General features: G+C 72.7%; 46 protein-coding genes and 3 pseudogenes. 26 read left to right on the forward strand and 23 right to left on the reverse strand.

Annotated features, from left to right (window positions below; all coding sequences use genetic code 11):
- The first annotated feature begins 1101 nt into the window (after positions 1-1101).
- Positions 1102-2324 (forward strand): annotated as a pseudogene (locus ACZ4YY_RS18025) (IS110 family RNA-guided transposase).
- An 81-nt stretch (positions 2325-2405) separates the two neighbouring features.
- Here ACZ4YY_RS18025 and ACZ4YY_RS18030 read toward each other — a convergent pair.
- On the reverse strand, positions 2406-3113 hold the full coding sequence (locus ACZ4YY_RS18030) for an NAD(P)-dependent oxidoreductase (protein WP_468290573.1): 708 nt from the start codon (positions 3111-3113) through the stop codon (positions 2406-2408).
- Positions 3114-3296: 183 nt separating this feature from the next.
- Here ACZ4YY_RS18030 and ACZ4YY_RS18035 point away from each other — a divergent pair, with 183 nt between their 5' ends.
- Positions 3297-3944 (forward strand): TetR/AcrR family transcriptional regulator, encoded by a 648-nt coding sequence (locus ACZ4YY_RS18035; protein ID WP_468290576.1) that lies wholly within the window; start codon positions 3297-3299, stop codon positions 3942-3944.
- A 115-nt stretch (positions 3945-4059) separates the two neighbouring features.
- A pseudogene (locus tag ACZ4YY_RS18040) lies at positions 4060-5352 on the forward strand (glycoside hydrolase family 43 protein); the annotation flags it as partial.
- Positions 5353-5807: 455 nt separating this feature from the next.
- Here ACZ4YY_RS18040 and ACZ4YY_RS18045 read toward each other — a convergent pair.
- A complete protein-coding gene (locus ACZ4YY_RS18045; RefSeq protein ID WP_468290934.1) occupies positions 5808-7172 on the reverse strand; it encodes a glycoside hydrolase family 43 protein in 1365 nt (454 codons plus the stop codon).
- Between the two features lie 119 nt (positions 7173-7291).
- Positions 7292-8938: a glycoside hydrolase family 27 protein gene (locus ACZ4YY_RS18050; RefSeq protein WP_468290578.1), complete on the reverse strand. Its 1647-nt coding sequence runs from the start codon at positions 8936-8938 to the stop codon at positions 7292-7294.
- Between the two features lie 455 nt (positions 8939-9393).
- Here ACZ4YY_RS18050 and ACZ4YY_RS18055 point away from each other — a divergent pair, with 455 nt between their 5' ends.
- The 3 genes from ACZ4YY_RS18055 to ACZ4YY_RS18065 all read left to right on the forward strand — a co-directional run bounded on the left by ACZ4YY_RS18055 (position 9394) and on the right by ACZ4YY_RS18065 (position 15783).
- On the forward strand, positions 9394-11034 hold the full coding sequence (locus ACZ4YY_RS18055) for a glycoside hydrolase family 43 protein (protein WP_468290581.1): 1641 nt from the start codon (positions 9394-9396) through the stop codon (positions 11032-11034).
- A 55-nt stretch (positions 11035-11089) separates the two neighbouring features.
- On the forward strand, positions 11090-13096 hold the full coding sequence (locus tag ACZ4YY_RS18060) for a glycoside hydrolase (RefSeq protein ID WP_468290584.1): 2007 nt from the start codon (positions 11090-11092) through the stop codon (positions 13094-13096).
- Between the two features lie 233 nt (positions 13097-13329).
- The gene (locus tag ACZ4YY_RS18065) at positions 13330-15783 is read left to right on the forward strand and encodes a SpoIIE family protein phosphatase (protein ID WP_468290937.1); all 2454 of its coding nucleotides are present in this window, start codon (positions 13330-13332) and stop codon (positions 15781-15783) included.
- Between the two features lie 420 nt (positions 15784-16203).
- Here ACZ4YY_RS18065 and ACZ4YY_RS18070 read toward each other — a convergent pair whose 3' ends face one another.
- The 3 genes from ACZ4YY_RS18070 to ACZ4YY_RS18080 all read right to left on the reverse strand — a co-directional run bounded on the left by ACZ4YY_RS18070 (position 16204) and on the right by ACZ4YY_RS18080 (position 18996).
- Positions 16204-17688, reverse strand: coding sequence for an RICIN domain-containing protein (locus tag ACZ4YY_RS18070; RefSeq protein WP_468290587.1), 1485 nt, complete (start codon positions 17686-17688; stop codon positions 16204-16206).
- Positions 17689-17905: 217 nt separating this feature from the next.
- Entirely contained in the window at positions 17906-18181 is a 276-nt protein-coding gene (locus ACZ4YY_RS18075; protein ID WP_468290589.1) for a hypothetical protein, read from the reverse strand.
- Positions 18178-18996: a phytanoyl-CoA dioxygenase family protein gene (locus ACZ4YY_RS18080; protein ID WP_468290592.1), complete on the reverse strand. Its 819-nt coding sequence runs from the start codon at positions 18994-18996 to the stop codon at positions 18178-18180. Before ACZ4YY_RS18080 ends, ACZ4YY_RS18075 begins: the two co-directional genes overlap by 4 nt.
- 73 nt (positions 18997-19069) lie before the next feature.
- Here ACZ4YY_RS18080 and ACZ4YY_RS18085 point away from each other — a divergent pair, with 73 nt between their 5' ends.
- Positions 19070-19864, forward strand: a complete 795-nt coding sequence (locus tag ACZ4YY_RS18085) for an AraC family transcriptional regulator (RefSeq protein ID WP_468290595.1) — start codon at positions 19070-19072, stop codon at positions 19862-19864.
- 285 nt (positions 19865-20149) lie between these two features.
- Here the strand turns inward: ACZ4YY_RS18085 and ACZ4YY_RS18090 are convergent, their stop codons facing one another.
- Positions 20150-21328, reverse strand: a complete 1179-nt coding sequence (locus tag ACZ4YY_RS18090) for an acyl-CoA dehydrogenase family protein (RefSeq protein WP_468290598.1) — start codon at positions 21326-21328, stop codon at positions 20150-20152.
- A gap of 359 nt (positions 21329-21687) precedes the next feature.
- Positions 21688-22062 carry a four-helix bundle copper-binding protein gene (locus tag ACZ4YY_RS18095; protein WP_468290600.1) on the reverse strand — a complete coding sequence of 125 codons (375 nt, stop codon included), beginning with the start codon at positions 22060-22062 and terminating at the stop codon, positions 21688-21690.
- 161 nt (positions 22063-22223) lie between these two features.
- Between ACZ4YY_RS18095 and ACZ4YY_RS18100 the strand changes: the two genes are divergently transcribed.
- The gene (locus tag ACZ4YY_RS18100) at positions 22224-22589 is read left to right on the forward strand and encodes a DUF6479 family protein (protein ID WP_468290603.1); all 366 of its coding nucleotides are present in this window, start codon (positions 22224-22226) and stop codon (positions 22587-22589) included.
- An 81-nt stretch (positions 22590-22670) separates the two neighbouring features.
- Positions 22671-23021, forward strand: a complete 351-nt coding sequence (locus ACZ4YY_RS18105) for a DUF8129 domain-containing protein (protein WP_468290606.1) — start codon at positions 22671-22673, stop codon at positions 23019-23021.
- A 67-nt stretch (positions 23022-23088) separates the two neighbouring features.
- On the opposite strand, the gene ACZ4YY_RS18110 is transcribed toward ACZ4YY_RS18105, so the two are convergent.
- Complete coding sequence (locus ACZ4YY_RS18110) at positions 23089-23964, reverse strand: fructosamine kinase family protein (RefSeq protein WP_468290609.1); 876 nt, start codon at positions 23962-23964, stop codon at positions 23089-23091.
- Positions 23965-24222: 258 nt separating this feature from the next.
- Here ACZ4YY_RS18110 and ACZ4YY_RS18115 point away from each other — a divergent pair, with 258 nt between their 5' ends.
- Entirely contained in the window at positions 24223-26151 is a 1929-nt protein-coding gene (locus ACZ4YY_RS18115; protein ID WP_468290612.1) for a PAS domain S-box protein, read from the forward strand.
- Here the strand turns inward: ACZ4YY_RS18115 and ACZ4YY_RS18120 are convergent.
- The 4 genes from ACZ4YY_RS18120 to ACZ4YY_RS18135 all read right to left on the reverse strand — a co-directional run bounded on the left by ACZ4YY_RS18120 (position 26135) and on the right by ACZ4YY_RS18135 (position 31321).
- The gene (locus ACZ4YY_RS18120) at positions 26135-27142 is read right to left on the reverse strand and encodes an ATP-grasp domain-containing protein (RefSeq protein ID WP_468290615.1); all 1008 of its coding nucleotides are present in this window, start codon (positions 27140-27142) and stop codon (positions 26135-26137) included. The two genes, ACZ4YY_RS18115 and ACZ4YY_RS18120, sit on opposite strands and share 17 nt — an antisense overlap.
- A 338-nt stretch (positions 27143-27480) precedes the next feature.
- Complete coding sequence (locus ACZ4YY_RS18125) at positions 27481-29865, reverse strand: phosphoketolase family protein (protein WP_468290618.1); 2385 nt, start codon at positions 29863-29865, stop codon at positions 27481-27483.
- A gap of 103 nt (positions 29866-29968) precedes the next feature.
- A complete protein-coding gene (locus ACZ4YY_RS18130; RefSeq protein WP_468290621.1) occupies positions 29969-30424 on the reverse strand; it encodes an RpiB/LacA/LacB family sugar-phosphate isomerase in 456 nt (151 codons plus the stop codon).
- Between the two features lie 579 nt (positions 30425-31003).
- Positions 31004-31321, reverse strand: a complete 318-nt coding sequence (locus ACZ4YY_RS18135; protein ID WP_468290624.1) for a hypothetical protein — start codon at positions 31319-31321, stop codon at positions 31004-31006.
- A gap of 175 nt (positions 31322-31496) precedes the next feature.
- On the opposite strand from ACZ4YY_RS18135, the gene ACZ4YY_RS18140 reads away from it, so the two are divergent.
- The 4 genes from ACZ4YY_RS18140 to ACZ4YY_RS18155 all read left to right on the forward strand — a co-directional run bounded on the left by ACZ4YY_RS18140 (position 31497) and on the right by ACZ4YY_RS18155 (position 33947).
- The gene (locus ACZ4YY_RS18140) at positions 31497-32189 is read left to right on the forward strand and encodes a nucleotidyltransferase domain-containing protein (protein ID WP_468290627.1); all 693 of its coding nucleotides are present in this window, start codon (positions 31497-31499) and stop codon (positions 32187-32189) included.
- Positions 32186-32473: a BON domain-containing protein gene (locus ACZ4YY_RS18145; RefSeq protein WP_468290630.1), complete on the forward strand. Its 288-nt coding sequence runs from the start codon at positions 32186-32188 to the stop codon at positions 32471-32473. The genes ACZ4YY_RS18140 and ACZ4YY_RS18145 overlap by 4 nt, the downstream gene beginning before the upstream one ends.
- Positions 32470-33195 (forward strand): metallophosphoesterase family protein, encoded by a 726-nt coding sequence (locus ACZ4YY_RS18150; protein ID WP_468290633.1) that lies wholly within the window; start codon positions 32470-32472, stop codon positions 33193-33195. The genes ACZ4YY_RS18145 and ACZ4YY_RS18150 overlap by 4 nt, the downstream gene beginning before the upstream one ends.
- 170 nt (positions 33196-33365) lie before the next feature.
- Positions 33366-33947 carry an AMIN-like domain-containing (lipo)protein gene (locus ACZ4YY_RS18155; RefSeq protein ID WP_468290635.1) on the forward strand — a complete coding sequence of 194 codons (582 nt, stop codon included), beginning with the start codon at positions 33366-33368 and terminating at the stop codon, positions 33945-33947.
- A 453-nt stretch (positions 33948-34400) separates the two neighbouring features.
- Here ACZ4YY_RS18155 and ACZ4YY_RS18160 read toward each other — a convergent pair.
- Positions 34401-34544, reverse strand: a pseudogene (locus ACZ4YY_RS18160) (oxidoreductase); the annotation flags it as partial.
- A gap of 178 nt (positions 34545-34722) precedes the next feature.
- On the opposite strand from ACZ4YY_RS18160, the gene ACZ4YY_RS18165 reads away from it, so the two are divergent.
- Positions 34723-36786 carry a SpoIIE family protein phosphatase gene (locus ACZ4YY_RS18165; protein ID WP_468290637.1) on the forward strand — a complete coding sequence of 688 codons (2064 nt, stop codon included), beginning with the start codon at positions 34723-34725 and terminating at the stop codon, positions 36784-36786.
- Between the two features lie 58 nt (positions 36787-36844).
- Positions 36845-37066 carry a hypothetical protein gene (locus tag ACZ4YY_RS18170; RefSeq protein WP_468290639.1) on the forward strand — a complete coding sequence of 74 codons (222 nt, stop codon included), beginning with the start codon at positions 36845-36847 and terminating at the stop codon, positions 37064-37066.
- Positions 37067-37421: 355 nt separating this feature from the next.
- Here ACZ4YY_RS18170 and ACZ4YY_RS18175 read toward each other — a convergent pair whose 3' ends face one another.
- Both ACZ4YY_RS18175 and ACZ4YY_RS18180 read right to left on the reverse strand, forming a co-directional pair.
- Positions 37422-39809 carry an ATP-binding cassette domain-containing protein gene (locus tag ACZ4YY_RS18175; RefSeq protein ID WP_468290641.1) on the reverse strand — a complete coding sequence of 796 codons (2388 nt, stop codon included), beginning with the start codon at positions 39807-39809 and terminating at the stop codon, positions 37422-37424.
- Positions 39810-39819: 10 nt separating this feature from the next.
- A complete protein-coding gene (locus tag ACZ4YY_RS18180) occupies positions 39820-40263 on the reverse strand; it encodes a helix-turn-helix transcriptional regulator (protein WP_468290643.1) in 444 nt (147 codons plus the stop codon).
- 223 nt (positions 40264-40486) lie between these two features.
- Between ACZ4YY_RS18180 and ACZ4YY_RS18185 the strand changes: the two genes are divergently transcribed.
- The 6 genes from ACZ4YY_RS18185 (at position 40487) to dhaM (ending at position 46061) form a co-directional block, all read left to right on the forward strand.
- On the forward strand, positions 40487-41764 hold the full coding sequence (locus ACZ4YY_RS18185) for a M20 metallopeptidase family protein (protein WP_468290646.1): 1278 nt from the start codon (positions 40487-40489) through the stop codon (positions 41762-41764).
- A gap of 247 nt (positions 41765-42011) precedes the next feature.
- Positions 42012-42299: a DUF4190 domain-containing protein gene (locus ACZ4YY_RS18190; protein WP_468290649.1), complete on the forward strand. Its 288-nt coding sequence runs from the start codon at positions 42012-42014 to the stop codon at positions 42297-42299.
- A 781-nt stretch (positions 42300-43080) separates the two neighbouring features.
- A complete protein-coding gene (locus ACZ4YY_RS18195; protein ID WP_468290652.1) occupies positions 43081-43857 on the forward strand; it encodes a helix-turn-helix domain-containing protein in 777 nt (258 codons plus the stop codon).
- A gap of 147 nt (positions 43858-44004) precedes the next feature.
- Positions 44005-44997 carry a dihydroxyacetone kinase subunit DhaK gene (gene dhaK / locus ACZ4YY_RS18200; RefSeq protein ID WP_468290655.1) on the forward strand — a complete coding sequence of 331 codons (993 nt, stop codon included), beginning with the start codon at positions 44005-44007 and terminating at the stop codon, positions 44995-44997.
- Positions 44998-45043: 46 nt separating this feature from the next.
- The gene (gene dhaL / locus ACZ4YY_RS18205; RefSeq protein WP_468290658.1) at positions 45044-45658 is read left to right on the forward strand and encodes a dihydroxyacetone kinase subunit DhaL; all 615 of its coding nucleotides are present in this window, start codon (positions 45044-45046) and stop codon (positions 45656-45658) included.
- Positions 45651-46061 (forward strand): dihydroxyacetone kinase phosphoryl donor subunit DhaM, encoded by a 411-nt coding sequence (dhaM, locus tag ACZ4YY_RS18210; RefSeq protein WP_468290661.1) that lies wholly within the window; start codon positions 45651-45653, stop codon positions 46059-46061. Before dhaL ends, dhaM begins: the two co-directional genes overlap by 8 nt.
- 560 nt (positions 46062-46621) lie before the next feature.
- Here the strand turns inward: dhaM and ACZ4YY_RS18215 are convergent.
- Positions 46622-47323 carry a glycoside hydrolase family 75 protein gene (locus ACZ4YY_RS18215; protein WP_468290663.1) on the reverse strand — a complete coding sequence of 234 codons (702 nt, stop codon included), beginning with the start codon at positions 47321-47323 and terminating at the stop codon, positions 46622-46624.
- Between the two features lie 539 nt (positions 47324-47862).
- Here ACZ4YY_RS18215 and ACZ4YY_RS18220 point away from each other — a divergent pair.
- Both ACZ4YY_RS18220 and ACZ4YY_RS18225 read left to right on the forward strand, forming a co-directional pair.
- Positions 47863-48837 carry a fibronectin type III domain-containing protein gene (locus tag ACZ4YY_RS18220; RefSeq protein WP_468290666.1) on the forward strand — a complete coding sequence of 325 codons (975 nt, stop codon included), beginning with the start codon at positions 47863-47865 and terminating at the stop codon, positions 48835-48837.
- A gap of 153 nt (positions 48838-48990) precedes the next feature.
- Positions 48991-49530, forward strand: coding sequence for a hypothetical protein (locus ACZ4YY_RS18225; RefSeq protein ID WP_468290669.1), 540 nt, complete (start codon positions 48991-48993; stop codon positions 49528-49530).
- Here the strand turns inward: ACZ4YY_RS18225 and ACZ4YY_RS18230 are convergent.
- The 4 genes from ACZ4YY_RS18230 to ACZ4YY_RS18245 all read right to left on the reverse strand — a co-directional run bounded on the left by ACZ4YY_RS18230 (position 49478) and on the right by ACZ4YY_RS18245 (position 54086).
- Positions 49478-50089, reverse strand: coding sequence for a PadR family transcriptional regulator (locus ACZ4YY_RS18230; protein ID WP_468290672.1), 612 nt, complete (start codon positions 50087-50089; stop codon positions 49478-49480). The two genes, ACZ4YY_RS18225 and ACZ4YY_RS18230, sit on opposite strands and share 53 nt — an antisense overlap.
- 416 nt (positions 50090-50505) lie before the next feature.
- Positions 50506-52521 carry an NADPH-dependent 2,4-dienoyl-CoA reductase gene (locus tag ACZ4YY_RS18235; protein ID WP_468290675.1) on the reverse strand — a complete coding sequence of 672 codons (2016 nt, stop codon included), beginning with the start codon at positions 52519-52521 and terminating at the stop codon, positions 50506-50508.
- 99 nt (positions 52522-52620) lie between these two features.
- Positions 52621-52989 carry a hypothetical protein gene (locus ACZ4YY_RS18240; protein WP_468290677.1) on the reverse strand — a complete coding sequence of 123 codons (369 nt, stop codon included), beginning with the start codon at positions 52987-52989 and terminating at the stop codon, positions 52621-52623.
- Positions 52990-53201: 212 nt separating this feature from the next.
- Positions 53202-54086, reverse strand: coding sequence for a hypothetical protein (locus tag ACZ4YY_RS18245; RefSeq protein ID WP_468290680.1), 885 nt, complete (start codon positions 54084-54086; stop codon positions 53202-53204).
- Here ACZ4YY_RS18245 and ACZ4YY_RS18250 point away from each other — a divergent pair.
- Positions 54085-54288: a hypothetical protein gene (locus ACZ4YY_RS18250; RefSeq protein ID WP_468290958.1), complete on the forward strand. Its 204-nt coding sequence runs from the start codon at positions 54085-54087 to the stop codon at positions 54286-54288. The genes ACZ4YY_RS18245 and ACZ4YY_RS18250 overlap by 2 nt on opposite strands.
- Before the next feature lie 169 nt (positions 54289-54457).
- Here ACZ4YY_RS18250 and ACZ4YY_RS18255 read toward each other — a convergent pair whose 3' ends face one another.
- Positions 54458-55273 carry a putative protein N(5)-glutamine methyltransferase gene (locus ACZ4YY_RS18255; RefSeq protein WP_468290683.1) on the reverse strand — a complete coding sequence of 272 codons (816 nt, stop codon included), beginning with the start codon at positions 55271-55273 and terminating at the stop codon, positions 54458-54460.
- A 301-nt stretch (positions 55274-55574) separates the two neighbouring features.
- Between ACZ4YY_RS18255 and ACZ4YY_RS18260 the strand changes: the two genes are divergently transcribed.
- Positions 55575-55979, forward strand: coding sequence for a MarR family winged helix-turn-helix transcriptional regulator (locus ACZ4YY_RS18260; RefSeq protein WP_468290940.1), 405 nt, complete (start codon positions 55575-55577; stop codon positions 55977-55979).
- A gap of 128 nt (positions 55980-56107) precedes the next feature.
- Here ACZ4YY_RS18260 and ACZ4YY_RS18265 read toward each other — a convergent pair whose 3' ends face one another.
- The gene (locus tag ACZ4YY_RS18265; RefSeq protein WP_468290686.1) at positions 56108-57031 is read right to left on the reverse strand and encodes an NADP-dependent oxidoreductase; all 924 of its coding nucleotides are present in this window, start codon (positions 57029-57031) and stop codon (positions 56108-56110) included.
- Between the last annotated feature and the right edge of the window lie 184 nt (positions 57032-57215).

Consider the following 57215-nt stretch of genomic DNA (forward strand, 5'->3'; position numbering starts at 1 on the left):
TCCCCTCGTTGACCTTGTCCTTTCCCCCCCCCCCCCCCCTCCTCCCCCCCCCCCCCCCCCCCGCGCCCGGAGAGGGCGAGTACGCGGAGCATGACGAGCACGCACGCCGGGCCGAGTCCGGTCCGGAGTGCGCCGGTTCCACGTACGGCTGGCTATCCGACAGCGGACGACCCCACTCCACGGTGGGCGGCTGCCCGCCCGGACCGAGGAAGCCGAGGGTGGCCGGTACGCGGACGGTGCCGGGCAGGCGCAGGAGGGCGTTGCTCAGGGGCGAAGGCAGCCCCGGGCGGCGGACGGGGACGGAGAAGCCACGAAACGGATCCCCCCGGCAAGCGGCGCGGACGGCGCAGTGAGCGAGGATCGTCGAAGCGCATCGACAGTCGCGGTTTCCCTTACTGGCTGCCGGCGAACACCTGAGTGGCGGGAACTTCCTCGCGCCGGGACTCTTGTCGCGAAACAGGTCCGCTAACTTCACTTCGAAGTGAAGCGCTTCGACACCCCGTCGGGAAGGTCCGTCCCCATGACCGTCCTCATGACGAGGGCGCCGGTTCCCGGCGGGCGGTCGCGCCACCGGACCCACCGCGACGGGCCGGAGCAGTTGCGCCTGCCGGCGCCCATGCCCTAATCCCCATGTACGGACAGTTCAGGTGAGGAGAGCGGCTCCTGGACTGTTCGAACACCGGGGCCCTCACGCCTTGCCCATGCCGGGCTCGCAAGCCTCAGCGGAGAGCGGCGGGCGGTCTGGTGTTCGCTGTGGTGGCGGTCGAGCGGGTGCCGAGCTGACGCCTTGTCGTATACCGGTCGTAGGTATGGCCTCGCACGAGATCGAGCGCGTCTCGGCACCTCCTCGAACCGCCACCGTCAATCACTGCGCCCTTGATCACTCGTTGGTGTTGGTGGTGCGAGCCCGCCCCGCGGTGACCTCCTGATACGCCCGAGCCCTTGAGCTCCTGCATAGACCGAGGCCCGTGGAGTGAGCTGGTGCCACGAACAGCTACTGAGGTGGCGGACCAGCCCTCGCGCTGAGTCCTTGGATCAGGTCGCCGCGTGGTTCCGCATGAGCTCGTGACCAGCGCAAACAGCAACAAGGGGAGGAAGACTGTGATCTACTGCGGCATCGACTGGGCGGAACGCACGCACGACGTCACCCTTGTCGACGACAGCGGCCTGTTACTGGCCAAGCGGCACATCACCGACGACGCAGCGGGATACAAGATCCTGCTGGAGCTGGTGGTCGAGTACGGCGACAGCGAGGAGAACCCGATCCCGGTCGCGATCGAGACCTCCCGGGGCCTGCTCGTCGTGGTGCTGCGGACCGGCAAGCGGCAGGTGTTCGCGATCAATCCGATGGCTGCCGCCCGCTACCGCGACCGGCACTCCGTCTCCCGCAAGAAGTCCGACCCCGGCGACGCCCTCGTGCTCGCGAACATCCTGCGCACCGACATGCACGCCCACCGGCCACTGCCCAATGACAGTGACCTCGGCCGAGCCGTCGCCGTCCTCGCACGCGCTCAGCAGGACTCACTCTGGAACCGGCAGCAGCTGTCCAACCAGCTCCGCTCGCTGCTCCGCGAGTACTACCCGGCCGCCCTGGCCGCCTTCGAGCCCTGGCGCAGCGGTCTGTGCCGGCCCGAGGCCCGGGAGCTTCTGAAGGCGGCCCCGACGCCGTCCCGGGCCGCGCGGCTGCCCCGCACGCAACTGGAGGCCGCACTCAAGCGAGCCGGCCGCAAGCGGGGCATCGTGGCCGAGGCCGAACGGCTCCGGGACGTCTTCCGTGCCGACTACGCGCACCAGCCACCGCTGGTCGAGGACGCGCTGGGCAAGCAGATGCTCGCCATCCTGATCCAGTTGGAAGCCGCATGCACCGCCGCCGACCACTTGGCCGAGGCGGTCGAAGAGGCATTCCCTCAGCACCCGGACGCTGAGATCACCCTCAGCTTCCCCGGCCTCGGCGTCCAGCTCGGCGCCCGGGTGCTCGCCGAGACGACAAGACCCGCTTTGCGGATGCCCGCGGCCTGAAGGCATACGCTGGCGCATCGCCCATCACCCGGGCCTCCGGCAAGAAATCGAGCATCACCAGGCGATGGGTCAAGAACGACCGGCTCAACGCAGTCGGCTACCTCTGGGCCTTCTCCGCCATCACCGCTTCACCCGGCGCCAAGGCCCACTACCGGCGACGGCGCGATGACCACGGCGACTGGCACGCTGCAGCCCAGCGCAACCTCTTCAACCGCATGATCGGACAGCTCTACCACTGCCTCAAGCACCGCAAACTGTTCGATGAACACACTGCGTTCCCTGCTCGGCTCGCCGATGCGGCTTGATGCGATCAAAGGTGCCTTGACATCTCGGTACCCCGTGGGGGGGGAAAGCTCCCCCCCCCACGAGCATGTCGGCTGCGGCCGTCAGTAGCCGATAGTGAAACGGCGCTGGATGAAGCGAGGCAATTCCGCTTCATCGATCAGGGCGATGGCCGCGTCCTCCACCGAGATGCGGCTGCGGCCCTGCGCGTCCAGTACCGGCTGGTCACCACCGATCCTGAAGCGACCGGTGCGCTCCCCGGGGGCGATCTCTTCAGCGGGGCTGAAGTAGGTCCACAGCCGGTTCGAGGTCCGCAGGACGTTGAGGGCATCCCGGTGCCCGCGTACCGCTGCGGCGTACTCGCGGGGCAGACCGATCTGGCTCAGGGCGGTGTACAGCAGCTCGTCGGAGTCGGCGCGCGCCACTCCCGGTTCGATCTCAAGGCTGCCGGCGCCGCCGATCACGATGAGCCGGGTCCGCGGGTGGCCTTCCAAAGCCTTCAGCAGGGCCCGCGCCGCCGTTGCGTAGACGGTGGGGTCGGCGATCGAGCGCCGGACGGTGTCCTCAAAGTCCTTGGCTGCATTGCCCGGCTGGAACCCGCTGATCAGGACGTCGAGGTCAGGCAGGACGTCGACGATGCTCTTCGGGTCCAGGACGTCGACACTCGCCCACGTGACATTGTTCCGGCGTTCCTCGCGCTGCGCCTGAGTGGCGTCACGGCTGAACGCCCTGACTTGGTGACCGCGGTCGAGGGCCTCAGTGACAACCCGGCTGCCGATGGTCCCCGTGGCTCCGATGACTCCGATGTGCATGTTTCTCCCCTGTGCATGCAGACGTGGACGCCACGGAAGTGACGCCGTGCAGAAACTATACGCCGTGTAGTTTCAATACTGGGCTCACTAAGTTGACACTGTAGAGTGCCTGTTGTGACAGTCACGGGTAGCAGGGGAAGGCGCGAGCGGCTACGGGCCCAGACCACGGCCGAAATCAAGAACGTGGCACTGACCTTGATGGCCTCGGGTGGGCCGGACGCCATCACGCTGCGGGCCATTGCCCGCGAGATGGGCATGACCGCCAATGCCATCTACGGTTACTTCGCAACCCGGGACGACCTGGTTACCGCGCTCATCAACGACGTGTACACCTCTTTGGCCGACGCCGTGGACACTGCCTGGGAAGCCACCCCCGCCACGGATCCTGCCCTCCGGATCAAGGCGTGGGCCAACGCCTTCCGGACTTGGGCCCAGGTGAACCCCCAAGGATTCCGGCTCATCTACGGCGATCCTGTTCCCGGCTACCAGGCCCCCGAGAAAGGCCCCGCCCCGGATGCCGCACGCCGGGTCTGCACCGGACTCACCGCACTCGCGGCAGCCGCATGGCCCCACGCCCAGCACCTCTACCAGGACAGTGCCTTCGACTGGTCCGACTTCGATCCCGGGCTCCTCGACAAGGTGCGCCCCGCCTTCCCCGACTTGCCGCCTGCAGCCGTCGCCCTCGCGCTGCGCATCTGGGGGCACCTGCACGGCCTCGTGTCACTGGAGGTCTACGGCCACATGCATACCCAGACCACCAGCCCGGAGAAGCTCTTCCGGGAGGAGCTCACCCAACTCATAAAGACGCTGGGCATCCCGCGCCAGCGCTGAACGTCTGAAGCACCGCAGGCTCCCCGAATGCAGAGCTGGGCATCCGTTCGATTAGCACACGGCATTTGTAACCTTGCTGGCCCCGCAAGTTGACCCCGTACGCGCCTGAGGTGTCTCCTCGGGCGGCATCTACGCCCCCACCCTGCGCCATCACGACGGCCGTTTCTGGTTGATCGTCACCAACTGCAGCAAGGGCGGTGGCAACCTGATCGTCACGGCCACCGACCCGGCCGGACCATGGTCGGATCCGATCCCCGCGCCGGGCGTGCCCGGTATCGATCCCGACCTGGCCTGGGACGAGGACGGCACCTGCTGGTGCACCGTCGCCGGGGTGTCGCAGGTCCGTATCGACCCGTCCACCGGACAGACGTACGGGACTCCGCACCGGCTCTGGTCCGGCGGCCCCGGCGCGAAGGCTCCGGAGGCGCCGCATCTGTACCGGATCGGCGGCTACTGGTACCTGCTCATCGCCGAGGGCGGCACCGAACGCGGCCACGGCGTCTCGATCGCCCGCAGCCGCACCCCCACCGGCCCGTTCGAGCCGTAACCGGCCAACCCGGTCCTCACCCACCGCGGCACCGACCACCCCGTGCAGAACACCGGCCACGCGGACCTGGTCCGGGGGCCCGACGGGTCGTGGTGGATGGTCTTCCTCGGCGTACGGCCGCGCGGCGGCACGCCCGGCTGGCACGTACTCGGCCGGGAGACCTTCCTGGCGCCCGTGACCTGGGAGGACGGCTGGCCGGTCGTCGGCGAGGTCACCCTTGACCTGTCCGCGCTGCCTTGGCCCCTCTCCCCCGCCCCCGCTCCCACCGAGGAACGGCGCGACGACTTCGAGTTCAGCGAACTCGGGCCGGCCTGGATCTCCGTGCGGGACCGCCCCGCCGAGCTCTGCACCACCAAGGAGCGCCCCGGGTGGCTGACGCTCCGCGCGCGGGGTGGCTCCCTGGACGAGCCCGACGTGGTGTTCACCGGCCGCCGCCAGCAGCACCTCACCTGCCGGGCACGCACCCTGATCGACCCGGGGCAGGGGCGCGGCGGCCTCGCCGTCCGGCTGGACGAGCAGCACCACTACGCGATCGAGGCGTCCGGGTCGGACGTACGGGTGATCGCGCGCCTCGGCTCCCTGCGCACGGTCGTGGCCGAACGCTCCGTGCCCGCCGGGCCACTGGTCCTCGCCGTCGCCATCACGGACCCACCGCCTCCGCACGGGCCGTGCACCGGACCCGACGTCGTCACCCTCGGCATCGAACAACCCGACGGCACGTTCACCGAGCTCGCGGTGCTCGACGGCCGCTACCTGTCGACCGAGGTCGCCGGCGGCTTCACCGGCCGCGTCATCGGCATGTACGCGGCTGCGGGAACCGTCCACTTCGACTGGTTCGACTACGAGCCCCTGGACCGCTGAACCGGCCGACTCCCCCCTGTCGCACCGCCAGATGCGGCAGGCGGTGGTGCCTCGTCACCGCCTGACCACGGATCGGACCCTCCCGCGCGGCTCCGGTGGTGACTCGGTCACCGGCACTCGCGTCACAACCGCCTCCTGACCGACGACCGACCGGCCCCTCGCCCTGGTTGCCACCTCGCCGGCAGCCAGGGCACCCGCGGACGTGACGTGACCGGCACCGGGCGCTTGCGTGCCGTCCGGTGCCAGGTCAGCCGTCCGCGGCGACGGTCCTCGCCGCGGACGGCACCACAGAGACAGCCCGTCCACTCAAGTCCAGGCAGCGTGGCCGGACGGCCGGCGGCGCTCCCGGCTCCGATGTCTGCCGAACCACCTGATCACTTCGGTGCACTCGGGTCTGTCGTGGCTCAGCGCCGCGTCGGTTGGTGGGCGTGCGCGAGGACGTGCGTCGCCGCCGGTCACCGCGGTGCCGCCACGGCGGCCGGGGTGAACTGCCACCAGTTCATGTTGAGCAGGTAGCCGCTGCCGCCGGTGAACCGCAGGTAGAGGTCCTGGGTTCCTGCCGCGCCGCCGACCGGGCAGGTCACCGTCGTCCAGGCCTGCCAGCCCCCGGTGTTCGGCACACCGCACCGGCCCACGACCGTCCCGCTCGGCGAACCCAGGCGCAGTTCGACGGTGCCGCCGCCACCGCCCGAGGCCACGCGCGCCGTGAAGGAGGACGCGCCCGGCCCGAAGGCCACGCCCTTGACCTTGAGGTAGTCGCCGTTCTCGATCCAGCCGACGTTCATCCCGCCTTCGCCGGACGGTTCGGTCTCGATCCCGGATCCCCAGGCGAGCGTCTCGGCCTCCTGACGTACGTACGGGTTGAGCGTGCCGACCTGGGGTGCGCCGGTGTTCGTCATGGTGATGATCGGGATCGTGCCGTCGGCGTTGTAGGAGAACCTCTCCACCGCGACCGAGCGGGTGAAGCCACCGCCGCCCGGGAGCGCGCCATTGTGGTAGAAGAAGTACGAATTGCCTTTGAAGTCCACGATCCCGGGGTGGTTGGTGAAGCTGCTGCCCTGGGTGGGCATGACCGTCCCGCGGTAGGTCCATGGCCCGGTCGGGCCGGGTGCCGTGGAGTAGGCGATGAATTCCGAGCAGCATTTGGCCGCGAACACCATGTAGTACAGGCCGTTCCGCTTGTAGACCCAGGGTCCCTCCTCGTACAGGGTGGGACGGTTGGGGTCACCGGTGCGGGTGCCGAACCCCGCGGTGGTGAGCGGGATCCTGCTGACGCCGCCCGAGTAGGAGGTCATGTCGGCGTTCAGCCTGACGTACGACAGATTCGGGTTGCCCCAGTACAGGTAGGCCTGGCCGTCGTCGTCGATGAAGACGGTCGGGTCGATCTCGCCGTTCTCCACCAGCGGACGGCCGAGGGCGTCCCGGAACGGGCCGGTGGGGCTGTCCGCCACCGCCACGCCGATGGCCATCCGGCCGGTCGCCCGGTTCTTCACGGGCACGTACCAGTAGAACCGGCCGTTGCGCTGCACGGCCTGTCCCGCCCAGGCGTCGGCGGACGCCCAGCTGAAGGTGGCCAGGCTGAGCGGGGAGCCGTGGTCGGTCCAGTTGACCATGTCGGCGGAGGACCACACCCTCCAGTCCTTCATGGTGAAGTAGGTGGAACCGTCCTCGTCGTGCCCGGTGTAGAGGTAGACCCGTCCGTTGTGGACCAGCGGGGCCGGATCGGCAGTGTAGACGTGCTGAACGATGGGGTTGTCCGCCCTGGCCGCCGGGGGGTGCACCAGGGCGGGAACGATGGCGAACGCCAGCAGGAGGCCCATGATCAGGGCGACTGCCCTGGTGCGCCTCGTACCGGTGGCGGGTAACGCCAGAGCCGGGATCACCATGGCTTCCCGGGGGCCGGACGGCGGGTGCGCTGTCGGCCGGTGGGCTATGTCCTTCACGTGCGGCTCCACTTCTGGCCGGTCTGGCCGTTGCACGTCCACAGAACCAACGGGGTCCCGTTGGCGGTGCCGGCTCCGTTGACGTCGAGGCACAGCCCGGCACGGACGTTGCGGATCGACCCGTCGGAGCCCACGGTCCACTTCTGGTTGTCCTGGCCGTTGCAGGGCCAGGTGATGACCCGGGTGCCGTTGGTGGTGCCCTGGTTGTAGGCGTCCAGGCACTTGTCGCCGAAGACCCGGATCTCGCCTCCGGCCCACGTGGTCCACAGCTGGTTGGCGGCCGTGTGGCAGTCCCAGATCAGTACGGTGGACCCGGCCGCGGTCGAGGCGTTGTCCACGTCCAGGCAGCGGCCGGACGCGGTGCCGCGCAGCCGCGAGGTCGTGGCGGCCAGCGGACTGCCACCGCTCACCCGGAACACGGCCACGCCGTGCGCGGGGACGCTCGCCGAAATCTGCCCGGATGTGCTGGACGTGCCGCCGGTCCACAGGTCCGTCAGGGTGAACGGCCCACCGGACAGGCCGACCTGGGCGGCCGAGGTGGTGACCGTCGCCGTGCCGCTCCCCCGGTTGAACAGGCCCACGGCGACCGAGCCGTCGGACAGGGGCTTGGCGAACACTTCGGTGCTGCCGTCGTCGCGCACCCTGCGTCCGCCCGCGCCCAGCGAGTCCTGGTTCACCGCAAGCAGGCGGGGGTTGCGCAGGATCGCGCTCACGTCGGCGGACATGGTGCGGATGTCGTTGCCGGCCATGAGCGGGGCCGAGAGCAGCGCCCACAGGGCGAAGTGGGAGCGGGACTCGGTCAGTGACAGACCGGGACGGCCGACGACCAGCATGTCGGGGTCGTTCCAGTGCCCCGGACCCGACTGCGCCGCCAAGGGCGCCGTGACATCCAGGACGTTGCCGACGCCCATCGGGTAGCTGTTGGTGTTGTTGTTCTGCCAGATGTCGAGCAGGTCCTCGGTCGTCCGCCACAGGTCGGCGACCTCACCCCAGTTGTACGTGGCGCCCGTGATGGCGTGGAAGCTGTTGGGGTTGATGCTGTAGACGATCGGCCGCCCGGTGGCGCGCAGGGCGTCGCGCATCAGCGTGAACCGCGCGACCTGCTCGTCGCGAGTGCCGCTGGAGGAGCACCAGTCGTACTTGAGGTAGTCGACGCCCCACGAGGCGAACGTGGCGGCGTCCTGCCTCTCGTGGCCCTTGCTGCCGGTGGACCCCGGGTAGGCGCCGGTGGTCTGTGCGCAGGTGCGTTCGCCCGGCACCTGGTAGATGCCGAACTTCAGGCCCTTGCCGTGGATGTAGTCCCCGAGCGCCTTCATGCCGCTGGGGAACTTGGCCGGATTGGCCCGCAGGTTGCCCGCCGCGTCGCGCTGCGGGTCGAACCAGCAGTCGTCGACGACGACGTACCGGTAGCCGGCGTCCCGCATGCCGGAGGACACCATCGCGTCGGCGGCCTGGCGGACCTGCGTCTCGGTGATCCCGCACCCGAAGCTGTTCCAGCTGTTCCAGCCCAGTGGCGGGGTGAGCGCCGGGCTGCCCGGCGCGGCCGAGGCGGTGGAGTGCGCGGAGGCCGTCACGGACGCGGTGACCGTCAACACGGTGGCCGCGAGGAGGCGGAGCAGTCGTCCGCCTGAGCGTCTGGGCACTGGGACTCCTTGGACGGAAGGGTGCCATGGGCGGAAACCGACAAGAGCAATGTCACGTCCATGACACGACAGAGTGGTTCGAAATTTCGTTACCCATTCGGAAACTCAAGGCTCCACGGATATTAGAGAGGCCACCGAACATGTCAACATCCACTACCGAACTGCCACCACTGGACGGCCGCGAAAGCTAACAAAGGCGACACTTAACTACCCTTCAGGCAATGCACCCGTGAGGACATGGGATCATTTGCTTCGAATGTTTCGAAGCCACACACGATTCGTGCGAGAGGTATTGACGGGGTTCACCGGCCTCTTATCATCCAGAGAGCTCGACACATCAACCCGTGTTCGACATCCCGTATACAGAGCAGCCGCTCCGCACGAACCGAGCAGGGCACCTCCGGACCACTCCAACCATCGCGGCTGGGCCACCGAAGGAGACGCCACCCGTGCAAATGTCATGGACTGATCAAAACCTGTCCCGTCGTCGCGCTCTGACGGCCGCCGGTGGCCTGGCCGCCGCTGCCCTGGTTCCTCCGACAGCGGCCCCCGGTACCGCCTCCGCCGCCGCCCGAGTGCCGACCTCCGCCACCGCGGCGGCCTACACGAACCCGGTGATCTGGCAGGACTTCGCGGACATCGACGTCATCCGTGTCGGCGACACCTACTACGCCTCGGCCTCGACGATGCACTACTCGCCGGGCGCGCCCGTCCTGCGGTCGTACGACCTGGTGAACTGGGAGATCGCCGGTCACTCGGTGCCCGTGCTCGACTTCGGCGCCAAGTACGACCTGAACGGCGCCCGGGGCTACGTGAGGGGAATCTGGGCGTCGTCACTGGCCTACCGGCCGAGCAACAGGACCTTCTACTGGCTCGGCCAGATCGACTTCGCCCGGACGTACATCTACACCGCCACCGCCGTCGAAGGGCCGTGGAACAGGCTGACGACGATCAGCACGCCCTACTACGACGCGGGGCTGCTCGTCGACAGCGACGACACCCTCTACGTGGCGTACGGCAACACCACCATCAACGTGGCCCAGCTCTCGCCCGACGGCCGCACCCAGGTCCGCACCCAGCAGGTGTTCACGACACCGTCGAGCGTCGGCACCCTCGAAGGGGCCCGCTTCTACAAGATCAACGGGCGGTACTACATCTTCCTGACCCGCCCCGCGAACGGCCAGTACATCCTGAAGTCGTCGGGCGGCCCCTTCGGTCCGTACACGATGCGGCAGGTCCTCCTCGACCTGCGCGGGCCGATCCCCGGCGGCGGTGTCCCGCACCAGGGCGGGCTGGTGCAGACGCAGAGCGGCGCCTGGTACTACATGGCCTTCGTCGACGCGTACCCCGGCGGCCGGATGCCCGCCCTGGCACCCGTCACCTGGACGTCGGACGGCTGGCCCGTCGTGCAACTCGTCAACGGCGCATGGGGCACCTCGTATCCCAGTCCGGCCGTGCCCACCCCACCCCGCCAGGTGACCCCCATGACCGGCCCCGACACCTTCGACGGCACGAGCCTCAAGCCGAGGTGGGAGTGGAACCACAACCCGGACAACACCAAGTGGTCGGTCGGCAACGGGCTGACCCTGCGGACCGCGACCGTCACCAGGGACCTCTACTCGGCCCGCAACACCCTGACGCACCGTATCCAGGGCCCCACATCCACCGCCACGATCCAGCTCGACCACTCCGGGATGCGGGACGGCGACCGGGCCGGACTCGCGCTGCTGCGTGACTCCTCCGCCTGGATCGGCGTCAAGCGCGACGGTGGCGTCCCCCGGCTGGTGATGGTCAACGGGCTGACCATGGACGGCAACTGGAACACCACCGGCACCGGCACCGAGGCCGCGAGCGCGGCCGTCCCGGGCAGCCGCGTCTGGTTGCGCGCGACCGCGGACATCCGTCCCGGCACCGGACGCCTCGGCACCTTCTCCTACAGCACCGACGGCACCACCTTCACCCGCCTCGGACCCGCCTTCCCCCTGGGCAACGACTGGCGGTTCTTCATGGGCTACCGATTCGCCCTCTTCAACCACGCCACGCAGGCACTCGGCGGCGCGGTCCGCGTCACGCGGTTCGAGCTGTCCACGCCCTGACGAGGTTCACCGATCGCACCACGCAACCCCCCACCCACCCCCCACGAGGAGAACCATGAGTGCGCTGAAACGGCTCGGCTTCCGCCGGGCCTCGGTCCTGGGCCTGGTGGCCGCGACCGTCCTGGTGACTCCCGGGACCGCGACCGGCACGCCCGACGCCGCCCGGGCCTCCACGCTGGGCGCCCAGGCGGCCCAGTCCGGACGGTACTTCGGCACCGCCGTGGCCGCGGGCCGGCTCGGTGACACGACGTACACGAGGATCCTGGACCGTGAGTTCAACTCGGTCACGCCCGAGAACGAGATGAAGTGGGACACGACCGAGCCGTCCCGCGGCTCGTTCAACTTCGGCCCCGCCGACCAGATCGCCAACCGCGCGCAGGCCCGCGGTCAGCGCCTGCGCGGCCACACCCTGGTCTGGCACTCCCAACTGCCCGGCTGGGTCAGCTCCATCAGGGACGCGAACACCCTGCGCGGCGTGATGAACAACCACATCACCACCGTGATGAACCGCTACAAGGGCCGGATCCACTCCTGGGACGTGGTCAACGAGGCCTTCGCCGACGGCCCCAGCGGCCAGCTCCGCAGTTCGGTCTTCCGGGACGTGCTGGGCAACGGCTTCATCGAGCAGGCGTTCCGCACGGCCCGGACGGCCGATCCGGCGGCCAAGCTCTGCTACAACGACTACAACATCGAGGACTGGAACGCGGCCAAGACCCAGGGTGTCTACCGCCTGGTCCGCGACTTCAAGGCGCGCGGCGTGCCCATCGACTGCGTCGGGCTCCAGGCGCACTTCGGCACCGGCGGCCCGCCCGCCAGCTTCCAGAGCACGCTGTCGAACTTCGCCGCCCTCGGCGTGGACGTCCAGATCACCGAACTGGACATCGCGCAGGCGTCACCGACCGCGTACGCGAACACGGTCAGGGCCTGCATGAACGTCGCGCGCTGCACCGGCATCACGGTCTGGGGCATCCGGGACAGCGACTCCTGGCGGGCCTCGGAGAACCCGCTGCTGTTCGACCGCAACGGCAACAAGAAGGCCGCGTACAACCCCGTGCTGACCACACTGGGCGGCACGCCCGCCGCCACCCGCAGCGCCACCGACGCCGCCGCTCTGCCCAGCCGATTCTCGTGGAGCTCCAGCGGCCAGCTGATCTCGCCGAAGCCGGACTCGACCCACAACATCGCCGGGATCAAGGACCCGACGGTCGTCCAGTACAACGGCAAGTACCACGTGTTCGCGAGCGTCGCCAGCTCCTCCGGCTACAACCTGGTCTACCTGAACTTCAGCGACTGGTCCCAGGCCGGGTCGGCCACGCACCACTACCTCGACCGCACCGCCATCGGGTCCGGTTACCGGGCCGCGCCGCAGGTGTTCTACTACGCGCCGCAACGCCTGTGGTACCTCGTGTACCAGACCGGCAACGCCTCCTACTCCACCAACCCCGACATCAACAACCCGAACGGGTGGAGCGCGCCCCGTCACTTCTACTCGTCGATGCCCGACATCATCCGGCAGAACATCGGCAACGGCCACTGGGTCGACATGTGGGTGATCTGCGACAGCGCCAACTGCTACCTGTTCTCCTCCGACGACAACGGACACCTGTACCGCTCGCGGACGAGCGTCGGCCAGTTCCCCAACGGCTTCACCGACACCGTCATCGCGGCCCAGGACTCCAAGTACGCCCTGTTCGAGGCGAGCAACGTGTACAAGGTGCAGGGCAGTAACCAGTACCTGCTCCTCGTCGAAGCCATCGGATCGGACGGCCGGCGCTACTTCCGCTCCTGGACGACGAGCAGCCTCGGCGGGTCCTGGACGCCCCTGGCCGCGTCCGAGAGCAACCCGTTCGCACGGGCCAACAACGTCTCCTTCCCCTCGGGCGCCTGGACCCGGGACATCAGCCACGGCGAGATGATCCGTGCCGGCTACGACCAGACGCTCACGATCCCCGCGTGCCGGCTCCAGTACCTCTACCAGGGCATGAACCCCAACGCGGGCGGCGACTACAACCGCCTCCCTTGGCGGCTCGGCCTCCTGACCCAGACCAACGCGACCTGCTGACCGACCATGCCGCGGGGAGCGCTTCCGACGGGAGCGCTCCCCCGTGTGCGCGCTGCGGCTGCTGTCGGGGGGTGCCGAAAGCCCCCGGCCCCGGTCGCTCCGGCACCCGGCACCCGGCACCCGAAGACACCGACCGGCGCGCCGTGGAGCGGGGGCCGATCTAGGCTGGAGGGAGCCGCTGGAAACCAGCCCTGACGGGCCCGGCTGTCCGGACGGAGGCGTGGCGCGTGGAGATGGACGGCAAGCGGGACTCCCCCACGGCCGTGGCCGTGGTGGACCCGGAAGGCAGGGTGAGCGGCTGGAGCGAGGGGGGCCGGCTGCTGCTGGGCTGGACAGCGCAGGACGCGGTCGGGCGCCCCGTGACGGATCTGCTGGTCGATCCCGCGCCGCCCGGCTTCCCCGAGGGCTACGGCGTCGGCCCCGACCCCACGGGGTTCATCCCCCTGCGCCACCGGGACGGCTCCACGGTGGACGCCGTGGTCACCGTTTACCCGCTGTTCGGCCCCGACGGGCGGGCACTGGGTCACGTGATGACCGTCCAGCGGTGGGGACGCCGCCCGGTGATCGCCGACCGGGCCTTCGAGCAGTCCCCCTTCGCTCTGGGCGTCTACGACCCCGAGCTGCGGTTCCTGTGGATCAACGCCTCCTCGGGCCGGGTGATCGCGCACTCCGAGGAGCAGGTGCTCGGTAAGCACTACCGCGAGGTGCTTCCCGAATTCGACCGCGCGCTGTATCCCGAAAGGGACGACAAGCCCTACACCGACGCGCTCGCCGAGGTGGCGAGGACGGGCGAGGCCACCCGTCTGATCACCGTCTTCCGCCCTCGCGGCAGTGACTACGCCAATGCCTGGGCCACCAGCATCTGGCCCGTCCGGGATGCCGAGGGCACGGTCCGAGCGATCGCCAACTGGGGATTCGACATGAGCGCCGAGTACTGGGCTCGGCAACGCCTGCTCATCCTCAACAAGGCCAGCGCCGGCATCGGCCGGACACTCGACGTGATCGGCACCGCCCAGGAACTGGCCATGACCCCGGTGCCGAGATTCGTCGACCTCGTCAGCGTGGATCTCTTCGGCGAGGTGCTGCGCGGCGAGGAACCGCCCTCCGTCTCCGCGTTCGACCCCGACGAGACGATCACGCTCAGCCGTGCCGCCCAGCACAGCGCGAAGGAGGGCACCGACGCGGCTGCCGGGCCCACAACGCCGGTCAGTCACCCTGCCGACTCCGTCGCCGCCCGCTGCATGGCCACCGGCAGGTCCACGGTCGAGCTCGCCGCGGAGCCCGGACAGGGCGGCGAGTGGGCCTTCGGGCCCGGGCTCGCCGCCGACCCGGCCCACTGGCCACCGGGCAACCCGGTGATCAACGAGTCCATCGCGGCGGACGGGCTGACGGGGCGGATCACCGTGCCGCTCCGGGCGCGCGGCGCACTCCTCGGCGTCGTCGCCTTCTCCCGTCTCGACCGGCCCGAGGCCTTCACCGCCGACGACCTGATCCTCGCCGAAGAGCTGACCGCCAAGGCAGCCGTCGCCATCGACAACGCCCGCCGGTACTCACGCGAGCGCACGACCGCGCTGACCCTGCAACGCAGCCTGCTGCCTCAGGGACTGCCGATCCAGGAGGCGGTGGAGGTGGCATCCCGCTACCTGCCCGGCGGGACCGGCACGGAAGTGGGCGGTGACTGGTTCGACGTCATTCCGCTGTCCGGCGCCCGGGTCGCACTGGTCGTCGGTGATGTCGTCGGCCACGGCCTGCACGCCTCGGCCAGCATGGGCCGGCTGCGTACGGCGGTCCGCACCCTCGCCGACGTCGACCTACCGCCGGACGAGCTGATGACCCACCTGGACGACCTCGTCCTCCACCTCGCCAGCGACCTCCAGCCCACCGGCCACTTCCAGCCGACCGGCGAGACCGGGGCCACCTGCCTGTACGCCGTCTACGACCCTGTCTCCCGGCGCTTGACACTGGCGAGTGCCGGCCATCCCCTGCCGCTGATCATCTCCCCGGACGGCACCAGGACCCCGGTCTCCGCCCAGCCGGGACCCCCGCTCGGCATCGGTGGTCTGCCGTTCGAGGCCACCGAGCTCGAACTGCCGGAGGGCAGCCTGCTCGCCCTCTACACCGACGGACTGGTGGAGAGCCGCGAGCGCGACGTAGACCAGCGGACCACCGAACTGCAGCGCGCCCTGGACCCCTCGGCCGCCTCGCTGGAGGCCCTGTGCGACACGGTGATGGACGCGATGCTTCCCGAACGGCGCACCGATGACGCGGCCCTGCTGCTCGTTCGCACTCATGCGCTGGATCCCCACCACGTCGCCGACTGGGACGTCGAGCCCGACACCGCGCAGGTGCCGCGCGTCAGGAAGTTCGCCGTCGACCAGGTGGACGCCTGGGGCCTGGAGGAGGCGGCGTTCGTCACCGAGCTGGTCGTCAGCGAGCTGGTCACCAATGCCATCAGATACGGCGAGCCACCGATCCGGCTCCGGTTGATCCGCGACACCTCCCTGATCTGCGAGGTCTCCGACTCCAGCAACACAGCCCCGCACCTGCGCCGGGCGCGCACCTTCGACGAGGGCGGCCGGGGGCTGCTGCTCGTCGCCCAGCTCACCCAGGGCTGGGGCACCCGGCACACGACCAACGGCAAGACGATCTGGTGCGCGCAGACCCTCCCCGAGACTGCGCCCCACTGAGATCGAGACCGCGGACCGTCGCTGGTCCCGCGCGCCGGCACGTCGACGGCACCGCAGGTCCGGTGCGGGAGCCCGCCGCCCCGGAGGGGCCGGCACCACCGGCCGACGAGGCCCGGTCGCCGCGGGGGACGGCCCCCCGGAGCGTTGTCCCGGGCAGCCGGTCGTCGCCGTCGTCCCGCGGTGCGCGCCACGACGACGCACTGCGCAGGGCGAGCGCGGGCGACGGGCGCACTGCTCCGCGGGCACGAGCAGGGGGCCCGCCGCCGCGCGGGCAGGCCCCGCCCGACCTCCGGCCGAGGCCGTCGAGGCCGACCCCCGGGCGGCACTCAGGGGTCGGCCTTCACCACCGTCGGGTGAGCCGCACCGTTCCGGGAGTCGGATGTCCCTGGTCGGACCCCGTGACGCTCTCGGTCGGTGCCGTCACCAGCCCGTCGGCAGACCGGCGACGAACGAGGTGAGCCGGTCGGCGATGAGTCGGTCGTCGTGGGCCGAGTAGTGCCAGTCGCAGCCGAGGAAGTCCAGGCCCGAGTCGTCGAGGAACCAGTAGCGGACCCGGCTGTCGCCGGCGTCGTTGCGCGCCTTGACCACCTGCTGGACGTGGCCGGCGTACCGGCCGGCGCCGACCGCCACGATGGTCGTGTCGGCCCCGTAGCGCGACCGCAGCTTCTGGATGAAGTCGCCGTAGGCGGTGCGGTAGCCGGCCGCGAGGCTGTCGGACGTCCACGGCTCACCGGGGTTGATGGCGGTCGAGAAGTCGTTGGTGCCGAGGTTGACCACCACGACCTGGGGGCGCCAGGTGCCCGGGTTCTGCCAGACGTCGCCGGGCACGTTCAGCAGGGCACGGTCGTAGAAGGTCCGGTAGGTGACGTCCGGGGATCCTCCGTTGTAGTTGCGGACCATGCCCAGGCCCGAGTAGCCGTTGATCTGGTAGTCGGCGTTCAGTTGCCGGGCGGTGAGGGCGCCGTAGCTCACGTCGGCGTTGGTGGTCCGCTTGACCTGGTCCCCGGTGCAGGTGCGGGAGGTCGAGAGGTTGCCGTAGCCCACCGTGAGGGAGTCGCCGATGAACTCGATCTGTCGGTTGCGGGCGGCCGGCTTGCTCAGTACGGCACCTCCGGGCGCGGCGACGAAGCCTCCGAACGTGCTGGTGTCCCATGGGGTGTCGTTGCGCTTGACGAGACGGACGGTGTGCGTGCTGTTGGACAGGCCGTTGATCCAGTGCGTGGTGTTGCCGGGCGTGACGAGCGTGGCGACGGTGGATCCGTCGATCCGGACGTCGTAGTCGGCGGCCGAATCGTTGAGCACGATGCCCACACCGGTGCCGCTGACGCGGCCCTCGAAGTACACGCCGGGCCAGCTGAACTGCACCGTGTTCCCGGCGTCCTTGACCCGTCCCGCGATGTGCGCCTGCGCCGCCACTCCCGTCGTGCGGACCAGTTGCCACTGCTGGTTGGCCCCGCCCCGGTCGGTGAACTGCACGACCTTGGCGCCGTCCGCGGTGGAGGCGTTCTGCACCTCGACGGCCTTGCCGCTGTTGCGGTTGATCAGCCGGACGTAACCGTCCGAAGAGTCGGCCAGCCGGAACTGCTGGTTGGTGCCATTGGCGTCGCTCCACTGCACGATGCCCGCGTGGTCGGCGGTGGAGTAGTTGAGGACATCCAGCACCTTGCCGGAGTGCAGCGCCCTCAACCGGTAGTGGCCACCACCCGAATCGACGAACTGGAACCGCTGGTTGGCCCCGTCGTGGCGGCTCCACTGCGACAGGACCGCCCCGTCGGCGGTGCTCGCGCCCGCCACGTCGAGCACCTTGCCGCTGCCACGGTTGACCAGCACGTACGACGCGCTCGGATCCACGGTGGCCGCCTGCGCCGTCCCGACGGTACCCAAGGCACTCACAAGCGCCGCCATCAAGGCGGTCACCGCGGCGAGCACCCCCGTGCGCCTCCCGTGCCTCCGCCACCGAACCTCGAATGTCATCTGCATGCCCTTCATCGGTGTCTCCTTCACTGAGTGCGTCAGCGCGATTCCCTCGGGGCACCCCCGGGGCGGAGCCCGGCCGCGTCGGGATCCGGTCCGTCGACCGGCACTGCCGTCGCAGGTCACCGGCAGCAGTTCCGGCGCCGGGTCAGGGGAGGGAGCCGTCCGCCACCTTCTCGAAGAAGAACTCGTGCTTGAGGAAGGAGACGTCGTACTCGTGACCGGACTGGGGCGGCAGCAGTTGGGAGGCCTGGAACAGGCGCCACCCGTCGTGCAGCGCGGCAAGCCCTGTGGGGTAGGGCGGCTCGTCACCGTCACCGGTCGTCGGACGGGTCCGGCCGGTCCCGTCGTACCGGGACCAGCCGACGACGTCGGAGTCCAGCGCCGACGTCGCGAGATAGAGGACAAGAACCTGCTGCCTCATGCGTGACTCCTCAGGGTCGGCCGGTTGCTGACGCGCGTGACCCAGTACTCGACATCGAACGAGTCGTCACCGGTCAGGGCCCGCCACAGCAGGACCCGGTTGTAGATCTCCAGTCGGCCCGTGGCCCACTCGTACCAGGGGAAGTACGTATTGAGTTCCGCGGTCACCGCCGGGTCGTGCAGGTCGGAGACGTCCCACAGACGCACCTGCGGCACGGTCGGGTTGAGGCGGATCTTGTACATGAAGCGACGGTGCGCGGTGTCGTTGCGGCGGCCACTGTGCCAGATGCCGTGGTGCACGAGAACGACGGTGCCGGCCGGGCAGGTGAGACGGGTCTGCCCCCTGAGGTTCTGGACGCGGCCGACGTCCGTCTCGTTGATCCTGCGCAGATGGCTGCCCGGCACGCTGAGGGTGCCGCCCATCTCGGCGGTCACCTCGTGCGGGTAGTACATGAGCTGAATGTCGAACGCGTCCGGCCGCACGTCGATGATCGCGTCACCGTGGAGCGGCTGCGCCTGTCCCTCGTGCGGCTCGCGCACATGAACGGCATGGTGGTCGACGGTCGGCTCGGGGCCGACCAGGCTCTCGACAGCACCTGCGACGACCGGCAGGGCGAGCAGCTCGTGGACGAAGGTGTCCTGCGCGAACGCCCCGTCCAGCGGAGTGCCGTAGGCCACGTCCGGCAGGCCCTCGGCCAGGGCCGCGACGGCCCGTTCGTTGATCTCCTGCGGCACCACCCCGTCCAGGCGCAGGAACCCCTGCGCGACGAAGCGCGCCACCTGAACCGATGTCAGGAGTTGCTTGCTGGTTGACATGCGACGAACGTACGTGCCCCGTCCGGATCGGTCGTGGGCTGAAATCGTCCAGTGCTGGTAGTTTTCCATCCTCGTGAAACACGCGACACTGCGGCTCGACGAGGCGCCCACCGTGGTCGCCGCCGGCATCGGGGTACACGGCGTCTCCACCGCCCACGACGTCTTCCGACTGCCCGACCTGTGGCAGCTGCACCTCTACCACTACGACGGTGCTCTGTCCCTCGGGCAGACGGTCCACCCCATACGCCCCGGCCACGTCAGCCTGGTGCCGCCGAACACGGAGGTGCGCTTCCACTACCGGGGCAGGTCGGAGCACTTCTACGTCCATCTGCGGCTGCACGACGGCGGAACCGCGCGGGTGGTGCCGGTGATGCAGGACGCCGCGGCCGAGAGCACCCGCCTGGCCGACCTGCTCCGTCATGCGGTGACGGCCATGCCGACTTCTCCCCCGCGAGCCACGGCCGAGGTCTGGACCGCTCTGTGGCGCATCGCCGAGTTGCCGAGGGGCGAGGGAGCCGGGCGCCGCCACCCCTTCGTGGCAGCCGCCCAGGCCTACGTCGAGGAACACCTGGCCGGCCCGCTGTCCGTGCCGGACATCGCTCGCGCCGTCGGAATCTCCCACACACATCTGACCCGCGTGTTCCGCGCCGAGACCGGCCTCACGGTCGTGTCGTACATCCGGCACCGACGCCTGCAACGCGCCCGCCACCTCCTGTTGTCCTCCACCCTGTCCATCACCGCCATCGCCGCTGCCGTGGGCATCGCCGATCTCCAGACCTTCAACAAGGCCTGCCGCCGTGAACTCGGCGCGAGCCCGCGTGACGTACGTGCGGCTGCCCCTGCGGGGCCGGACGGCCCGGGACCGTGAGGGTGCCGACGGACGGCTGCCTCCCGCCCAGCGGGGCGCGTACGAGGCCGGCGCTGCCCCGGACCCTTCGACCTGAGCGCGGCCGGGAACTCGGCGAGGCCGCGGCGCGCCGCACCGGCCGACGGCGTCGATCGCCGTGCCGGCGCGCGCGGCAGGCGCCGGCGGAGTCGGCCGGCTCGAGCCCGTACCTCCTGCTCACCGCCCCGGGGTGCAGACGCGAGCCGTAGCACCGGCGGCGCTTCCCGCGGGGCTCGGGGCGCATGGAGATGTCGGTCACACGGCGGGCTATCGCCGGACCCGCGGCATCCCCAGGCCGATCCAGGAGATGATCTCCCGCTGGATCTCGTTGTTGCCGCCGCCGAAGGTGAAGATCACGGCGGAGCGGTAGCCGCGTTCGAGTTCGCCGTGCAGGACCTGCCCGGCGGAGCCCTCCTGGAGCGCGCCCGGCGCCGCGACGACCTCCATCAGCCAGGCGTAGGCCTCGCGGCGCGCCTCGGAGCCGTAGACCTTGACGGCGGAGGCGTCCTGGGGGGTGAGGGTGCCGTTCTGCAGGGCGCCGACCATCTGCCAGTTGAGCAGTTTCAGGGCGTCGAGCCGCACGTGTGTCTGCGCGAGCCGGCGGCGCACCCAGGGCAGGTCGATCACCCGGCGGCCGTCGGCGAGCTTCGTCCCGGTCGCCCAGCGCTGGACGTCGTGCAGCGCGCGGATCGCCATGGTGCCGTGGGCGGCGAGGGTGACGCGCTCGTGGTTGAGCTGGTTGGTGATCAGCCGCCACCCCTCGTTCTCGGCGCCGACGCGGTGGGAGACGGGGACGCGGACGTTCTCGTAGTAGCTGGCGGTGGTGTCGTGGGAGGCGAGGGTGCGGATGACCGTGCAGGAGTAGCCGGGGTCGGTGGTCGGTACCAGCAGCATGCTGATGCCCCGGTGCGGTGGGGCGTCCGGGTCGGTGCGGACCGCGAGCCAGACCCAGTCGGCGGTGTCGCCGTTCGTCGTCCAGATCTTCTGGCCGTTGACGACGTAGTGGTCGCCGTCGCGCACCGAGCGGGTCTTCAGGGCGGCGAGATCGGTGCCCGCGTCGGGTTCGCTGTAGCCGATGGCGAAGTCGATCTCGCCGGAGAGGATCCGCGGCAGGAAGAAGGCCTTCTGCTCGTCCGTGCCGTAGCGCATGATCGTCGGACCGACGGTGTTGAGCGCCATCAGCGGCAGGGGGACGCCGGCCTGGGCGGCCTCGTCGAAGAACACGAACTGCTCGATCGGGGTCAGCCCGCGGCCGCCGTACTCCTCGGGCCAGCCCACGCCCAGCCAGCCGTCCGCGCCGAGCCGGCGGATGGTCGCCCGGTAGAAGCGTTTGGCGGCGACGGGGTCGGCGTGCCGGGCGTAGGCGTTGTCCGGCACCAACGCGGCGAAGTACGCGCGCAGTTCGTTGCGCAGCCGCAGCTGCTCGGGGGTGTGGTCGAGGTGCACGGCGCCTCCTGGCTTCCCAAGGCCGGTCTCCTGACGGCGCACACCGTAGAACGTGTTCCAGAAATTGGGAATGGCGGAGGCAGGTGCGCTCGCCGTCCCGGCCGAGTGCGAGTGCGCTTGCGCCGTCCCGGCCGAGCGCGGCCGGCACCGTCCGTGCCTGGCGGCCCTCCCTCGTCACCTCAGCCGGAGCGGGCGTCATGCACCGTCCCTGCCCGGCGGCGGCTCTCCCGTGTCACCTCAGCCGGCGCGGCTGTCGTGCACCGTCCCGGCCGGCGCGACCACCCTGCGCGTCCCGGCCGAGACGGCCGCCCCACCGCCGCGACCGAGCACGGCCGTCCCGCGCCGTCCAGAGCTCCGGCTCAGCCGAGCGTGGCCATGAAGTCGGTGCAGGCCTGGGCGCAGGCCCGGCAGGCCGCCGCGCTCTCCTCGGCGCCCGGCTGCTTGTCGAAGGCGTGCGCGCACTCCAGGCAGACGGTGCGGCACCACTCGAGCTGGACACGGATGCCGTCCTCGTCCAGCCGGTTGTCCTCGGACAGGACGCGGCAGGTCGCGTCGCAGACCTCCGCGCACATGATGCCCTTGCGGCGTACCAGTTCCTGCTGTTCGGTTCCGTCCGGATCCACGAGGCTCGCGCGCAGCGCACAGGCCCGGGCGCACTCGGTGCACGCCTGTGCGCAGGCGAAGCGGTCCTCCAGGAACCGGAAGAGTTCCTGTTGGGATGTCGTCGAAGTCACAGGGCGCGAGTAGCCGCCGGCGTCCGCGTCAAACACGTCACCGAGGGCCCTGCTGCCCGGGCCGGGCGGGAGATCCGGGCGCCCTCGGTGAGGCTCCGGGCGCGCAGAGCGACGGGTGTCGCCGTACGGTTCTCAGGCGGTTTGGGGGGTATTCGCCTGATATGGGTACCGCAACTCAGCAGCTGGCCGCCGCGAGCGGCCTGCTCAGCCTGGGGATGTTCCTGGTGGGTGTCGTTCTCGTGGCGATGCTGGCCGGCAGCTTCTGGCTGGGCGCGCGTGTCAAACGAAGCGAGCCGCCCCGGCCGCGTCCCGACGAGCAGCCGCAGTTGCCGCCGGAGGGGCCCGTGCACGAGGTCCGGGAGAACCGGGAACCCGACGAGGTGCCCCAGGTCCCCAAGGGCGGCCGTCCCCTCACCCCGTACGAACTGACCAACATGCAGACCCGGACGAGTTCGTCCAAGGAGCGGCGACGCTGGAGTCCGGGCAGCAGCGGCTCGTTCGGCGGGGGCGGTCTGGGCGCCCACTGAGCCGGAGGGGGCGCGCCGCCCCGCGGACGAGAACGCACCGCACGACCGCACCGGGCGATCGAGCGAACGGAAGTGAGATCCATGGCCGACCACGGCCGCAGCACCCTGCCCCTGCCCGACTACGACCATCTGCCCATCGGCGGCCTGGAGAGCCGCGTACGGTCGCTCACCGCCGCGGAGGTGGAGGAACTGCTCGCCTACGAGCGCACGCACGCCGACCGGCTACCGGTCACGGAGCTGCTGACGTCCCGGCTCGAGCAGTTGGAGGCGGGCGCCGAGCCGACCTCCGGTGATCCCGGGGCCCTGCGTCCCGAGCAGTCCGCCGGGCACAGCGGTTCGCCGGTGTCCCCCGCGACGTCGGCGCAGCCCGCCAGCCCGCCGCCGCACGGCACTCCGGACCAGCGGGGCAAGCCGAAGGGCGACCGCATGTAGTCGCCACCGTCGGCGTGCCGGGCCGGCCCGTCCCTGTCGGTCGGGGGGCGGGCCCAGGACTCGTCCGTCAGGTCCACGCCGTCCCGCGTGCGGCGCGCTCCGCCACCGCCAGCGCCTGCTCGGCGTACGTCCGGCCGAAGAGCACCGCGTGCACGAGGAGCGGGAAGAGCTGGTGCAGGCCGATCCGGTCCTCCCAGCCGTCCGCGAGCGGCGCCGTCCGCCGGTAGCCCTCCACGATGCGCTCCAGGTGGGGGCAGCCGAACAGGTGGAGCATCGCGAGGTCGGTCTCGCGGTGCCCGCCGTGCGCGGCCGGGTCGATCAGCCAGGCGTGTCCGTCCGCGCCCCACAGGACGTTGCCGTTCCACAGGTCGCCGTGCAGCCGCGCGGGCGGCTCGGCGGGGCCGGCCAGCTCGGGCAGGCGCTCGCAGACCCGCTCCACGACGGCGGCCTCGCGGGGGCGCACCACGCCGTCGTCGACCGCCGTCCGCAGGTACGGAAGCACCCGGTGCTCGACGTACCAGCGGGGCCAGTCGTCGCCGGTGACGTTGCGCATCGGGGCGAGGCCGATGAAGGCGTCCTCGGGGCCGTCGGGCGGCGGCGAGCCGAACGCGGGCGCGCCGGCGCCGTGCAGGGCGGCGAGGTCGCGGCCGAGGCGCAGGGCGGCCTCGGGCCCGGGCCGCCCCGTCGCCACCCGCTCGATCACCAGCCAGTGCTCGTCGTGACCGCGGACGGCCGGCACCCGCACCGTGCCGGTGTCGGCCAGCCAGCGCAGTCCGGCGGCCTCCGCCCGTGCCGCGCCGGGGCCGGCGGCGCGCTTGACCACGACCGTCGACCCGCCGTCGAGGTCCACCTCCGTGAGGGCCCCCGACAGCGGGCGCCGGCCCAGCGCGGCGCCTTCGGCGAGCCGGACGGCCGCGGCGGCGGGGCTGTCGTTCGCGTCCACGGCGTCCAGGGTACGGCGAGGGCCGTGCGGGTTCCCGGCCCGTGCGGGCTCCCGGCCCGTGCGGGCTCCCGGCCCGTGCGGGCTCCCGGCCCGTGCGGGCTCCCGCGCACGACAGCGGTAGGGCCCGCCCGGGCAGCGGCCCGTACGGGACGACGACGGCCAGGTTCGGGCGTGAACGGTCAGTAAGCGACATCCCGAAGCGGAGGCGGTGTGAAGGCGCTGTGATGACCTGAAGCGTCACGCAAGGTGAGGTGGGACATGGCCGAGTTGGTGCAGGCGGAACCGCGGGAACGGCGACGGTACGACCGCCGGGGCCCCGTGTACACGGGCGGGGCCGAGGAGCGGTTCCGGGGCCTGCTGGAGGCGGCGCCGGACGCGATGGTCATCGTCGACGACACCGGCTCCGTCAGGCTGGTCAACGCCCAGACGGAGGCGCTGTTCGGCTACGGCCGGGAGGAACTGCTCGGCCGCCCGGTCGAGCTGCTGATCCCGCACCGCTTCCGCGACCAGCACACCGCGCACCGGGGCGGGTACACGGCCAACCGCCAGGTGCGTCCCATGGGCGCCGGCCTCGAACTGCACGGTCTGCGCAAGGACGGCACCGAGTTCCCCGTCGAGATCAGTCTGAGCCCGCTGGAGACCGCGGACGGCCTGTTGGTCTCGGCGGCCGTGCGTGACGTCAGCGACCGCAAGGCGGCCGAGGCCCGGATCAACGAGCTGGCCGCGCTCGTGGAGTCCTCCCAGGACGCGATCCTCGCCCACACCCTCGACGGGTACGTCACCTACTGGAACGCGGCCGCGCAGCGCCTGTACGGCTACACCGCCGAGGAGGCCATCGGCCGGCACGTCTCGCTGCTGGCACCGCCGGAGCTGCGGGGGGAGGTCAGGGCGCTGTTGAAGCGGCTGCGGCGGGGCCGCAAGGTCGAACACTTCGAGACGCTGAGGGTCACCCGCGCCGGGGCGCTGCTGGATGTGGACGTCACCCTGTGGCCCACCCGGGACACCCGGGGCGCGGTGGTGGGGGCGTGCGCGATCGTGCGGGACATCAGCGACCGCAAACGCGCGGAGGCCGAGCTCACCGCCCTGTACGAGCAGCAGCGGCACATCGCGCTGACCCTCCAGCGCAGTCTGATGGGCACCCCGCCCGCGCTGCCCGGCCTGGACACCGCCAGCCGGTACCGGCCCGCGACCCAGGGCGCCGGGGTGGGTGGCGACTGGTTCGACCTGGTGCCGCTGGGCGCCGACCGGGTGGGCGTGCTGATAGGCGACGTGATGGGCCGGGGGCTGGAGGCCGCCGCGGTGATGGGCCAGTTGCGCTCGGCGGCGCACGCGCTCGCCAAGACCGGTATGCAGCCCCGGCAGCTGATGCGGGCGCTGGACAGTTGCGTCGCCGACCTGGACGTGCCCGACCAGCTCGTCACCTGCTGCTACCTGGTGATCGCCCCCGACGCGGGCACGGTCACCGTCTGCTCGGCGGGCCACCTGCCGGTGCTGGTGGCCGGGGCGGGCGACGGCGTGCGTCCGCTCGACGCGCCGGTGAACGCGCCGCTCGGCGTGGGCGACGTGCTGTACGAGCAGTCCAGCTCGGAGATACCGCCCGGAGCCACCCTGATCCTGTACACGGACGGCCTGATCGAGACGCCGGGCAGCGACATCGAGCTGCGCATCGGTGAACTCACCCTGCTGCTGGAGAAGTTGTTCGCCGGCGCCCCCTCCCTGGAGACCGCCGCGGACCAGGTACTGGCGGGCCTGCTGCCCGACCCCGAGAGCCACAACGACGACGTCACCCTGCTGCTGTCCCGGCTCCCGGCCGCACCGCTCGCGGCCGTCACCACCGAATTGCCCGCCGTCCCCGACTCCGTGCCGCGGGGGCGGGCCTTCCTGCGCGGGGCACTGGCCTCGTGGCACTGCGAGGAGCGCGCCGACGACGCCCTCCTGCTGCTGTCGGAGACGCTGACCAACGCCGTCCGGCACGCCGGGGGCCCGATCGCGCTGCATCTGCGCCGCACGGCCACCGACCTCACGGTCGAGGTCGGCGACCGCAGTCCGCAGGTGCCCCTGCCGCGTCCGGCGGCGCGGGACGAGGAGTCCGGCCGGGGTCTGCTGCTGGTCCGTACCCTCGCCGACAGCTGGGGTGTGCGGCCGACCGACGAGGGCAAGACGACCTGGTTCACGCTGAGGCTGTGAACCCCCGGCGCCTCGACGTGACCGTCTCGGGCAGCTGCGGCGTCCGGCGGGTGCGCTCCGCCGCCGCGTGGGCGTCGAGGTGCGCCTGGACGTACGGCACGGCCACCGTGTGCAGTTCGCCGTCGACGAACGCGGGCTGGACGTTGACCTCGAAGACCACCCCGCCGTTCTCCTCGGCCAGGTCCACGCCGGCGAAGGGCAGGCCGACCGACGCGGTGGCGGCGACGGACAGCTTGGCGAGGCGGGGCGGCAGGTCGGCCGGGGCGATGGGGACCGGGGTGGCGCCCTGGCACGTGTTGCAGGGGGTGTCGAGAGCGGGCTGGAGGTGTTCGCGGGCGTGCACGACCCGGCCGCCGAGGACGAAGACCCGGAACTGGTGGCGCCGGCCGTCGGCCGTGATGTTGCCGGCGTCGCGGGAGAGCATCCAGTCGCTGCCGTGCCTGGCGTAGTAGGTGACGGCGTCGTGCAGTTCGCCCGGGGTGGTGACGTGGAAGGTGTCGTTGCCGCCGGTGCCGACGACGGGCCGGGCCCAGGTGTCGCCGCCGAGGCGCTCGAAGGCCTCGGCGGCCTCGGCGGCGGTTGGGCGGGACAGGACGACGGTCTCCATCTGGGCGATGCCGTCCCGGTGGAAGCGTTCGACGGTGAGGTTCTTCTCGGTGGCCGTCCGCCAGGCGTCGGGTCCGGTGCCGAGGGTCACCACGCCGTGGACACGCAGGAGTTCCTGGAAGCCGACGAGGGCCCGGCGGCGGTGCGGCGGGATCTCGTACAGCACGACGATGTCGGGTACGAGGTCCAGGTGCTCCTCGGGCACTTGGAGCCGTAACCGGCCTCCGTCGCGGATGCCGCGCCCGCTGCCGCCGGCCGCGAAGTGCCGGGAGTCGACGCGGACGGGCGGTGCGCCGGTGAGCAGTTCGACCGCCTCGGCGAGGTACTCCCGGCAGCCTTCGGGCGAGGTGGGGTCGGCGATCAGGGCGATGCACGGTCGGGACACAACGGCCTCCAGTGGCTCTCGACGCGTGCTCGGACCACGGGCACCCGGTAGCACGGCCCGAACGGCGTCACGGGGTGGTGCCTGTCGCGCGGGTGGTCGCGCACCCGTCGCCCTGATGCCGCGCCGGAGTGCGGGCCCCGCCGGGTCCGGAGGGGTCCGGGCGGGACGGCCGTCGACCACGGGAGTGGTGGGGCTCGCCCCGTCGGATTCCGCGCCGCAGGGCTGGGCCGACCAATGTAAGCGCGCGGCGGGACGTCGTGACAGGGCGCACGGCCCGCCGGTCCTCTGCCCCGGTTTCTGCGCCGTCCGCCCCGTCCGTGCGCCCTGCCGGGCCGCGGTCAGCCGTCCCAGGTCCAGTCGGCGACCTCGGGCAGGTCGGTGCCGTGGACCCGGATCCAGTCGTGGTGGCGCAGCCGCACGTCCTCCATCCGCTGCCGTACGGCCGCGGCGCGCACCGCGAGGCCGGGAACCCGGTCGATGACGTCCATGACGAGGCGGTAGCGGTCGAGGTCGTTGCGGACGACCATGTCGAAGGGCGTGGTCGTGGTGCCGATCTCCTTGTAGCCGCGCACGTGCAGGTTGCGGTGGCCGGTGCGTCGGTAGGCGAGGCGGTGGATCAGCCAGGGGTAGCCGTGGTAGGCGAAGACGACCGGCCGGTCCTCGGTGAACAGGCCGTCGTACTCGAAGTCGCTCATACCGTGCGGGTGTTCGCCGCTGGGCAGCAGACGGGCGAGGTCGACGACGTTGACGACCCGCACGGCCAGTTCGGGCAGGTGCAGGCGGAGCAGGTGGGCGGCGGCCAGCACCTCCTCGGTGGGGACGTCGCCGGCGCAGGCGAGGACGACGTCCGGTTCGCGGGTGCCGTCCTCGGTGCCGGCCCACTCCCAGACGCCGGCTCCGCGCGCGCAGTGGACGCGGGCCTGGTCCGGGGTCAGCCAGTCGAAGCAGGGCTGCTTGCCGGCGACGACGACGTTGACGTAGTCGCGGCTGCGCAGCACGTGGTCGGCGACGGACAGCAGGGTGTTGGTGTCCGGCGGCAGGTAGACACGGACGGCCTCCGGGCTCTTGTTGAGGATGTGGTCGACGAAACCGGGGTCCTGGTGGGAGAAGCCGTTGTGGTCCTGGCGCCACACGTGGGAGGTGAGCAGGTAGTTGAGGGAGGCGACGGGGGCGCGCCAGGGCAGCCGCCTGGTCGTGCGCAGCCACTTGACGTGCTGGTTGACCATCGAGTCGACGATGTGCACGAACGCCTCGTAGCAGGAGAACAGTCCGTGCCGCCCGGTCAGCAGATAGCCCTCCAGCCAGCCCTGGCAGGTGTGCTCGGAGAGGATCTCCATCACCCGGCCGTGCCGGTCGAGGTGTTCGTCGACCTGGAGGGTCTGTGCCTGCCAGGCCTTGCCGCTGGCGCCGTAGACGGCCTGGAGCCGGTTGGAGGCGGTCTCGTCGGGGCCGACGAGCCGGAAGTCGCGCCGCTCGCCGGTGGCCCGCATGACCTCTTCGAGGAACTCCCCCAGGACGCCCGTGGGTTCGTGCCGGGTCGCGCCGGGCTTGTCGACCGGCACGGCGTACGGCTCCAGGGCGGGCAGCGGGAGTTCGCGCAGCAGGAGACCGCCGTTGGCGTGCGGGGTGGCGCCGAGTCGGCGGGTGCCGTCGGGGACGCAGGCCAGCACGTCGGGGCGGGGGCGCCCGCAGTCGTCGAAGAGTTCCCCGGGCCGGTAGGAGCGCAGCCACGTCTCCAGCTGCCGCAGGTGCTCGGGGTTGTCGCGGACGGCTGCCAGCGGCACCTGGTGGGAGCGCCAGGTGCCTTCGACGGGCAGGCCGTCCACCTGTCCCGGACCGGTCCAGCCCTTGGGGGTGCGCAGCACGATCACCGGCCAGCGGGGGCGCTCTCCGACGCCGTCCTCGCGTGCGGCGCGCTGGAGGGCGGAGATGCGGTCGAGGGCTGCCTCCAGGGCCCCGGCCATGGCGCGGTGCACAGCCGTCGGGTCGTCGCCGGTGACGTGGATCGGCTCGTGGCCGTAGCCGCGCAGCAGATCGTCGAGTTCGGACTCGGGCAGGCGGGCGAGGACGGCCGGGTTGGCGATCTTGTAGCCGTTGAGGTGGAGGATGGGCAGGACGGCGCCGTCGTGGACGGGGTCGAGGAACTTGTTCGAGTGCCAGGAGGCGGCCAGCGGCCCGGTCTCCGCCTCGCCGTCGCCGATCACGCAGGCCACCAGCAGGTCGGGGTTGTCGAAGGCGGCACCGTAGGCGTGGGACAGCGAGTAGCCGAGTTCGCCGCCTTCGTGGATCGAGCCGGGCGTCTCGGGGGCGACGTGGCTCGGGACGCCGCCGGGGAAGGAGAACTGCCCGAACAGCCGGGCCATGCCGGTCCCGTCCCGGGTGACGTCCGGATAGGTCTCGGTGTACGACCCCTCCAGCCAGGAGTTGGCGAGCACCGCGGGTCCGCCGTGCCCGGGTCCCCACACGCACAGGGCGTCCAGGTCGCGGGCCCGGATGACGCGGTTGAGGTGGGTGTACACCAGGTTCAGGCCGGGTGCGGTGCCCCAGTGGCCGAGCAGCCGCGGTTTGACGTGCTCCGGGCGAAGCGGCTCGGTGAGCAGCGGGTTGGCCATGAGGTAGATCTGTCCGACGGACAGGTAGTTCGCGGCACGCCAGTGGGCGTCCAGCGTCCTCAGCTCGTCGTCGGTGAGCCGGGCGGACGCCTGCTGCGGGTCGACGGACATCTGGGGTTCCCTTCCGGGTCGGGTGCGGTGGGAGGTGCGTGCCGGTCCGCACCGGTCCACCCTCCCCCTGCCGCCGGGTACCCGCCAGGGACGACGGACCCGTTCAGGTGCCCGTCCGGCCCTTGTCCAGCCGGTCGACGTGCGCGATGTTGCCCCGGTCCTCGGCGTCCTGGCTCGCCTCGGCGCCGAACCAGGCGTCCAGGATCTCCTTGAGCAGCGGCTGCGAGGTCAGGCGCAGGCCGAGCGCGAGGACGTTGGCGTCGTTCCAGCGGCGGGCGCCGTCGGCGGTGTAGGCGTCGGTGCACAGGGCCGCGCGCACGCCGGGCACCTTGTTGGCGGCGATCGACGCTCCGGTGCCGGTCCAGCAGCACACCACCGCCTGCGCGCTGGTCCCGTCGGCCACGTCGCGGGCGGCCGCCTCCGAGCACACCGCCCACTGCGGGTCGGCGCCGGGGCGCAGGGCGCCGTGGGTGACGACGTCGTGCCCGCGTCCGCGCAGCTCCGCGACGAGGGCGCGGGCCACGGGTTCGTCCATGTCGGAGGAGACGGAGATGCGCATGGTGGGGAGCGTACCGCTCTGGACGCCCGGACCGCGGTCGTCCAGAGCGGTACGCGGGAAAGCGCTTTTTAGCATGCTCATGCCATGCCTTCCGCAGGGAAAGGGGCGCCGCCCATGCCACACACCGCACCGCAGGAGCCATCGCAGTGGTGGACCCGCAAGACGTTCCTCAAGGGGGTGACGGCCGCCGGTCTGGCCCCGCTGCTCCCCGGGGTGCTCCCGACCGCCGCCCGGGCCGCGTCGGAGCGGCGGCCGGAGTGCCCGCTGGTGCGGGACGGCGTCGCGGTCGACGTGGTCGTGGACGCGGCGGACGACGCCGCGACTGGCACCGCCCGAGAGCTACCACCCGGTGTTCAACCCCCGCCCCGCCCGCCCGGACACCCTGGGCGAGTGATCCGCCCGGACGCTCGGAGCGGGGGATCCGCCCAGGCGCTCGCAGCGACGGATCCACCGGGGCGCTCGGAGCGAGCGATCCGCCCGGGTGGGCCCCTTGGCCAGGGCGTGCGAGCAGGTCCCCGTGGTCAGGGGTGCAGGCGCCGCGAGGCGCCGCGGGGCAGGAACCCGCGCCGGCCGGGCCGGTCAGATCGTGTGTCCCTGCTCCGTGAGCCAGCGGTGGACGGTGTCCTTGTCCGCCGGGGTGATCCGGACCGGGCCGTCGACACGGGGACCCTCGTCCTCGTTGAAGGCGGTGTCGGTGACCCGGGCGGTGACCCACAGGGCCAGATCCTGCGCGGCCCGCGCCGACAGACCGCCCCGCTCCCACCCGGCGCGGGCCTCACGGGCCGCGTCCGGGTCGTGCCGCTCGGTCTCCGCCAACCAGGCGTCGACCAGCCGCTCGACGGTTTCCCGCGTCCCGGCGGCAGCCGCCGTGCGCCGTGTGTCGTCCTTGCCGTTCATGGGGGCCGAGTGCCCCGGACGCGCAAGCCGAGTCGGCCGGGCGGAGTCCCGTGCCGCCGGTGTCCGCCCGCCCAAAACGGGGCCGTGTCGAAGGCGGTGCGCCGGGTACACGGTGCTTCCCAGCCGGTGCGCCCGGCGCGAGCGGACGACGGGCCGACGAGGAAGAAGGGCAGTGATGACGCCGCAGGCGGACGACAACGCTCTCGACCGTGACGCGGGAATCGCGGAACTGCGTCTCGCGACGGGCGACTCCGATCTCGTCCCGCAGAACGAGGTACTCTCCGACGACCTGCCGCTCGACCGCAACCAGGCGATCCTCCAGGCCGCCAAGCAGGTGGGCTCGATCCTGAAGCGGAAGGGGCACTCGTTCGCCCTCGCGGGCAGTGTCGCCGTGTACGCGCACGGCGGCACCCAGAACCTCCAGCACGATGTCGACTTCTGCTTCCGCCCCGAGGACGCCGACGCCGTCGCCGCGACCCTCCGGGAGGCCGGGCTGCCGGTGTACACGCCCCCGGAGGACTGGCTGCTGAAGTCGACGTGCCTCGGCCAGCAGGTCGACCTGATCTTCGAACTGGCCCATCAGCCGGTCACCTCGGAGCTGCTGGACAGAGCGCAGCCGCTGTCGGTCGACTCGGTCTTCATGCCCGTGCTGGCGCCGACCGACCTGGTGCACAGCCTGCTGGCCGCCTTCTCCGAGCACCACTGCGACTTCGGGGCGGTGCTGCCCATCGCCCGCACGCTGCGGGAGCGGGTCGACTGGGAGGCGGTGCGCCGCGCCTGCGGGGACGAACCGATGCCCGACGCGTTCTTCTACTTCCTGGAACGACTGGAGGTCATCCCGCCGAGGCCGAGGGAGGAACGGCCATGAGTGAGCCCGGGGCAGGACATGCCGCCGGTGCAGGCCCGGAGGAGAACGTGGAGTACCGCGTCGCCCACCTGCGCGACCGGCTCGCCGCCGAGGAACTCGGCGAGTTGGGCGTGCGGGCGGAAGTGCGGGCCGGGTCGGTCGTGGTGACCGGCACGGTGCCGTCCGCGGAGTGCCGGGAGACGCTGCTGCGGACCGTCCGCGAGGAACTGGCCGGACTGTCCGTGCACACCGACGTCGTGGTGGCGGAGACCGCCTCCCCCGACCATGCGGAGGACCTGCCATGATCCGTGTCGCCGCCGTCGGGGACATCCACATGGGCCCCGACAGCCAGGGTCTGCTGCGGCCCGCGTTCGACACCCTGCCCGACTGTGCCGACCTGCTGCTCCTCGCGGGCGATCTCACCCGGCACGGCACGCCGGAGGAGGCCCGTGTCGTGGCCCAGGAAGTGCGGGGGCTGCCGGTGCCGGTGGTCGCGGTGCTCGGCAACCACGACCACCACGACGAACAGCCGGAGAAGGTGACCGAGATCCTCCAGGAGGCCGGCGTGACGGTCCTGGAGGGCGAGGGCACGGTCGTGGAGTGCGGCGGCACGCGCGTCGGCGTCGCCGGCACCAAGGGCTTCGGCGGCGGATTCGTCGGGCGCAGCGCCGGGGAGTTCGGCGAGCCGCTGATGAAGGAGTTCGTGCGCTACACCCGCCGCTGCGCCGACGCCCTGCACGGCGCCCTGGACGGGCTGCGCCGCGACGGCTGCGAGCTGCGGGTCGCCCTCACCCACTTCTCCCCCGTCGCCGACACGCTCGCCGGCGAGCCGCCGGAGATCTACCCGTTCCTCGGCAGTTACCTGCTGGCCGAGGCCATCGACACGGCGGGCGCCGACCTCTCCGTGCACGGCCACGCCCACGCGGGCACCGAGCACGGGATGACGGCCGGCGGGGTGCGCGTGCGGAACGTGGCGCAGCCGGTCATCCGGCGGGCGTTCAACGTGTACCAACTGCACGCCGGCTGACCGCGGGCGTGGCGACCCGCGCACCACGGGCGCGCGGAGGACCGGAGCGACCCGTGCAATACGGGCGTCACGGCCGCTTTTCGGCCAGGAACCGTGCAACCATCGCGGCCGTACAGGTGTCCCACCTGGTATCAGCCCACTCGCACCACTCGGACTACGCGGGGGACACCATGGCACGAACCGGAACCGTATGGGCGGCCGCCGCCCTCATGACCGTGACACTGGGAGCCGCCGCGATCCCGGCCCAGGCCGCTCCGGCCGCCGCCCCGCGGATCACGGCCTGTCCCACCGGCTGGGGCAGCATCGACAAGAACGACTTCTCCATGACGGCGAACCCGGTGGAGAACGTGCGCACCGGGCGCCACGACTGCTTCGACCGCTTCGTCATCGACGTGCCCGGAGCCCCCGCCGACCAGATCGGCTACTTCATCGGCTACGTCGACGAGCTGCACCAGGACGGGTCGGGCCGCCCGATCCCGGTCGGCGGCGGAGCCATCCTCGAGGTGCGGGTCAACGCGCCCGCCTACGACCCCGAGACCGGCACGCAGACCTACCCGGGCCGGGTGGCCCAGCCGTTGCCGGGCGTCAACATCACCGGCTACACCACCTTCCGGGACACCCGGTACGCCGGCAGCTTCGAGGGCCAGACGCAGTTCGGGCTCGGGGTGCGGGCCCGGCTGCCGTTCCGGGTGCTGCCGCTGGACGGCCACCTCGTGCTGGACGTCGCCCACAGCTGGGGCGCGACCCGCTGACCTCCCCCCGACCGGCCGGCGCGGGAGGGAACCCTTCCTCCCGCGCCGGCCGTCGTGTGTCCGACGCCAGGCGCGGGACCTCCTGCACCGGCGGCTCGCGCGCGCGGTCGCGGGTGACTACGGAGACTCCACGACGTCGGCGCGTTCCTGAGCGGCCGGTACGGCAGGGGTGGCCGGCTCCGGCGCGACGTCACGCGATCGCGGGTTCGTCACCCGAGCGGAGACGGTGCGAGGGTTGCGGCGCACCGGACCGCCGCCGACCGGTTCACTCCCGGCACGGGGGGGCGGAGGGGTGGGCCCGGACCGCCGCCGTCGACCACCCACTCGCCGCAGGACGGCCCGCGCCGGGCCGTACCGGGGCGCGGCGCGCAGCCCGGGGGCCATGGCCGCGACCCGCCGGGCGCACCGGGCACCGCCGCCGACCCGTTCGTTCCCGGCGAGGGCGGGGCGATGTCAGACCGCGGTGCAGCCGAGCTGACGCCTCATGTAGGGGGTCATGAGCGTCTTCGCCTTGGCGAGGGCGGTGGTGCGGCTGCCGAGGACGGCCGTCTCGCCACCCGGGACGGGCAGGACGGTCACGCCGTCGGAGGGGCCGAAGGATCGCCCGCCTGATCTCCCGTGTGACGTCCGGGCACGCCGGGGCGTTCGCGCGCGGGTGGTCCGCAGCCGCCGCCCCCGTGGCGTGCGATGTCCTGCGAGGAGAGGTATGACTGACAGGAAGGCCCGTACGAGGGCCCGGGGTGGTTCCCCGCTGCCGCCGGGAGGAGCGGCCGGTATGGCTGAGCGAGAGACCCGGACCGGGGACCTCCGGCAGGACGGCGTGACCGCCGCGCCCGGCGGTCTGCTCGATGTGCTGCAGGTCGCCGCCCTGGTTCTCGGCGCCGACGGCCGGATCGTGCTGTGGAGTCCCGAGGCCGAGTTGCTGCTCGGCTTCTCCACCGCCGAGGCGCTGGGCCGGGACGCGGGCGCGCTGCTGGTCGCTCCGGAGAACCGGGGCAGGGCGCACGAACTGTTCGACCGGGTCCGTACGGGCGCCCGCTGGGCGGGTGTCTTCCCGGTGCGGCACAAGGACGGCTCGACCCGCCGGGTGGAGTTCCGCACCATGCCGCTGCGCGACGCGAGCGGCGAGGTCCACGCCCTGGGTCTGGGCACCGACGCCGAGACCGTGCGCAACGTCGAACGGGACCTGGCCCTGTCCCACCTCCTGGTGCGCCAGTCGCCGGTGGGCATCGCGGTGTTCGACCCGGAGCTGCGGTGGGTGCGGGTCAATCCGTCCCTGGAGCGAATCAACGGCGTACCCGAGGAGGCCGTGCTGGGCCGCCGGGTCGGCGAGGTGCTGCCGGCGCTCGACGTGGCGGCCATCGAGTCACGGATGCGGCAGGTCCTGCGGACCGGTGAGCCGCTGCTCGACCAGCAGACGGTCGGCCGGACGCCCGCCGACAGCGAGGACCACGTCTACTCGGAGTCGTACCACCGGCTCGAGGACGCGGGCGGCGGGGTGCTGGGCCTGGCGATCTCGGTGCTCGACGTCTCCGAGCGGCAGCGGGCGGCGGTCGAGATCGCGACGGCGCGCGAGCGCCTGGCGGTGATCGCCGACGCGAGCGTGCGCATCGGCACCACGCTGGACCTGCGGCAGACCGCGGCCGAACTCGCGGACGTGGCCGTTCCGCAGCTGGCGGACCTCGCGGCCGTCGACGTCCTGGACTCGGTGGTCGACTCCGGCCGGGACGGCGGGCGGCGGATCGGCGGTTCCCCGGACTTCCGGGCGCTCGCCGTGAAGGCGAGCTCCCCCACCGACGCGATCAAGGCCGCGGACCCGGTCGGCGAGCGGGCGTCGTACGGTTCGTCCCGGCTGATCGCCCAGTGCGTACGGGAGGCCCGGCCGATCCTGGTGGCCCGGGTGGACGACGTGGCGGTACGCCGGATCGCCCGGGACACCTCGGCCGTCGAGACGCTGCGGCGGGCCGGGGTCCACTCGTACCTGGCCGTTCCCCTGACGGCCCGCGGTGAGGTGCTGGGCACGCTCAGCCTGTGCCGTACGGCCAATCCCCGGCCGTTCGACGACCAGGACCTCACCCTCGCCACCGAGCTGGCCACCCGGGCCGCCCTGTGCATCGACAACGCCCGGCTCTACGGGCTCGAGCGCACCACCGCGCTCACCCTCCAGCGCAGCCTGCTCCCGCAGCGGCCACCGCACCTCGACGGCCTGGAGGTCGCCTCGCGCTACCTGCCCGCGGTGAGCGAGGTGGGCGGGGACTGGTTCGACGTGCTGCCGCTGAAGGGCGGCAGGGTCGGGCTGGTGGTCGGCGACGTGATGGGCAAGGGCGTGCGCGCCGCCGCGATCATGGGCCAGCTCCGCACGGCCACCCGCGCTTTCGCCCGGCTCGACCTGCCGCCCGCGGAGCTGCTGCACCATCTCGACGGCATCGCCGCCTCGCTCGGCGACGCCGACTCTCTGGCCACGTGCCTGTACGTCGTCTGCGACCCGCGGCACGGCCGGTGCGAGATCGCCCGGGCGGGGCATCTGCCGCCGGTCCTGGTGGACCCGGACGGACGAGCCACACTCCTCGACGTCGCCGACGGGGTGCCGCTCGGGGTGGGCGGCGTGCCCTTCGCCGCCGAGGAGCGCGACCTGCCCGAGGGGGCGCTGCTCGCGCTGTTCACGGACGGCCTGGTGGAGAGCCGCGAAGCACCCGTGGACGCCGGGCTGCGGGACGTGCTGGGACTGCTGGACGGGATCCGGCTGCCCCTGGAGGACACCTGCGATCTGCTGCTGCGCTCCGTGCGCCGGGAGTTGGAGGACGACGTGGCGCTGCTCCTCGCCCGGCGCACAGGGTGAGGGCGGTTCTCGAGCGGGGGCCGTGCTCCCGTGCGCACATCTGCTGGAGGGACATGCCATGACCGCGGACCGGAACCGGAATCCGGGCGAGCCGGCCTTCTTCGAGATCGGGGTGGCCGATGCCGAGCGGGGGCGCGCCCTCCACGGTGCCCGCTTCGGCTGGGCCTTCGCACCCGGGCCCACGGGACGCGGCTTCTCCGTCACCACCGGCGGCGTACCCGGTGGCCTGCACGGCGGCGACGAGGGCGCCTCCCCCGCCCTCTTCTTCCGGGTCGGCTGACCTGGACTCCGCGGTCGCGAGCGTCCGCGAGCTGGGCGGCACCGTCGAGGCTCCCGGCACGCGGTCCTCTTCCCGGAGACCGCTCCGTGTCCCGCCGAGCCGATGCGCGAGGGCGTCCTCGGCTCCGGCGAGGTGTCCGGCGGGTCCACGGCGTTCCCGCCGCGGGCCTACTGCCGGTGGGAGGACGGCACCACCTACGAGCCCGCGCCGGGGGCCGGGTTCGTGTTCCGGGTGTGCTTCTCGGTGGTGGTGCTGTCGCTCGTGGCCGGCCTGTGGCACGCCCTGCGGGATCCGAAGGCGCTCCTTCACCGATCCCGGCAGGGCGGTTTCGCCACCCCGGTCGCGGCTGCGCCCGTCAGGCGCCGACGTACGCCGCGAGGTGTTCGCCGGTCAGGGTGGAGCGGGCGGCCACGAGGTCGGCGGGCGTGCCCTCGAAGACGATCCGGCCGCCGTCGTGGCCCGCGCCGGGGCCGAGGTCGATGATCCAGTCGGCGTGGGCCATGACCGCCTGGTGGTGTTCGATGACGACGACCGACTTGCCGGAGTCCACCAGCCGGTCGAGCAGGCCGAGCAACTGCTCGACGTCGGCGAGGTGGAGGCCGGTGGTGGGCTCGTCGAGGATGTAGACGCCGCCCTTGTCGCCCATGTGCGTCGCCAGCTTGAGCCGCTGCCGCTCGCCGCCGGACAGAGTGGTCAGCGGCTGGCCGAGGCTGAGGTAGCCGAGCCCGACGTCGGCGAGGCGTTCCAGGATCCGGTGCGCGGCCGGGGTGCGTGCCTCGCCGTCGGCGAAGAACTCCTCGGCCTCGGTCACCGACATCGCGAGCACCTCGCTGATGTCACGGCCGCCGAGGCGGTACTCCAGCACCGAGGACTGGAACCGCCTGCCCTCGCAGTCCTCGCAGGTGGTGGCGGTGCCGGCCATCATCCCCAGGTCGGTGTAGATGACACCGGCGCCGTTGCAGGTGGGGCAGGCGCCCTCGGAGTTGGCGCTGAACAGCGCCGGCTTGACCCCGTTGACCTTCGCGAAGGCCTTGCGGATCGGGTCGAGCAGTCCGGTGTACGTCGCGGGGTTGCTGCGCCGCGACCCCTTGATGGGGCTCTGGTCGACGGAGACGACACCTTCGTCGCCGGGTATCGAGCCGTGCAGCAGGGAGCTCTTGCCGGAGCCGGCGACACCGGTGACGACGGTGAGCACGCCGAGCGGGATGTCGACGTCGACGTCCTTCAGGTTGTTCGCCGTCGCGCCGCGGATCTCCAGGGCGCCGGTGGACTCGCGGACAGTCTCCTTGAGGGCGGCCCGGTCGTCGAGATGCCGGCCGGTGACGGTGTCCGCGGCCCGCAGCCCCTCGACGGTGCCCTCGAAGCAGACGGTGCCGCCGGCCGTGCCGGCGCCGGGGCCGAGGTCGACGACGTGGTCGGCGATCGCGATCGTCTCCGGCTTGTGCTCCACGACGAGCACCGTGTTGCCCTTGTCGCGCAGCCGCAGCAGCAGATTGTTCATCCGCTGGATGTCGTGCGGGTGGAGGCCGATGGTGGGCTCGTCGAAGACGTAGGTGACATCGGTGAGCGAGGAGCCGAGGTGGCGGATCATCTTGACGCGCTGCGCCTCGCCGCCCGACAGCGTGCCGGCCGGACGGTCGAGCGAGAGGTAGCCGAGGCCGATCTCCACGAACGAGTCGAGCGTGCCCTGCAGGGCGGTGAGCAGCGGCGCCACCGACGGCTCGGACAGTCCGCGGACCCACTCGGCCAGGTCCCTGATCTCCATGGCGCAGGCGTCGGCGATGCTGACCTTCTGGATCTTCGACGAGCGGGCCGCCTCGGTCAGCCGGGTGCCGTCGCACTCGGGGCACGTCGTGAAGGTGACCGCCCGCTCCACGAAGGCCCGGATGTGCGGCTGCATCGCCTCCTTGTCCTTGGACAGGAACGACTTCTGGATCTTGGGGATGAGGCCTTCGTAGGTGAGGTTGACGCCGTTGACCTTCACCTTGGTCGGCTCGCGGTAGAGGAAGTCGTGCATCTCCTTCTTGGTGAACCTGCGGATCGGCTTGTTCGGGTCGAGGAAGCCCGACTCGGCGTAGATCCCGACGGTCCACACGTTGTCCGACTTCCAGCCGGGGATGGTGAACGCGCCCTCGGAGATCGACTTGGAGTCGTCGTAGAGCTGGGTGAGGTCGATGTCGGAGACCTTGCCGCGGCCCTCGCAGCGCGTGCACATGCCGCCGGTGCGGGAGAAGGTCGCCTTCACGGTCTTGGTTCTGTCGGCGCCGCGGTCGACCCTGATCCCCCCGCTCGCGCTGACCGAGGCGGTGTTGAAGGAGTACGCGCTGGGCGGGCCGATGTGCGGCTCGCCGAGCCGGCTGAAGAGGATCCGCAGCATCGCGTTGGCGTCGGTGGCGGTGCCGACCGTGGAGCGGGGGTCGCCGCCCATCCGCTGCTGGTCGACGCTGATCGCGGTGGTCAGTCCGTCCAGTACGTCGACCTCGGGCCGTGCCTGGGTCGGCATGAAGCCCTGCACGAAGGCGCTGTACGTCTCGTTGATCAGCCGCTGTGACTCGGCGGCGATCGTGTCGAACACCAGGGAGCTCTTGCCCGAGCCGGAGACGCCGGTGAACACCGTCAGCCGGCGCTTGGGGATCTCGACGCTGACGTCCTTGAGGTTGTTCTCGCGCGCTCCGTGCACCCGGATCATCTCGTGAGTGTCGGCGGCGTGCGGCTCTGTGCCCGCGGGGGTCCTGATGTCCATGGCGGTCACGCTAGTCCGGGCTCGGCGGCCGCGCTTCTCGATTCCTGACCGGCCGGGTCACCTGTTTGGCCACGCACGACGGAATGCCGTCCGTCCCGTCGGCCGCGAGGCGCCGGTAGGTGCTGGGCGGCATGCCCACGAGCTCGGTGAAGCGGGTGCTGAAGGTGCCCAGGGACGAGCAGCCCACCTCGAAGCAGACCTCGGTGACGCTGAGGTCCCCGCGGCGCAGCAGGGCCATCGCGCGCTCGATGCGGCGGGTCATGAGGTAGGAGTACGGCGACTCTCCGTAGGCGCGCCGGAACTCCCGGCTGAGGTGTCCGCCGGACATGTTCACGCCCCGCGCGAGCGCCTCGACGTCCAGGGGCTGCGCGAACTCCCGGTCGATCCGGTCGCGGACGCGCCGCAGCCGGGCGAGGTCGCTCAGACGCTGTGTCTCGGCGGGTTTGCTGGTCACCTGCGAAATCGTGCCACACCGGGGCGGGACGGGGCGCCGACGGACATGCGGACGGGCCTCCTCCGCTGCTTTCCGTACGAGCGGCGGCGGGCATCACCGTCATCGCCGGGCCCGGAGGGGGCGTCCGTGGGACCCTACGGTGGACGGGCACCCGGCCTCGCGTGCTGCCGCGGCCGACGGCCTGACGGGCCGTCACCGCGCGCAGCGGAAGGAGATCGCTCCCATGACGAACCCGACGGACGGCACGGAGGGTGCGGCGAGCACGGAGTCCGGTGGGCCGACGGCCGTGTCCCCCGCCGCGGGCCCGTCCCTGCTGGACGAGGCACGGCGGTCGGCGCCGGACGTCGTCGCGCTGCGCCGGGAGCTGCACGCCCGGCCCGAGACGGGGCTGGACCTGCCGGACACGCAACGGCGGGTGCTGGCCGCGCTGGAGGGCCTGGACCTCGAGGTGCGCACCGGGCGGCGGCTGTCCTCGGTCGTGGCGACCCTGACGGGCGCGGCCGAGGGACCGACGATCCTGCTGCGCGCCGACATGGACGCCCTGCCGCTGGCCGAGAACACCGGCCGGGACTTCGCCTCCCGTACGCCCGGGGTGATGCACGCGTGCGGCCATGACGCGCACATGGCGATGCTGGTGGGCGCGGCGCGGCTGCTGGCGGCGCGGCGCGGTGAGCTGGCCGGCCGCGTGGTGTTCATGTTCCAGCCGGGCGAGGAGGGCGAGCACGGTGCCCGGCTCATGATCGAGGAGGGTGTGCTCGACGGGGTGGACGCCGCGTTCGCCCTGCACGTGCAGCCGAATCTGCCCAGCGGTGCGCTGCGGTTGCGCCCCGGGCCCCAGATGGCGGCCTCGGACCGGGTGCATGTGACGGTGCACGGCCGGGGCGGGCACGCCTCGTCCCCGCACACCGCGTGCGACCCGGTGCCGGTGGCCTGCGAGATCGTGCTCGCGCTGCAGACGGCGCTCACCCGCGGTGTCGCCGCCGACGACGCGGCGGTGCTCAGCGTCACCCGTCTGTCGGCCGGCACCGCGACGGGGGTCATCCCGGACACCGCCCATCTCTCCGGCACACTGCGGACGTTGGCACCTCCGACCCGTCGGCGCCTGCTGGAGGCGGTCACGCGCGTCGCCGACGGGGTGGCCGCGGCCCACGGCGCGACGGCCGAGGTCCGCGTCGAGCAGGGCTACCCGGTGACCGTCAACGACCCCGGCTTCACCGACTTCGTCCTGCGCACCGCGGCCGGTGTGCTCGGCCCGGGACGCGCGGAGGTGATGCCGGCCACGCCGATGACGGCGGAGGACTTCTCCTACGTGCTGCGGTCGGTGCCGGGGGCGCTGGCCTTCCTCGGCGTCTGCCCGCCGGGGCTGACCCCCGAACAGGCGCCGTCGCTGCACTCGTCGCGCGCGGACCTCGACGAGGACGCGCTCGCGGCCGGCGTCGCCTGCCACGCCGCGCTCGCCCTGGCGTTCGCCTCCTGGGGCGGCCGTCCACAGCGGCGCTGACGCACGCCCGCGCAAGCCTCCGCGACGCGTCGAGCAGCACGCGCGCCCCGCCCGCGACGCGGGCTGCGCCGTCCGGGCCCCGCCCTCCGGGGCCCGCGCGAGCGAGAGGGCCGCGTCGCGGGGACATGGGAACGCCTCGGAGGGGCATTCGGACGAACAAGCCGAACCAGGCACGCGCGGCCGTACGGCGAACCGGCCGGACGACCACGCGAGCCGTCCATGACGAACCGTCAACCGGGAGTATTCGATGACGAGTTACGGCAATCCCTCCGCCGCGTCCTCGGGATCGCGCACCAGCGGCCTGGCGATCGCGAGCCTGTGCTGCGGCATCATCGGTCTGTTCCTCCTGAACATCGTCCTCGGGCCGCTGGCCATCGTCTTCGGGGCCGTGGCCCTGCGTCAGGCGGGGGCCAGGAACGGCGCCGGAATGGCGAAGGCCGGCGTCGTCCTCGGCGTCGTCGACATCGTGCTCTGGCTCATCCTGCTGGCCGTCGCCGCGAGCAACGGCGGGTTCAGCTGGTACGTGGGCGGCTGACACGCCGTCCGTCGCGCGCAGGCGGCACCGGTCGTCCCCTTCGCGGGGCCGCCCGTGCCGCCGATGTCGGGCACCGGTGACGAGGCGGCGAACGCGGGGAGTTCCCCTCCCTCGACGACCGGGGCGGCGACCGGGGAATCAGCGGGACGCGTGCCCGGTACGGGGTTTCCCGCCGCCCTCCTCACCGGCGCCCCGGCGAGAACGTCCGACAGGCGTCGGACCTCCCCGCCGGATCACGCGCCGACCGGCACCCCCGGCTCCGACGGCGAGGCTCCACCCTCGTGGCGCGGAGGCCATGGCCGAACGGCTGTCGCATCTGAACTCGCACGTCAGGGGCGCGATCCGCGTCGTCGCGTGCTACGACACGTCGATGCGCCGCCGGGTGGATCTCCCGGCGCTCGCCCGCGCGTCGACGGGTCTGGCCGAGTGCGTGGCCGGAATCCGGCCGCACCACACGGGTCGGGTGCGTGGCCGGGATCCGGCCGCACCACACGGGTCGGGCGATCCGCATGGCCCCGGACGGCAGACCGGCCCCCGCCCCGGCGCCCGCATACACCACCGCCGCGATCGCCCTCGACGAGGAGGAGATCGGCACGGTCCGGCTGGGGCGCCCCGGCACTCCCGGCGCGTTCGACGACGTGCCGCTGGACCGGCTCGCCCTCGCCACCGCGGGGGTCGTCGAGCGCTACCGTCCGGCCCGCACCACCGTGGCCGACCCCGCCCCGGTCGAGTTGGCCATCGGTCCGACACCGACGAGGCCGCCAGGGCCCGGGCGCTGCGGTTGCTGGGGTTCACCGCCGACCTGCCGGTCCGCGTCGTCGCCGTGCGCTCGCCGCTCCCCCTCGACCAGGTCGGCGCCGCGCTGTGCCCGGCCCGCCCGGTGAAGGCGACGCCGCTCGCCGACGTGGGCGTCGTCCTGGCCACCACCGTGGACCCGCAGCGGTGCCCGCCGGGCGTCCGCGCGGGCATTCGGCACCGCCGCGAGCCCCGAGCGCTCCTGGCGGGAGGTCCGCACCGCCCTGCGCTTCACCACCCCGCGCCGGCCGGTCGTCCCCTACAAAGGCTGGGGGCGTTGGCGCTGCTCGCTCAGGTGCCCGAGGAGGCCGCCCGGGCGAACGCCGACGTGGCGGCGATCGCACGCATCACCGGCGACCCGGACGATCCGGACACCCTGGACGCCTACTGCGACACCGGCTCGCTGCGCCGGGCCGCCGACCTCCTCCACCTGCACCACAGCGGCGTCGCCCGCCGGGTCGAGCAGATCGGCAGGACCCTGGACATCGAACGCACCGAGCCCGCCGGACTGATGCGGCCCGGATCGCGCTCACGGCATGGCGGCTGCTCGACGGCCGAGCGGGGTCCGGTCCTCGCCCTCGACGCCCCCGCTCGCCCGACGGCGCACACCACCGCGCACCCGACCCCCGGGGCGAGGCCGAGGAGCACGGCGGGGGGTGCCCCGGGGCGACGCGAGGACGCCCTTCGGCCGACGCCCCGGGAGACCTCGGGCACAGCAGACCGAGACGCACGAGGCCCGCGGGAACGACCCGGCCGTACATGACGGACTCCCCGGAGGATCACGGCTGCGCCCGTCCCCTCGCAGGGCCGCGCGGCTGCTGGGTAGCACGTGACCTTCGCTGCCCCAAGGTCGATACTCGGCAGAGGCACTGGCCAGATCCCCGTCCACCGGGCTCATCAGGAGGTACCCATGAGGATGCTGATCAACGTCGCGGAGACCGTCGTCGCGGACGCGCTGCGGGGGATGGCAGCCGCGCATCCCGAGTTGACGGTGGACGTCGAGAACCGGGTGATCGTGCGGCGGGACTCCCCGGTGGCCGGGAAGGTGGCCCTCGTCTCCGGGGGCGGGTCGGGGCACGAGCCGTTGCACGGGGGGTTCGTGGGGCCCGGGATGCTTTCGGCGGCCTGTCCGGGAGAGGTCTTCACCTCGCCGGTGCCCGACCAGATGGTGCGGGCGGCGGCCGCGGTGGACAGCGGGGCCGGGGTGTTGTTCGTCGTGAAGAACTACACCGGTGACGTGCTCAACTTCGACATGGCGGCCGAACTCGCCGAGGACGAGGGCATCCAGATCGCCAAGGTGCTGGTCGACGACGACGTCGCGGTGACCGACAGTCTGTACACGGCCGGGCGGCGAGGGACGGGCGCGACGCTGTTCGTGGAGAAGATCGCGGGGGCGGCGGCCGAGGAGGGGCAGCCGCTGGAGCGGGTGGAGGCGATCGCGCGCCAGGTCAACGAGAACGCGCGCAGCTTCGGTGTGGCGCTCAGTGCGTGCACGACGCCCGCCAAGGGCAGCCCGACCTTCGATCTGCCCGCCGGGGAGCTGGAGTTGGGCATCGGCATCCACGGTGAGCCCGGGCGGGAGCGGCGGGCGATGATGACCGCCGGGGAGATCGCGGACTTCGCGGTGAACGCCGTTCTGGAGGACATGCCGCCGCGCAACCCGGTGCTCGTCCTGGTGAACGGCATGGGCGGCACGCCGCTGCTGGAGCTGTACGGCTTCAACGCCGAGGTGCAGCGGGTGCTGGCCGAGCGCGGGGTGGCCGTCGCGCGCACGCTCGTCGGCAACTACGTGACGTCCCTCGACATGGCGGGAGCTTCGGTGACGCTGTGCCAGATCGACGAGGAGCTGCTGCGGTTGTGGGACGCGCCCGTGCGCACGCCGGGGCTGCGCTGGGGCATGTGAGCGGACGGGGCAGGTGTTCGAGGTAGTGACCAGGCAAGGAGATCCAGTGCTGGACGCAGATTTCTTCCGCCGGTGGATGGCGGCGACCGCCGCGTCCGTCGATCGCGAGGCGGAACGGCTCACGGCCCTCGACTCGCCCATCGGCGACGCCGATCACGGCAGCAACCTCCAGCGGGGGTTCCGCGCGGTGACCGCCACCCTCGACAAGGAGGCGCCGGCGACACCGGGCGCCGTGCTCCAGCTCGCCGGACGGCAGCTCATCTCGACCGTCGGCGGGGCTTCGGGCCCCCTGTACGGCACCCTGCTGCGCCGCACCGGCAAGGCCCTCGGGGACGCGGCCGAGGTGAGCGAGGAGCAGTTCGCCGAGGCGCTGCGCGCGGGGGTGGACGCGGTGATGCAGCTGGGCGGGGCGGCCCCGGGGGACAAGACGATGATCGACGCGCTGGTGCCCGCGGTCGACGCCCTCGGTGACGGGTTCGGCGCGGCGCGGACGGCGGCCGAGGAGGGCGCCGTGGCCACGACGCCGCTCCAGGCCCGCAAGGGCAGGGCCAGTTACCTGGGTGAGCGCAGTGTCGGCCACCAGGATCCGGGGGCCACCTCGGCGGCGCTGCTGGTCGCGGGGCTCGCCGGGGCGGGCGGGGAGGGAGCCGGCGATGAGTGACGACGCGCGGGTCGGGATCGTGCTCGTGTCGCACAGCGCCGGGGTGGCCGAGTCGGTCGCGGAGCTGGCGCGCGGACTCGCCGGCGGCGGGGCCGACGTGCCCGTCGCCCCTGCCGGGGGCACCGAGGGCGGCGGACTCGGCACCAGCGCGGAGCTGATCGCCGCCGCGGCCGCCGCGGTGGACCGGGGCGCCGGCGTCGCGGTCCTTACCGACCTCGGCAGTGCCGTGCTGACCGTCAAGGCGCTGCTCGCCGAGGGCGACGAGCTGCCGGACGGCACCCGTCTGGTGGACGCGCCGTTCGTGGAGGGCGCCGTCGCCGCGGTCGTCACGGCGGCGACGGGGGCCGACCTCGACGCCGTGGCGGCGGCGGCCGCGGAGGCGTACGACTACCGGAAGGTGTGACGCCGGTTCCGGTCGGTCCTTCGGGGGCGAGGGTGGTGCGCGGCGCGTCGGCCGGTTCGGCGACCGCCTGCGCCGCGTCCGGACGGAGGACGGCCGCGCGCCGGGCGGAGTGCCCGACGGCCGCGCGCAACGCCGCTTTGCACATCGCGGCGTGGACGGCCGACAGCGGGTCGTCGGGCGGCCGTCCGTCCCGCTCGGCGGGGGCGGGGGCGGGATGCCGGCTCGGCATCGTCGTACGTCTGCGACGGGACCGTGCAGGCCGAGCGCCGTACCTCCGCCCCTCGCCGCCCGCACGGCGCCCCCGAGCCCCTCCCGCCCGTCCGCCCCGAGGACGGCGCGCCGCAACCCGCGCGGCAGCACCCGCAGCGCCCTGCCCACGGGCGCGCTCGCACACCCGTGCGACGCCATGTACCGGGGTGGTCGGCGAACGGCGTCACCCCTGGACGGCGAGCGATGTCAACGGTGCCCTCCCGCCGGTCGAGGACGGCGGGACGGCGGGTCGGCGGTCCGGGACCCGCGGGGAGCGGGCCGGCGTCCGGCCGACGGGCCGGACCGGTCCGTCAGTCCCCGACGAACGCCCGCGCCAGCCGCTCCCCCTCCGCGACGGCGGACGCGTGACTCTCGATCGGGGTGGCCCGGGAACCCTTGAAGAGGATGTAGGTGACACCGGAGGACGCGCCGCCGACGCGCGGGTCGGGATCGATGCCCAGCGCCTCCGCGGCGGCGTACGAGGCCTCGCCGATGACGCCGGCGGGTCCGACGTCGCCCACGACCGCGTACACGACGCGGTCCCCGTGGACGACCGCCGCGACCGTCGCGCCGCGCACCCCGTGGGCGCGGTGGTCCCAGACGGTGCCGGCCGCGGGCACGACGACGTACGGCAGGGTCTCCGCGCTCAGGTGCCGTCCGTCGGACTGCTGGAAGGCGGTGGCCGGGAAGAACCACGGGTCGGTGTCGGCGTTGCAGTACCGGCCCGGACGGCCGTCGCAGTCGATGTCCAGGTCGGCCTCCCAGAAGACCGCGTCGTCGGTGCCGCAGACCGGGACCGTGGCGGGCGCGCCCGCGTCGGTGCGGTAGCGGCCGGCGGAGACGGGGACACAGTCACGCACCCGGGCCAGCAGGTCGGCGGCGCTCACGGCGCCCTCACGGCCCGCCGCTGACCCCGGGGGGACGTCGAGGGCGTGGGCGGTGGTGCCGAGGGATGCGGTGGGGGTCAGCAGGGCCAGGACGGCCACGGTCGACGTCAGCGTCGGAACGCGCACGATGAGGGACCCTCTCGTGGGGGGACAGGGGCGGCAGGCGGGGGCAGGGACGGGGACAGGGCACGGACACCCCGCCCAATCTGCTGCGGCCCGCCCCCGGGGGCCACTCCGGGACGTCCGTCCGGTGCACCGCGCCGGGCGGCGCGAAGGGGGGCGTGGTGCGACGGGAGCCCGGCGGCGGCCGGGCGGTGCGACAGGGCCCCTCCGGTGCGGTGCGAAAGGGGCCTGCCGTGCGGTGCGCCAGGGGCCTGCCGTGCGGTGCGCCAGGGGCCTGCCGTGCGGTGCGCCAGGGGCCGGGGGCGGCGCCGGTGTCGGCGCCGGCCGCCCGGCCGCCCCGCCGGCGCGGGTTCTCTGCGACGACAGCGGTCCGCGCCGGGCCGGAACTCCTCAACGCTCAGGAGGAGTTCGGGCGTGAGGACACCCAGCATACGGAACGCCCCGGACCGCCCGCCCGTCCCGCCGGCCCTCTTGATGTGCTCGCAACACCGCGCCATATTGGTCCGGACCATTGCAGCCGTGCCGGGCCGGGAGGCGAAGCCGTGCGACGCGTTGTGCTGTGCTCAGCGGTGCTGTCCCTGTGCTGCGGGTGCGCGGCGGCGGCCGACGGCGGGGACGGCGACGGGCACGCGCCCGGCGCCCCGACGGGCGTCACCGCGGCGGCCGGCAGCGCGACCAGCGTGCACGTCATGTGGAACGCGCCGGCGGCGAGCCCCGCCGTCAGCGCCTACGAGGTCTACCGGGACGGCGAGAAGGCCGGCACCGTGCCCGCCTCCGCGCACATGCTGGACGTCACCCGTCTCACGCCGTCCACGACGTACGTCTTCACCGTGCGCGCCCGCGACGGCGAGGGCCGGCTCGGAGCGAGCGGCCGGGAGGTGCGGGCGACGACACCGGCGGTGCTCGCGGCGGACCGCTCTGCACCGACCCGGCCGGGCGGCCTCACCGGGCGCGCGGCCGGGAGCCGGGCGGTCCGGCTGTCCTGGTCGGCCGCCGCGGACGACCGCGCGGTGGTGTCGTACGACGTCTACCGGGGCGGGACGAAGATCCACAGTGTCGGCGGAGGGCAGACGGCGACGGTCGTCACCGGGCTGCGGCCCGGCACCCGGTACTCGTTCACCGTGCGGGCGCGGGACGCGGCCGACAACCTCTCGCCCGCCGGGCCGCCCGTGCGGCTCACCACCCCGCCGGGCGGCGGGGACGGCCGGGACACCGCACCGTCGGGGTTCCGCGCCGCGGTGCGTCCGGCCGACGGGGCGTACCACGTCGACCTGACCTGGGTGCCGCCGCAGGTGGACGGCGTGGTCACGGAGTACCAGATCCAGCTCGACGGGCAGCCCGCCACCTCGCTCGTGTGGGGCGGGACCCCGCCGCGCGGCACGGCCGCCTACAGCTTCTCCGTGGGACGGGAGGCGGGGGTCATCCACCGGGTGCGGCTGCGGGCGCGGCTGCCGGACGGGACGTGGGGGGCGTTCTCGGCGGAGCGGACGGTGACGACGGGCCCCCGGCGAGGTTGACCCGTCCGGCGGAATCCGTCACCTGGCCGGGGGCGACCGGAGTGCGCGGCGGGCCCGGAGGACGTTGGCTGCCCCTGAGGCAGCACGGGCGTACCCGATCCTCGGCGGCGCAAGGGATGTACCGCCAACCGTGCCGCCGCCGGAGGACATCCGATGCGCACTTCCCGCCTTATCCCCCGTGCCGGACTGGCCGTGGCAGCCGCCGCCACGCTGCCGCTCGCACTGACCGCCCAGCCCGCCGCCGCCAAGGTCTCGGGCATCTCCGTGAGCACGACCGGTTCCACGGTGTCCGTGGTGACGAGCGCCTGCACCCAGATCAACGGCAGCTGGGGCACGGCGGCCCTGCTCAGCGGCGGCCAGGCCAACTTCGCCCAGGGCCGTCAGGTGGCCCTGTCGGGCACGACGGTCAGCCAGTCCGCGGCCTGGTCGGGCGTCAGCCCCGGCACCTACACGGTCGTCGTCATGTGCTCCAGCGGCACCACCGCGGGCACCCAGTCCGTGATCGTGTCCGGCGCGCCCACGCCGACGGTCTCCCCCACGGCCTCGCCCTCACGCGGCGTCATGGGCGGCGCGGGCGGCGCGATCCGCGACTACGGCACGGTCACCCTGGTGGTGGGCGGGGCGCTGGTGGGTTCGGGCGTCATCGCGGCGGCCTGGTTCCTGCGCCGCCGCTCGAAGCCGTACCGGTTCTAGGGCGAGGGTCGGAAGTCCCGTCTGCGGCCGGTCCCGGCAGCTCCCGAAGGGCTTCGGTCAGCCACTGCGTCCAGAACGTCTCCAGCTCGATGCCCGCGCGCAGGACCAGGTGTTGCAGCCTGGCCTGCGCGCTGTCGTCGCCGGGCGGGAAGTCGCGCTTCTCGATCTCCTGGTACTCGGCCAGCTGCCGCCGGTGCAGGTCGAGATGGCGGCGCAGGTCGGCCTCCAGGCCGGCGGTGCCGACGACGGCCGCGGCCCGCAGGCGCAGCAGCAGAGCGTCGCGGTGCGGCTTGGGGTCCTGCGCCGCGGCCGTCCACCGCTCCAGTTCGGCGCGGCCCGCGGGCAGGACCTCGTAGCTCTTCTTCTGGCCGCGGGCCGGCTGCTCGGCGGGCAGCGCGCGGATGTGTCCCTCCGCCTCCAGCCTTCCCAGCTCGCGGTAGATCTGCTGGTGCGTCGCCGACCAGAAGTAGCCGATCGACTTGTCGAACCGGCGGGTCAGATCCAGCCCCGACGACGGCTTCTCGAGCAGGGCGACGAGGATCGCGTGCGGGAGTGACATGGCCTCATCCTAGGGACGGCGCCCTGGACCCGTCGTTCGGATCAGGTCGCGGGGGCGGCGGCGGTGCTGTCCGGTGCCGGGGGGCGGGGCCCGGTGCGTGGGGCTGACAGGCCGGAGGGGGTGCCGACGCGCCGGGGAGGGCCCGCGCGAGGCTGTTCGCTCGGGGGCGGTCGGCAGCCGACGACTCCGGTGCGGTGCGTCGCAAGGCACCGGACCATGCGGCCTGATCAGGCGCTCATCGTGCAAGGACCCCTCAGAGCTCCGAACGAAGGGGAGGCCGATCAGGTCGCGGCGTCCGGTGCGTGCGATCGCACGGCGCCGGAAGCTCCTCGTAGCGGAGCTACCAGGGGCTTCCGGCAACGCGGCGAGCGTGCGTGCCGGGCGTCGCGAGCCGGACTCCCCTTCTGCTCGGATCTCTAGAGCTCGGCCGCGACCTCGGTGCCCTGCTTGACGGCCCGCTTGGCGTCCAGCTCGGCGGCGACGTCCGCACCACCGATCAGGTGCGCGTTCACGCCGGCGGCGAGCAGCTCCTCGTACAGGTCGCGGCGCGGTTCCTGGCCGGTGCACAGCACGATGGTGTCCACCTCCAGGACGGTGCTCTCCTCGCCGACGGTGACGTGCAGTCCGGCGTCGTCGATCCGGTCGTAGCGCACGCCCGGGACCATCGTGACGCCCCGGTGCTTGAGCTCGGTGCGGTGGATCCAGCCGGTGGTCTTGCCGAGGCCGGCGCCGACCTTGTCGGCCTTGCGCTGGAGCAGGTGGACGGTGCGCGGCGGCGCGGGCCGCTCCGGCGCGGCGAGACCGCCGGCGCCCCGGTAGTCCATGTCGACGCCCCAGTGGCGGAAGTACGTCGCCGGGTCCTCGCTCGCCTTGTCGCCGCCGTCGGTGAGGTACTCGGCGACGTCGAAGCCGATGCCGCCCGCGCCGAGGATCGCGACGCGGTCACCGACCGGGGCGCCGCCCTGCAGGACGTCGAGGTAGCCGACGACGCTGGGGTGGTCGACGCCGGGGATGTCGGGGGTGCGGGGTGTGACGCCGGTGGCGACGACCACCTCGTCGTAGCCGGCGACGTCCGCCGCCCGCACGGGCGTGTTCAGCCGTACATCCACGCCGTGCGCGTCGAGCTGGTGGCGGAAGTAGCGCAGTGTCTCGTCGAACTCCTGCTTGCCGGGGACCCTGCGGGCGACGTTGAGCTGGCCGCCGATCTCGCTCGCGGCGTCGAAGAGGGTGACGTCGTGGCCGCGTTCGGCCGCGCTCACGGCGCAGGCGAGGCCCGCCGGGCCCGCGCCCACGACCGCCACCCGCTTGCGGCGGCGCGTCGGCGACAGCACCAGCTCGGTCTCGTGGCAGGCGCGCGGGTTGACCAGGCAGGAGGTGATCCGCCCGCTGAAGGTGTGGTCGAGGCAGGCCTGGTTGCAGCCGATGCAGGTGTTGATGGCCTCGGGCGTGCCGGCGGCGGCCTTGTTCACGAAGTCGGGGTCGGCGAGCATCGGGCGGGCCATCGAGACCATGTCCGCGCAGCCGTCGGCGAGCAGTTGCTCGGCGAGTTCGGGGGTGTTGATGCGGTTGGTGGTGACGAGCGGGACGGACACCGCGCCCATGAGCATCTTCGTCACCCAGGTGTAGGCGCCGCGCGGGACGGAGGTGGCGATGGTGGGGATGCGGGCCTCGTGCCAGCCGATGCCGGTGTTGATGATCGTCGCTCCGGCCTCCTCGACCGCCTTCGCGAGGGTGACCACCTCTTCCAGCGTGGACCCGCCGGGCACGAGGTCCAGCATCGACAGCCGGTAGACGACGATGAACTCCTCGCCGACCGCCTCGCGCACGCGTCGCACGATCTCCACCGGGAAGCGCATGCGGTTCTCGTAGGAGCCGCCCCAGCGGTCGGTGCGGTGGTTGGTCCCGGCGGCGATGAACTCGTTGATCAGGTAGCCCTCGGAGCCCATGATCTCGACGCCGTCGTAGCCGGCCCGCTGCGCGAGGCGGGCGGCGCGGGCGTAGTCGTCGATGGTGCGTTCGACGTCGGCGTCGGTGAGTTCCCGGGGCGTGAAGGGGCTGATGGGGGCCTGGAGGGGGCTGGGGGCGACCAGGTCGGGGTGGTAGGCGTAGCGGCCGAAGTGCAGGATCTGCAGGGCGATGCGGCCGCCCTCGCGGTGCACGGCCTCGGTGATCACCCGGTGCTGGTCGGCCTCGGCGTCCGTGGTCAGCCGGGCGCCGCCCTCGGCCGGCCGGCCCTCGTCGTTGGGGGCGATGCCGCCGGTGACGATGAGGCCCACTCCCCCGCGGGCGCGGGCGGCGTAGAACTCCGCCATGCGCGCGAAGCCGCCTTCGGCCTCCTCCAGGCCCACGTGCATCGAGCCCATGAGGACGCGGTTGGGCAGCGTGGTGAAACCCAGGTCGAGCGGGCTCAGCAGGTGGGGGTAACGGCTCATGGCAGGCCTCCGTGCGCGGTGTCGTCCCCAGTAGTTCTAGAGGACCGCGCACGGGTTATGCAACTAGTTGCACAAAGGCCTGGGTGATTGTGCCGCAGGTCACCGGCTTTCGAGCAGGACGTGCAGCTCACGCTCCTGGTCCCCGGAGGCCGAGGAGAGGTCGCGCACCGTGAACATCGAGTCCAGCGTCTTGCGCAGCCGGTCGATCGCCCAGTAGCCGCCCTGCGCGTCGGCCTCGACGGAGGCCGAGAGCCGGGCCGGGGCGGGGTGCTCGCGGGTGTCGGTGACCTCGAAGGTGCCGAGCCACACCATCGGGCGCGTCTCGTGCAGTTGCTCGGGCACGTCCTCGGCGCACCGGTCGGACTCGAAGCAGGCGCACAGCGCGTCGAAGACGATCCGGGCGTCTTCCTTGGTGCAGCCGCTGATCTCGACCGAGACGGACTCCTCGTGCGGTCGCTCACGGTCCATCGTGATCGCTCCTCTCGTGGCAGTGACGCGCTACCGCGGGTTCCCCGCGAACCGCGTCACATCCCAAGAAAAGCACCACTTCCCGGGCGGGACCAGCGCCGAGCGGACGCCGGCGAACCGCCCGGCACCGACTCCGCCGGCGGGCGGGAACAGGGCGCCTCCCGCGGTCTCGCCCACCGGGTGGGATCCGGCGTCGGGGGCCGGGGCGGGGATCAGGCCCGGGTGAAGCGGTACGTCCTGCTGTCGGTCAGGACGCAGAAGCCGGGTGACAGGACGATCACCCGCAGGGTGTCGGTGCGGCGGTCGTAGTCGACGCCCTCCGTCTCGAAGGTGCCCGAGCAGCCGCTGCGCAGGGGGAGCTGACGTAGGGCCGTGACCCGGCCCGCGACGTCGGAGGTGCCGTTCGGCTCCGCCGACAGGTCGATCCGCAGGAGCGGCTTGGTGATGCCGAAGAGGGTGCCCGCCGGGTCGTCGGAGGAGCACAGCAGCGTCGTCGGGCCGGTGAAGTCGCAGCCCTGCACGTCCCGCACGGGGCGGTCGAGGCGCACGGTGGCGACCTGGGGGAGGTTCGCGGAGGGCGAGGTGTCCGGGTTGACGCCGGGGGTCGGGAAGACGAGCAGCCGGGTCATGGTGCCCCACTCGCCGGCCAGCATCCACCGACCTCCCGGCGTGATGGCCACCCAGGAGTTGTTGAGGGCCTCGCCGGGGCTCAGGGCGTGGACGTACTCCGACCAGGCGCCGCCGGGTGCCTGCACCCGGAACATCTTCGCGGCGCCCGCATCGCGCTGGTAGGGCTCGACGTAGTGGCCGTCGTAGGAGGCGTCGGGGTCTCCGACGTGGTTCCAGCCGCGCATGCTCACGCCGAGGGGGACGGTGCCGATGCCCGTGTAGCGGTTGGGGCTGTTGACCGGCACCTCGACGGAGGCCAGGCCCTGGCTCTCGGTGAGCGGTTCGGCGCGGTCGGAGCCGGCCTCGGCCCAGGTGTCGGCGGCCGCGGCGGGCGGCGCGGCGGCGAGGGCGGCGGCAGCCGCGGTGGCCAGGGCGACCAGGGCGGTGCGGACCGGGTGACGGCGTCCGCGGGCGGGGCGCAGGGGCATGGGTCTCCTCGGGGGGGCGGGTGCGCGCTCGGCGGACAGTGTGGCCGCGTTTGATGGTCATGTACAGACCAATCTCACCCTGCTCGACGACCCGTCGCGCCCGCCGGAGGAACTCTGCGACCTGCTCCCGCGGGCGCTGCACCACCCCGACAACCACGACGACGTGGCGCTGCTCGTCGCCCGGGCCCGGACACGGGACTGAGCCGCCCGCCCCGCGCACGACCCCGGGGCCGCGCCCCCATCAGGGAACCGAGCCCAGCCACACCACGGAGCCGGGGCCTTGCCCAACCGCACCTGGAAGCAGGGCCTTGCCCAACCGGCACCACAAAGCAGGGCCTTGCGCTCCCCCGCGCGTTGCTCCGCCGCGCCCGCTACTCCTTCGGCTTCGTCCCGATCACCACATGGGCGCAGAGCTCGTCGTCGACGGCCACACGCGGTGTCAGGCCGCCCCGGGCGAGGGCCTCGACGGCGGCCGTGGCCTGGTGCTCACCGGTCTCGACCAGCAGACAGCCGCCGGGCGCCAGCCAGTGGGCCGCCTCGTCGGCGACCCGGCGCAGCACGTCGAGCCCGTCGCCACCGCCGTCGAGGGCGGTGAGCGGCTCGTGGTCGCGCGCCTCCGCCGGAAGCAGCGGGACGTCACCGGTGGGCACGTACGGCACGTTCGCGGCGAGGATGTCGACGCCGCCGCGCAGCCGCTCGGGCAGCGCCTCGAACAGGTCGCCTCGGTACGCATGGCCTCCGTGGGCGGCGACGTTGCGACGGGCGCAGCGCACGGCCGCCGGGTCGATGTCGGCGACGTGCAGTTCGGCCGGCGCGAGGGCGGCGGCCAGGGCCGCACCGACCGCGCCCGAACCGCAGCACAGGTCGACGACGACGGACGCGTGCGGGACCCGCCGCAGGGCCTGGGCGACGAGGAACTCGGTACGGCGGCGGGGCACGAAGACACCGGGTTCGACGAGGATCCGCAGTCCGTGGAACTCTGCCCAGCCGACGACGAGTTCGAGCGGGAGGCCGGACACGCGGCGCTCCACCATGGCGGACAGCTCGTCGGGGGTGCGGGCGGTGGTGAGGAGCAACTCCGCCTCATCCTCGGCGAAGACGCAGCCCGCGCCGCGCAGGGCGGTCACGACGGCGGCTCGGGTGAGGGGCGAAGGGGACGGGGAGGACGACGAGGACAGTGGGGGCATGAAGCCGAGAGCCTTTCGACAGTCGAAGGGCGCTCTCGCGGTCGCCTAGAGGTGGCGGTCCGCGTCCTGAGGTGAGAGCACCCGGCCTGACACAGCGGTAATGGGTCTCACCTCCCGGTCCTTGCACGGCTGGGTCCGTCCACAGCCGGACGGTCACCATACCCCAACGCCCGGACGGTGCAGGCGTTCACGGTCGAGCCCCCTTCCGGTTGTACTCTACAACCAGGCGAGTGCGGGAGGACCGGTGGGAGCGACGGACGGCACGGACGGCACGGACGCCGTGGAGACCATTCAGCGCGAGATGACGGCTTTCGCGCGTCGCGCCCGTGCCTCGGCGGGCCGTCTGCACCCCGAGCTGTCGCTGGTGTCGTACACCCTGCTCGGTCACCTGGAGGAGCGTGACGGCTGCCGGGCCACCGACCTGGCCGCTCACTACGCCCTGGACAAGTCCACGGTGAGCCGTCAGGTGTCGGCGCTGGAGCGGGCCGCGCTGATCGAACGGCGTCAGGACCCGGCGGACCACCGGGTCCAGGTCCTCCACCTCACCCGGGCCGGCCGCCGCCTGCTCGCCCAGGTCACCGAGCGCCGCCGCGCGGCCTTCAGGGAGCGTCTCGCCGCGTGGCCGCGGGAGGACCTGGAGCGGTTCGCGGCGTACCTGGTGAGGTACAACGCCTGGACCGGGGACGGCGCTTCGGACACCGGCTGACGGGGCCGTCCCCTGCACCGCAGGAGCGGCCCCGCCCCGCTACGGAACCGGCACCACCGCCCGCTCCGACGCCCGCGCCGCCGGGAACGCCGTCCCGCTCCGCGGCGTCCCGCGCACGTGGCGACCGCTCATGGCGCGCCGCCGACCTCGATCACGACCTTGCCGCGGGCGTGCCCCTCCTCCACCGCGCGCAGGGCCGCGCCGGCCCTGTCCAGCGGATAGGTGCGGGTGACGTGCGGGTCCAGGTCGCCGCGGACGACCAGGTCGGCGACCGCGCGCAGCACCTCCGCGGTGCGGGCGCGGGCGACGCGGGCGCCGCCGAGGCGCTCGACCTCCTCGGGCGGGGCCGCGGCGGTGATCAGTTTCGTGCGGTCGGCGAGCAGGCCGGCCGCCTCGTGCAGGACCTCGCCGCCCACCAGGTCGTAGACGCCGTCCGGGCCCGTCGTGCGGGCGCGGTCCGCCCAGCCGGTGCCGGAGGCGACGTGCACCACGCCCAGCGACTCCAGGAGGTCCTTCTTGCCCTCGCTCGCCACGCCGACGACCCGCAGCCCCCGCGCGCGGCCCATCTGCACGGCGGCCACCCCGACCCCGCCGCCGGCGCCGGTGACCAGCAGGGTCGCCCCGGCGGGCAGGCCGAGCTGGCGGACGCCGTCGTAGGCGGTCGCCGCCGCCACCGGCAGGGTGGCGGCGTCGGCGAAGGAGACGGCGGCCGGCTTGTGCGCGGTGACGCCGGCGGCCAGCAGCGCGTACTCGGCGTAGCCGCCCCCGACCGCGCTGCCGAACACCTCGTCGCCGGGTGCGAAGCCGGTGACGCCCTCGCCGGTCTGCTCGACGACCCCGGCGACCTCGCTGCCGAACACGGCGGGGAACACACGGTCGCCGGTCTCGCCGGGGCGTCGGTAGCCCGAGCGCAGCTTCCAGTCGACGGGGTTCACGCCCGCCGCGCGCACCGCGACGAGGACCTCGCCGGGGCCCGGACGGGGCCGGTCCAGATCCACGAGCGCCTCGGTCTCCGGGCCGCCGTACCGTGTGAAGACGTACGCCTTCGGCATGTGCTCCCACTCCTTCGCTGCGATCGGACCACGAGGTCCGGGACGTCAGCTGCAAGGGTGATCGCCGGGCCCGCTATTCCCGCGGCGCGCGGGGAGTTCAGCCGCGCTGCACGATCGGCCGGGCGGCCCGGGAGCGGGGCGCCGCCGACATGCACGTACGGTGAACGCGTACACGACCGTCGCC

This window comes from Streptomyces sp. NPDC030143 (assembly GCF_055573695.1).

Coding starts and splice junctions, on each gene's coding strand:
- ACZ4YY_RS18265 (WP_468290686.1), bottom strand. CDS start 57,031: ATGCCGAAGGCGTACGTCTTCACACGGTACGGCGGCCCGGAGACCGAG.
- ACZ4YY_RS18140 (WP_468290627.1), top strand. CDS start 31,497: ATGACGCCGCAGGCGGACGACAACGCTCTCGACCGTGACGCGGGAATC.
- ACZ4YY_RS18170 (WP_468290639.1), top strand. CDS start 36,845: ATGACCGCGGACCGGAACCGGAATCCGGGCGAGCCGGCCTTCTTCGAG.
- ACZ4YY_RS18245 (WP_468290680.1), bottom strand. CDS start 54,086: ATGCCCCTGCGCCCCGCCCGCGGACGCCGTCACCCGGTCCGCACCGCC.
- ACZ4YY_RS18155 (WP_468290635.1), top strand. CDS start 33,366: ATGGCACGAACCGGAACCGTATGGGCGGCCGCCGCCCTCATGACCGTG.
- ACZ4YY_RS18125 (WP_468290618.1), bottom strand. CDS start 29,865: ATGTCCGTCGACCCGCAGCAGGCGTCCGCCCGGCTCACCGACGACGAG.
- ACZ4YY_RS18250 (WP_468290958.1), top strand. CDS start 54,085: ATGGGTCTCCTCGGGGGGGCGGGTGCGCGCTCGGCGGACAGTGTGGCC.
- ACZ4YY_RS18045 (WP_468290934.1), bottom strand. CDS start 7,172: ATGGGCCTCCTGCTGGCGTTCGCCATCGTTCCCGCCCTGGTGCACCCC.
- ACZ4YY_RS18075 (WP_468290589.1), bottom strand. CDS start 18,181: ATGAGGCAGCAGGTTCTTGTCCTCTATCTCGCGACGTCGGCGCTGGAC.
- ACZ4YY_RS18060 (WP_468290584.1), top strand. CDS start 11,090: ATGAGTGCGCTGAAACGGCTCGGCTTCCGCCGGGCCTCGGTCCTGGGC.
- ACZ4YY_RS18080 (WP_468290592.1), bottom strand. CDS start 18,996: ATGTCAACCAGCAAGCAACTCCTGACATCGGTTCAGGTGGCGCGCTTC.
- ACZ4YY_RS18135 (WP_468290624.1), bottom strand. CDS start 31,321: ATGAACGGCAAGGACGACACACGGCGCACGGCGGCTGCCGCCGGGACG.
- ACZ4YY_RS18175 (WP_468290641.1), bottom strand. CDS start 39,809: ATGGACATCAGGACCCCCGCGGGCACAGAGCCGCACGCCGCCGACACT.
- ACZ4YY_RS18230 (WP_468290672.1), bottom strand. CDS start 50,089: ATGTCACTCCCGCACGCGATCCTCGTCGCCCTGCTCGAGAAGCCGTCG.
- dhaK (WP_468290655.1), top strand. CDS start 44,005: ATGAGGATGCTGATCAACGTCGCGGAGACCGTCGTCGCGGACGCGCTG.
- ACZ4YY_RS18145 (WP_468290630.1), top strand. CDS start 32,186: ATGAGTGAGCCCGGGGCAGGACATGCCGCCGGTGCAGGCCCGGAGGAG.
- ACZ4YY_RS18150 (WP_468290633.1), top strand. CDS start 32,470: ATGATCCGTGTCGCCGCCGTCGGGGACATCCACATGGGCCCCGACAGC.
- ACZ4YY_RS18190 (WP_468290649.1), top strand. CDS start 42,012: ATGACGAGTTACGGCAATCCCTCCGCCGCGTCCTCGGGATCGCGCACC.
- ACZ4YY_RS18235 (WP_468290675.1), bottom strand. CDS start 52,521: ATGAGCCGTTACCCCCACCTGCTGAGCCCGCTCGACCTGGGTTTCACC.
- ACZ4YY_RS18065 (WP_468290937.1), top strand. CDS start 13,330: ATGGACGGCAAGCGGGACTCCCCCACGGCCGTGGCCGTGGTGGACCCG.
- ACZ4YY_RS18115 (WP_468290612.1), top strand. CDS start 24,223: ATGGCCGAGTTGGTGCAGGCGGAACCGCGGGAACGGCGACGGTACGAC.
- ACZ4YY_RS18165 (WP_468290637.1), top strand. CDS start 34,723: ATGGCTGAGCGAGAGACCCGGACCGGGGACCTCCGGCAGGACGGCGTG.
- dhaM (WP_468290661.1), top strand. CDS start 45,651: ATGAGTGACGACGCGCGGGTCGGGATCGTGCTCGTGTCGCACAGCGCC.
- ACZ4YY_RS18185 (WP_468290646.1), top strand. CDS start 40,487: ATGACGAACCCGACGGACGGCACGGAGGGTGCGGCGAGCACGGAGTCC.
- ACZ4YY_RS18070 (WP_468290587.1), bottom strand. CDS start 17,688: ATGGCGGCGCTTGTGAGTGCCTTGGGTACCGTCGGGACGGCGCAGGCG.
- ACZ4YY_RS18225 (WP_468290669.1), top strand. CDS start 48,991: ATGCGCACTTCCCGCCTTATCCCCCGTGCCGGACTGGCCGTGGCAGCC.
- ACZ4YY_RS18105 (WP_468290606.1), top strand. CDS start 22,671: ATGGCCGACCACGGCCGCAGCACCCTGCCCCTGCCCGACTACGACCAT.
- ACZ4YY_RS18100 (WP_468290603.1), top strand. CDS start 22,224: ATGGGTACCGCAACTCAGCAGCTGGCCGCCGCGAGCGGCCTGCTCAGC.
- ACZ4YY_RS18260 (WP_468290940.1), top strand. CDS start 55,575: ATGACGGCTTTCGCGCGTCGCGCCCGTGCCTCGGCGGGCCGTCTGCAC.
- ACZ4YY_RS18055 (WP_468290581.1), top strand. CDS start 9,394: ATGTCATGGACTGATCAAAACCTGTCCCGTCGTCGCGCTCTGACGGCC.
- ACZ4YY_RS18255 (WP_468290683.1), bottom strand. CDS start 55,273: ATGCCCCCACTGTCCTCGTCGTCCTCCCCGTCCCCTTCGCCCCTCACC.
- ACZ4YY_RS18130 (WP_468290621.1), bottom strand. CDS start 30,424: ATGCGCATCTCCGTCTCCTCCGACATGGACGAACCCGTGGCCCGCGCC.
- ACZ4YY_RS18030 (WP_468290573.1), bottom strand. CDS start 3,113: ATGCACATCGGAGTCATCGGAGCCACGGGGACCATCGGCAGCCGGGTT.
- ACZ4YY_RS18240 (WP_468290677.1), bottom strand. CDS start 52,989: ATGGACCGTGAGCGACCGCACGAGGAGTCCGTCTCGGTCGAGATCAGC.